The following is a 42,944-nucleotide window of genomic DNA, read 5'->3' as shown; positions in this document are numbered from 1 at the left end:
GTGCCCCGGCGACGGCCCGCAGCAGGGCACCCCGGCCGGACCGGCCCACGACGAGCAGCTCGGCGTCGACGGAGAGCATCGTGAGGACCGGCGGCAGGTCGCCGAGGACCACGAGCGGGTGCAGCCGCAGCTCCGGGTAGCCGATGCGCCAGGGCGAGAGCAGCTGGTCGAGCTCGCGCTGCGCCTCCTCGGCGGTGTCGCCCGCGCCGTCACCCCGGCCGCCCAGGACGCGATCCGCGCCGAACGGGCCGGGCAGCAGCCGGGCGAGGTCGCGCAGCCCGCGCCCGCCGGCCCGCCACGCCCGCACGGCGACCAGCTCGGCGTCGCGCTCCAGGGCCTCGTCGACGGCGGTGCGCAGCACCTCCTCCGGGAGCCGCGGGTACTCCCCGCGCAGCCGGCGCACCGCGTGGACGCCGTCCGCCTGCGTGCCCACGAGCTGCAGCGGCAGCTCCCGGCGGCTCGCCTCGGCCGCGGCCCAGCGCTGGGCGGCGATCCCGGCCACGGTCCCGCCGTCGTCGAGGACGAGGACGGGCCGCACCGGCGCGGTGGCCGTCACGGGCGGACCGCCGCGACGACGGCGGTGCAGGAACAGGCGGTGCAGGAACAGGCCGTGCAGGAACAGGCCGTGCAGGAACTGGCGGTGCGGCCGGCGGCCGGGCCGGAGGGGACGGGACGGTGGGGTGCGGGGGAGTGCACGATCACCCGCCCACCCTCCGTGCCGGGGACCCCGCCCCGGCAGGGCCGGAAGTCCCGCGTCACCGGCCGCCGGGGAACGGGCGTGCGGCGCTGCGGACTGACCCGGCCGGTGGCGGGCCCGTTCGCCCTGCCGGGCCCCTGGCGTCCCGGTCCTGCGCTGCGTAGCGTGCAGGTTCGTGGCGCGGCCGGGGACGTCGACGCGCCACGCGGGCCGGACGGGGACCGCGGAGGGGGAACGATGTCCGTGGACGAGCCGTCCGCTGCGGGGAACGCCACCGCGCGGACACCGGGGCGTGGCCGGACCGGTCCCTCCGACCTGGCGCTGACCTTCCCCGACCTGCCGCGCCTCGAGCTCGAGCAGCTGCTCCGCCAGCTCGTCGAGCGCGCCGGCGAGGTCATGGCGACCCAGGGCCGGTTGCGCGGGTTGTTGCGCGCCAACCAGGCCGTCATCACCGACCTCGCGCTGCCCGAGGTCCTGCGGCGGGTCTGCCAGGCCGCGCGCGAGCTGGTCGACGCCCGCTTCGCCGCCCTCGGGGTGCTCGGCCCGGACGGGCACATCGCCGAGCTCGTCCAGGACGGCATGGACGAGGAGACGGTGCGCGAGATCGGGACGTCTCCCGAGGGCAAGGGGCTGCTGGCGGCGGTGCTCGACGAGGGCCGCCCGATCCGGTTGCGCACCGCCGCCGGGGACCCGCGGTCGTCGGGCCTGCCTCCCGGGCATCCGCCCGTGCGGAGCTTCCTGGGCGTGCCGATCCGGATCCGGAACGAGAAGTTCGGCGGCCTCTATCTCGGCGAGAGCGGGCGCGGCGAGTTCAGCCCGGAGGACGAGGAGCTCCTCCGCGCGCTGGCCGTCACGGCGGGGGTAGCGATCGACAACGCCCGGCTCTACGAGGCCACCCGGCGCCGCGGCGAGTGGCTCGCCGCGACCGCCGCCGTGACCCGCGCGACGCTGGACCCCTCCCAGGGCGGGCCGTTGTGCACCATCGCCGAGCGCAGCCGGGAGCTCACCCGCGCCGACCTCGCGGTCGTGCTGCTGCCCGACGACGACGAGGACTCGCTGCGGATCGAGATCGCGGAGAGCGGCCCCGGGCAGGAGGTCGTCGCGGAGCACCTGCGCGGCGGCACGCTCCCGCGGTCGCGGTCGCTGTCCGGGCACGTCTTCGAGACGTGCCGGCCGCTGCGGTTGGCGGACCCGCGGGAGCTGCCCGACCTCGAGCCCGCGGTCGCGGTCGCCGAGCTGCGGATCGGCCCCGTGCTCGTCGTCCCGCTGCTCGGGGCCGAGCAGACGGACGGCGTGCTGCTGCTGGCCCGCCGGGTCGGCAGGCCGGCCTTCACCGAGGAGGACCAGAAGATGACCGCCGGGTTCGCCAACCAGGCGGCCATCGCGCTGGAGCTCGCGGAGGCCCGCGTCGAGCGGGAGCGGCTGCACGTGCTCGACGAACGCGAGCGGATCGCCGCCGACCTGCACGACCACGTGATCCAGCGGCTCTTCGCCGCCGGGCTCTCGCTGCAGGGCGTGGCCGCCCGGCTCCCCGGCCCCGAGACCGAGCGGCTGACCCGGGTCATCGGCGATCTCGACGACACCATCGCGCAGATCCGCACCAGCATCTTCTCGCTGCAGCGCAGCGGGGACGACGAGAGCGTCCGCAGCCGGATCCTGGTCGTGGTCACCGAGTCGGCGCGGCTGCTCGGCTTCACGCCGCTGCTGCGCTTCAGCGGTCCGGCCGAGACCCTGGTCGCCGCGGCGCACGACGCCTCGCTCGCCGACGACCTGGTCGCCGTCCTGCGGGAGGCGCTGGCCAACGTGGCGAAGCACGCCGGGGCGTCGCGGGTGGAGGTCGATGTCGTGGCGGAGACCGGCGACGGCGACGGCGACGACCGGCTCTCCCTCGTGGTGACCGACGACGGGAAGGGCCCCGGGAAGGATCTACGGCGCAGCGGCCTGGCGAATCTCGGGCGGCGGGCGCAGCGCCGCGGCGGCACCTTCGAGCTGGCCCCGCACCCGCCGCGCGGCTCCCGGCTCCGCTGGACGACGCCGCTGGCCTGAGCAGCGCCGTCGCCGCCGCCGTGAGCCGCCGCCCGTCCTCGCTGCCACCCGGTCCGCGGTCCCGACCGACGCCGGGACTCCTGCGGACCTTCGGCCCTGCCCGGCACCGACCGTCCTCCCGAGGCTGGCGCGATGGCCTCACCGCCGCGCCGGGCCCGCCTGCCCCGACGGCGCTCGGACCGCCTCGCGGACCTCGTCGCGTGGCTGGTCTGTGCCCTGGCGCTGGTGGCGCTGGGCGTGGGCCTGGTCGTCGGGCTGAGCATCCACGGCAACCTCGCCGCGCGGGCCGCGGCCGAGGCCCGCGACCGCACCCCGCTCACGGTGAGCGTCGCGGAGGAGGTTCCGGTGGTCCCGGACTCCGGCAACCGGATCCCGGCCGACGTCCGCTGGACCGGGCCCGACGGCGTCGTACACACCGGGCGCACCGAGGTCGCCGCCCCGAAGCGCGCCGGCGACGAGGTGCCCGCGTGGGTGACCGTCGACGGCCGGCTCGTCCGCGCCCCGCTCGGCCCGGACGAGGTCGTGTTCGTGACGATCACGTCGGCCGGCACCCTGCTGCTGCTGTGCGGGCTCGCGGTCGCGGGGCTCGGGCGGCTGGCGTTCGCCGGGGTCGCCCGGCTGCGCGCCGCCGAGTGGGCGCGGGAGTGGGCCGAGGTGGAGCCGCGCTGGACCGGGCGCGCGTCCACGGGCTGAACGGGCGGCGGGACACGGACCGGACCGCCGTACGGGTTCGCGCTCACCGACAGGGACCTTGGTCCCGACCGGCGGGGACCTCCGCGGCTACTGACGGCGCGGCGGTACGACGGACGGTAGAAGGAGCCCCCGGGACAACCCGTTCGACCACGTCCGAGCACCTGACCCGCGCCCGGAGGGCGTGAGAGGAGCAGAACCCATGACCTCGGCGCTTCCCGTCCAGCTCTCCGTCGAGGTGCCCGGCACCGCCACCGTCCTGGTGCGTGTCGCCGGCGACCTCGACGCGGGCAACGGGACGCGGCTGCTGCGGCTGCTCGACGACCTGTTGCGCGACTCCTCCTCGTTGGTCACGTCGGCCCGGGAGGGGGCGAACGGACGCGGCGGCCGGCTCGTCGTGGACCTGCGCGACGTCCGGTCCTTCGAGTGCCGGGGCCTGGACGTGCTGCGCCACGCCCGGCACCGCGCCGCGACCGTCGGGGTCGAGCTGGTCGTCGCCGGTCTGGAGGACCGCAGGCCCGTCCTGCCGGGCCGTGTCCTCGCTCTGCTCGACGCGGTCGTCGCCGACAGCGGCACGGTCGGCACCGGCACCACCGGCACCGGCACCACCGGCACCGTCGGCGGCCGGTCCGGGGAGCGCACCCCCCGACGCGTCCCCGCCCTGACCGGTTGAGGGCCCCGAAGGGGCCGAAGGACCCTGGCGGCGGCCCCGGCCTGCGCGCTAATCGTCCGGGTTTATCCGAGGAGGGTGTCGTGCACCGGAACGACCTGCGGTACGAGTCGGGCCTCGTCGAGGCGATCTGGGTGGGTGAGTGCCCCGCCTGCGGCGCCACGGTCCGGGTCAACCACCCCACCCAGGCGCTGAGCTGGGAGTCCGCGCACTCCCGCTGCGGCTGCGGCCGCCCGCTGGTGCCGGACGAGACGGGCCGCGGCTGGCGGCCCCGGCGCGGCACGCCCGTCGGCTGATCCCGCGCCGGACCCCGGGCGCGTTCCGCGCCGCCGGGGTCCTTCGTCCCCTCCCACCGGGCCGGAGAGCCGCAGCGGCGGCACCCGGTCCCGGGCCACCGTGTGCGCGAACGCCCGCGGTGGTCCGGGGTGACGTCCACGGAGGACGACCGGACCGACGTCCGGGGTCGTCCGGCCGTCCGGGGGCGTCCGGGGGGAGGAACGATGACGAACCAGCTCGGCGGAGCGGTGGTCGCCGGCGTGGACGGATCAGACTCGGCGCTCGACGCCGCCCGGTGGGCGGCGGCCGACGCGGCGCGCCGCGGCACCCGGCTCCGGCTCGTCGCGGCCGTCGGCTGGACGACGTTCCGGCCCACCGGCCTGCCCGCGCTCGGGCAGGAGTACCAGCGACAGGTCACGACCCGCGCCGCCGAGGAGCACCTCGAGGCCGCGGTCGAGGCGGCCCGGCACGTCGCGCCCGGCTGCGAGATCGAACGCGAGGTGCGCGGCGGCGAGGCGCCCGTCGTGCTGCGCGCCGAGTCCGAGCGGGCCGCCCTGGTCGTGGTCGGCACCCGGGGTCGTGGCGGCTTCACCGGGCTGCTGCTCGGGTCGGTGGCGGTCGCCGTCGCGATGCACGCCGCGTGCCCGGCCGTGGTGGTGCGCGGCACGCCGGCGCCGGACGGGCCGATCGTCGTCGGGGTCGACGGCGACGGGGAGAACGAGGCCGCGCTCGGCGTCGCCTTCGAGGAGGCGGCGCGGCGGTCGGTGCCGCTGGTCGCGGTGCACGCATGGAGCGAGGCCGTGCTCGATCCGTTCCTCCTGCCCCTGCTCGACCGCAGCGCGGTGCAGGCGGAGCAGGAGAAGGCCCTCGAGGGGCGGCTGGCCGGCTGGGCCCGGAAGTACCCGGGGGTCGACATCCGCGGGGTGGTCGTCGTCGACGGCGCCGCCCGCGAGCTCGTGGACCGGTCCGCAGGGGCGGCGCTGGTCGTCGTCGGGTCGCGGGGGCGGGGCCAGGTCACCGGGCCGTTGCTGGGCTCGGTGAGCCAGGCCGTCCTGCACCACGCCGCCTGTCCGGTGGCCGTGGTCCGGCCCGAGGCGGGGTCCGCGGCGTGAGCCTGCCCGGCACCGTCGTCGCCGGCATCGACGGCTCCGACCACGCGATCGAGGCGGCGCGCTGGGCGGCCGCCGAGGCGGTCCGGAACCGGTGCGTGCTGCGGCTGGTGCGGGCCTACCGGCTGCCGCCGTCGTCGGCGCCCGAGGCGTCGTCGCTGCTCTGGTCGCACGCCCACCACCAGCTGTGGAACGCCGCCCACCAGGCGCGGGCGGTGGTCCCGGAGCTCGCCGTGGAGCAGGTGGTGGCCGAGGGCGACCCGACGGAGGTGCTGCTGCGCGAGGCGGCGGGTGCGCGGGTGCTGGTGGTCGGCCCGCGCGGCGTGGGCGGGTTCGCCGCACTGCTGGTGGGGTCGGTCGGCACGGCGCTCGCGCGGCGGGCCTCGTGCCCGCTGGTGGTGGTCCGCGGCCCGGTCCTGTCCGACACCGCCCTGGTCCGCGCCGACCGCACGCGACCGGTGGTGGTGGGCGTGGACGGGTCGCCGGCGAGCGAGACCGCGCTGGCGTTCGCCTTCGCCGAGGCCGACGCCTGGGCGGCCCCGCTGGTGGTGGTGCACGCCTGGCTCGAGCACCTCGAGGACCCCGACGCCCGCACCGAGCTCGCGGAACTGGCGGAGCAGGAGCGCGAGGTCCTGGCCGAACGGCTGGCGGGCTGGGCGGGCAAGTACCCCGGCGTGCGGGTCTCGCGCGAGCTGATCGACGGCCCGCCCGCGCGGGCCCTCGTCGCGTGGTCGGCGGGCGCCCGGCTCGTGGTCGTCGGTTCGATCGGCCGTGGCCGGCTCGGCAGCGCCCTGCTCGGCTCGACGGGCCGGGCGCTGCTGCACCACGCACGCGCACCGGTGGCCGTGGTCCGCCCCGGGCTCTGAAGCCCCGAGGCTCCGAGGGCTCGGAGACTCCGAGGGCTCCGGCCACAGTCGATCCGGACAACGGTGTGGCCGCAGCACATACTCGTGGGCTCGCCGCCGCTCTAGCGTCCGGACCATGACACAGCCGTCGACCCGCGGCCCCGCGGGAACCCCACCGCGCACCTCGCTGATCAAGGTCGTCGCCGCCTCCATGCTGGGCACGACGGTCGAGTGGTACGACTTCTTCCTCTACGGCGTGGCCGCCGCCATCGTGCTGCCGCACGTCTTCTTCCCGGCCGCAGACCCCGTCGCCGGGACGCTGCTGTCGTTCGGCACCTTCGCCATCGGCTTCGTCGCGCGCCCGCTCGGCGGCCTCGTCTTCGGCCACTACGGCGACCGGCTCGGCCGCAAGAAGCTCCTCGTCGTGAGCCTGCTGCTGATGGGGCTGTCGACGTTCGCCATCGGCCTGCTGCCGGGCTACGCGACGATCGGCGTGGCGGCGCCGGCGCTCCTGGTGCTGCTGCGGCTGATCCAGGGCTTCGCGCTCGGCGGCGAGTGGGGCGGCGCGGTCCTGATCGTGTCGGAGCACGGCGACGCCCGCCGTCGCGGGTTCTGGGCGAGCTGGCCGCAGGCCGGCGCGCCGGCCGGTCAACTGCTGGCCAACGGCCTGCTCGCGCTGCTCGCCGTGGTGCAGTCCGAGGAGGCGTTCAACGACTGGGGCTGGCGGATCCCGTTCCTGCTCTCGGCGGTGCTGGTGCTCATCGGGCTCTACGTGCGGCTCTCCGTCGAGGAGTCGCCGGTCTTCCGGGACGCGCAGGCCAAGGCCGCCGAGCGCGCGACGGAGGGCACGGCGCGGACGCTGCCGATCGTCGAGGTGCTGCGGCGCTACCCGCGCGAGGTGCTCACGGCGATGGGCGCCCGGTTCGCCGAGAACGTCTCCTACTACATCTTCACCATCGTGGTCTCGACGTACATGAAGGAGCGGTTCGGCCTGCCCTCGTCGTTCGTCCTCGGCGCGGTCCTGATCGGCGCCGCGGTCCACGTCGTCACGATCCCGTTGTGGGGCCTGGTGTCCGACCGGATCGGCCGCCGGCCGGTCTACCTGCTCGGCGCCGTCGGCGTCGGCGCGTGGGCGTTCGCCTTCTTCGCGCTGCTCGACACGCAGAACTTCGGGCTCACGGTGCTCGCCGTGGTCGGCGGGCTGATCTTCCACGGCGCCATGTACGGGCCGCAGGGGGCGTTCCTGTCCGAGCTGTTCGGCACCGGTGTCCGGTACTCGGGCGTCTCGATCGGCTACCAGCTCGCGTCGGTCGCGGCAGGCGGCCTCGCGCCGCTCATCTCGGTGGCGCTGCTCGCCTCCTTCGGCACGGGCTTCGCGATCGCGGTCTACGTCGCGGCCAGCTCGGTGCTCACGCTGGTCGCCGTCGCCTCCTACCGCGAGACCCGGAACCGCGACCTCGCCGCCGACGACGGGTTCGGCGACGACCGCGCACCGGCCCTGCCGGACGGGGCCACGACCGCGCGGTCCTGACGGCCGTGCCCCCGGGCGTGGTGGAGCTGCCCCCGGGCGGGACGACCCGGCAGGATGCCCGGGTGGCGCGCACCGTCCTCGACCTGCTCCGCCTGCTCGCCGACCGGGTCGACCGCACCGAGGCCGGCGGGGCGGGCCGGGACGGCCGCGCCGGTGCGCTGGAGCACGCGGCCACCGAGCTCGCCGGGTCCGAGCCCGAGGCCGGCGCCCTGGTCCTGCGGATCCGGTCGGCGATGGACGCCGGCCGGCGCCGGGAGACGGAGCTGGCGGCGCTCGTCGAGACCGCCCGGGAGCTCACCTCGCAGTCCGACACGGGCGGGGTGCTCGACGCGATCGTCCGCCGGGCCCGCGCCCTGCTCGGCACCGACCTCGCCTACCTCACCCTCTACGACGCCGACGGCGGTGACACCTACATGCGCGCCACGGCGGGCTCGGTGTCGCCGCGGTTCCAGGCGCTGCGGCTGCCCCTCGGCGCGGGGCTCGGCGGGCTCGTCGCCGCGACCCGCACCCCGCACTGGACCGGGAACTACGGAGAGGACGAGCGCTACCGGCACACCGAGGAGATCGACGCGGCGGTGGGGGAGGAGGGCCTCGTCGCGATCTGCGGGGTCCCGCTGCTGGTCGACGCCGAGTTCGTCGGCGTGCTGTTCGCCGCCAACCGGTCCGCCCGGCCGTTCGCGCCCGACGAGGTGGCGCTGCTCGGGTCCCTCGCCGCGCTCGCCGCCGTCTCGCTCGTGCAGACCCGCCAGCTCGCCGACACCGCCGCCGCCCTCGACGCGTTGCGCACCGCGCACGCCGCGATCGCCGCGGCCGCCGCCGCGCACGACCGGTTCGCCGGTGTGGTCCTCGAGGGCGGCGACGTCGCGGACCTCGCCGAGGCCCTCGGCCGGCTGCTCGACGCCTGGGTGGTGGTCCTGGACGCCGACGGCACACCCGCCGCCCGGTTCGGCGCGACGCCCGACCCTGCGCGCTGGGCCGGGGCGGTGCGGTCCGCGGACGACGCGCCGGGCCGGCTCACCCGGACGGGCCGGACGTGGGCCGTCGCCGTGGTCGCCGCCGGGCAGCGGCTCGGCACGCTCCTCCTCGGCGGCGTGCCGGAGCTCGACGCGGGCCAGGTCCGGACGGTCGAGCGGGCCGCGATGGTGACGGCGCTGGTCCTGCTCTTCGGCCAGCGCGAGGCCGAGGCGGACCGCCGGGAGCGGGCCGAGGCGCTCGGCGAGCTGCTCGCGGCGGCCGACCGTCCGCGCCCCGCGGTCCTGACCCGGCTCGCCGAGCTGGGGGTCGCGGCGCGCCGCCCGCACGTCCTGCTGGTCTGCCGGTGCGCGCCGGGCCGGCGGCGGGCCGTGCTGCGCGACGCCGCGGCGGCCGGGGGCCGGGCCGGGCTCGTCGCCGAGCACGAGGGCGCGGTGGTCGCGCTGCTGCCCGGCACCGATCCCGCTGCCGCGGCCGAGCCACTGGCCCGGGCGGCCGGTCCGGACGACCCCGACGGAGCCGTCACGATCGGCGCCGCCGGGCCCGTGCACCCCGCGGCCGGGCTGGCGGGAGTACTCGCCGAGGCCCGCCGGTCCGCGGAGGCGCTGCTCGCGCTCGGCCGCGCGGGCGAGGCGGCCGCCGCCGCGGACCTGGGCTTCGCCGGGCTCCTCCTCGGCGACCGGCCGGACGTCGCGGGCTACGTCGCCGGGGTCCTCGGCCCGGTTGCCGAGCACGACGCGCGCCGCGGCAGCGACCTGCTCCGCACGCTCGAGTGCTACTACGCGGCCGGGGCCAGCCCGAGCCGCGCGGCGGCCGCGCTGCACGTGCACGTCAACACCGTCGCGCAACGGCTCGAGCGGATCGGCACGCTCCTGGGGGCGGGCTGGCAGGAACCGGACCGGGCGCTGGAGATCCAGCTGGCGCTGCGCCTGCACCGCCTCGGCGCCCCCGGCCGGACCGGCTGACTCAGTTCACCCCCGCCCGGGGGACGCGCTTGCGCAGCTCGCCGTCGGCCTTCTCCTCGAACCCGTGGGCCCGCAGCCACGCGGAGATCTCCTCGCGGTCCGGGTGCGTCAGCGGCACCACGTTGTAGACGTAGTTGAGGTGCCGCCGGCCGGCCTCGCGCTCGAGCCGGTCGAGGACCAGCGCGCCGAGGCCCTCGCCGCGCCGGTCGGGGTGCACGACGATCAGGATCTCGGCGTCGCCCCAGGAGTCGTCGAGCCGCCCGTAGCCGATCACGCCGCGGCCGTCCTCGGCGCGCCACCACTCGTCGGCGAGCGGCTCGCCCACCGCGGGCGTGCCGAGCCCGAACAACGTCGGCGGGAGGTCGCCGAACGCCGCGGCCTTCCCCGCGTCCCAGCGGGCCGGCGCCTCCTTGGCCCAGCCCTCCGTGCCGCCGCCGGGCCCGCCGGCAGCGTCGCGCGTCACCTCGACGTCCACGGTCGTCCTCCTCGCAGCCGGGGGCGCCACGGTACCGCCGCGGGACCGGGCCCGCCTTTCCTTCGCAGCGCCGTCCTCAGTGGATCCGCGCGGCCAGCGCCTGGACCAGGTCGGTCGCCGTGACGATGCCGAGCGGGCGACCGGCCTCGACGACCAGCAGGGCGTCCGTGCACTCGCGGTCCATGCGGGCCGCGACCTCGTGCAGCGGGGTGCCGGGCGGGATCTCCGGCGCGGGCCGCAGCACGTCGGCGACCAGCAGCGTCGCCGGACCGAAGGGGCCCTGCCGGGCAGCCAGTCCGCGCAGCAGGTCGACCTCGGCGATCATGCCGAGACAGCGGCCCTCGCGCACGACGGGCAGGTGGCGCACGGTCGCGGCCACCATCAGCCGCAGGGCGATGGGCAGCGGGGCCGCGGGGTCGACGCCGACGAGCCGGCGCGACATGACCGTCTCCACCGGCGGGTCGTCGTCGAGGGTCTCCGGCGGGGCCGGGCGCTGCCGCTGCTCGGTCATGGCCGCAGTCTCGTCCTTCCGCCGCGGGCGCGGCAGGGGCCGAGGGCCCGGACCGGCCCGGCGGGCGGCCCCCGGCGGGGCACCCCGTTCCGGGGACCTTCGCCTCTCGTGACCTCCGGTAGCCGCTGCCGAGACTCGGGGCCATGTCCGCTCACCCGGTGGCGACCCCGGAGCCGCGGGCGGCACTGCGGGTCGCCCCGCTCGTCGACGCGGCCCGGGCGGCCGCGGCGCCGGAGGGAACGGCACCCTGGTTCGTCACGGCCGTGGACGACGGCGTCGCCGTCCGGTCGGTGGTGCGGCGCTGGTCGCTCGCCGAGGAGCCGCTGGCCCGGGTGACCCGGGTCGCGGCCGGGGCGGGGCTGCGGGCGATCCGGCTCGCCATGGCCGCCCAGGGACGCCGCCCGCAGGTCACGCACCCGGTGGAGGAGGGCCTGCTCGCCGTGGTGCGGCCGGGCGAGCCGTACGCGCCGCGCCCGCTGGAGCGGGCCCTCTACGCGGCCCTGCGCGACGACGGCAGGCCGCAGGGCGCGGACGGTCCGCGCGCCGCCGCGGCGCGTGCCGTGCTGCGGCGCGCCGCGGAGACGGAGAGCGCCTGGCTACGCGGGATCGGTCATCCGGTGGTGCCGGGCGACGAGCTCGGGCCCACCTGGCCCGACGTGCTCGACGAGGGGGTGATGCGGCCGGAGCCGGTGTTCGTCCTGGTCGGCGCGGCGGGCCGGGTCCCACACGCCGACCTGCGCACCGGGCAGGCCGTCGAGGCGTTGCGGCTGACCGCCGCCCTGCTCGGCCTGCGCACCGCCGTCGTCGCGGCGCCGGCGGACCCGGCGGCACTGCGGGCCCGGCTGCCCGACCGGGCGCGCGACGTCCTGGAGGGTGCCCGCGGCAGCACCGTCGCGGTGCTCGAGTTCTGGCGGGACGCGGTGGGGGTCGGCTGACGGCCCAGTCGTGACGGCCCAGTCGTGACCGCCCAGTCGTGACGGCCCAGTCGTGACGGCCCAGCCGTGACGGCCGCTACGTGTGATGGTTGGTCGAGCCGGGATCGGGCCCGTCCTCCACGTGCAGCGGCGCACTCCCGGGGAGCCCGGTGTCGGTCGGCCCGTCCGGCGGGGGCAGCAGGAGATCGCCCAGCGGCCGGCGGGGTGTGCCCGGCACCGGCCAGCCCTGCCCGATCCGCAGCACGACCTGCGGCGGGCGGGTGCCGCTGATCAGCCGTCGCATGCTCTCCCGCACGTCGGGGCACTCCACGAGCTGGGACAGGAAGGACACGGCGAGGCCGTGCGTCGTGGCCGTGAGCAGCACGCGTTGCATGGCCTGGCCGGCGCGGACCTCCTCGCGCGGCCCGTCGGCGTGCACGCTGAGCACCGCGATCAACGGCTCGGCCTCCACGTCGTCGGCGGCGCGGGCGGTGCCGCCGCTGTAGTCCCGCAGCACCCACGTCGCGTTGGGCCGGGGCAGCGGGCCGCCGGCCGCGGCCGGGACGCCGTCGGGTCGCTCCTCGCCGTGCCCCGTCCAGCGCTCCAGCTCGGCGACGAACTCGGGGTCGGCCATCTGCCGCTCGTGCGCCCGCCGGGCCATCGCGCCCAGCTCGACCCGCTGCACGGGATCGGTGACGAGATCCAGCCACGCGCCCTCGTCGAGCGCGGCCCGGCGCAGCGCGTGCCGCGCCGGGGTGGGCACGAGCGCGTCGGTGAAGGGGCGCCGGTTCGTGCGCCGCCGGGGCACGGCCTCCAGCAGGCGGCGCTGCTCCGGCGTCGGTGGGCGGCTGCCGCCGCGGCGGACCACGGCGACCAGGTCGGGTCTTGCGGGGTCCGGCAGCAGCGTGACGAGCGGACGCACCCCGTGCCCGACGAGGGCCAGCCGCAGGTTGAGCAGGGCCGCGCCGCACGCGATCCGCAGCTCCCGCCCGCTCGGGTCGGCGACCGGCAGCTGCCGGTCCCGGTCGGCGTGCAGCTCGATCCCGTCCGGGGTGGGGCGGAAGAGCCAGGGCTGGGTGTTGTGCAGCGAGGGCGCGCGGGCGGCCGCGCCGACGGCGTCCGCCAGCTGGGCCTCGGTCAGCCCGAGCGAACCCGTGTCGATCATCACCGCTCGCCGTCCGACGGTCCCGCGGGTCCCGGTCGGACCCGGGCCCAGCCTGCGGGGCGCACGGTCCGGCCGCTACCGACGAAGGTCCCGTGCGGGCGGGGTGTTCGACCCGCCGGGCCGGGCCGCGGCGGGCTTGTCGTGATCGCGCGCGGGGTGGCACCGTGGTCGGCCGGGGACCGACGGGAGGACCGATGACGCGGCCGGATCGCGGGCCGGAGGGAGCCCCGGTCTCCGGGGCACTCGCCGGGCTGCGGCTCGACGAGCTGCTCGGCGAGGTGCAGGAGCGGCTGGGCCAGATCGTCGCCGCGCGCGACCGGATGCAGAGCCTCCTCGACGCCGTGCTCGCCGTCGGGGCGGGGCTGGAGCTGGACGCCACGCTGCGCCGGATCGTGCAGTCCGCGGTGGACCTCGTCGACGCCCGGTACGGCGCACTCGGGGTGCTCGCGCCGGACGGGTCGATCTCCCGGTTCATCGACGTCGGCCTGCCGCCGGGGGTCCGGGAGACGCTCGGGCCGCCGCCCACCGGGAAGGGCCTGCTCGGGCAGCTGATCATGGAGCCCGAGTCGCTGCGGCTGGCCGACCTGGGCGCGCACCCGGCGTCCGTCGGCTTCCCGCCCAACCACCCGCCGATGCACAGCTTCCTCGGCGTCCCGGTCCGCGTCCGGGACTCGATCTACGGCAACCTCTACCTCACCGAGAAGGTCGGCGGAGGCGAGTTCACCGCGGACGACGAGGTGATGCTGCACGTGCTCGCCGCGGCCGCCGGGATCGCGGTGCAGAACGCCGACCTGTTCGAGCAGAGCCGGCAGCGCCAGCACTGGCTGGAGGCGCTGGGCGAGGTGCGGACCGAGGTGCTGACCGGGGCGTCGGACGAGGACGTGCTCCGGCTCGTCGCCGTCCGGACCCTGGAGCTGACGACCTCGGCCGCCACCGCCGTGCTGCTCGGCCCCGACGAGGACGGCCTCTACGAGCTGTGCGCCAGCGCGGGCGAGCCGCTCGGTCTGCCCGAGGCCGGGATCCGGGCGGGCGCCGACCTCGACGAGGTGGCCGAGAGCCGCAGCCCGCTGCTGGCCGGCTCGCCGGCGGCGTTCCTCGACCACGGCGCGGACTCGGTGCCGGCCGACCTCGGCCCGTCGGTCGCGGTGCCGATGCGGTCGGGGGAGCGGGTGGTCGGGGTGCTCGTCGCGCTGCGGCGGGTCGGCGGCGAGCCCTACCGGCCCACCGAGGTGCTGCTGGTGACCTCGTTCGCGGAGCAGGCCGCGCTGGCCCTGGAGATCGCGGAGAAGACCCGCGCGCAGCGCCAGCTCGACGTGCTCGCCGACCGCGACCGTATCGCCCGGGACCTGCACGACCACGTCATCCAGCGGCTGTTCGCCACCGGCCTGAAGCTGCAGAGCACCCTCCGCCGCGCGGTGCGCTCGGACGTCCAGGACCGGATCCTGCAAGCCGTCGACGAGCTCGACGAGACCGTCCGGGAGATCCGGACCTCGATCTTCGACCTGCACGGCGCCGACCACGGCGGGGTCCGGCGCCGGCTGCTCGACATCGTCGACGAGATCGTCGAGGGATCGGCCATGACGCCGTCGGTCCGCACCTCCGGGCCCGTGGACACGCTCGTCCCGGCCGATCTCGTGCCGCACCTGCTGGCGGCGGTGCGCGAGGGAACGAGCAACGCGGTGCGGCACTCCGGCGGGCGGACGGTCACCGTCACCCTGGAGGCGGCGGCCGACCTCGTGCTGCAGATCGTCGACGACGGCACGGGGATGCCCGACGACGTCGCCCGCAGCGGGTTACACAACCTCGCCGAACGCGCCGCGGAGCTCGGCGGCGCACTGGAGGTGCGACGCCGGCCCGGGGGCGGCACCCGGCTGGCGTGGCGGGTGCCGCTCGACCACGGGTGAGGACCCATCGGGTCCCGAGCCGGCGCCCCTTCGACGAGGGGCGGTCCGCCGGTCCCCTTCGGAACAGGCCGGGCTCAACGGGCGCGGCGGCGGCGCTCGGTCGCGTACACCGCGGCCTCGGTGCGCCGGGAGAAGCCGAGCTTGTGCAGCAGCGAGGAGACGTAGTTCTTGACCGTCTTCTCGGCGAGGTAGAGCTCGGCGCCGATCTGCCGGTTGGTGAGGCCGTCGGCGATCAGGTCGAGGATCCGCCGTTCCTGCGGCGAGAGGCCCTCGTAGCGGGGGTCGTCGGGCTCGGAGCCGTGCCGCAGCCGCTCCAGGACCAGGGCGGTGGCCTTCGGGTCGAGCAGCGAGCCGCCCGCCGCGACGGTCCGCACCGCACCGATCAGGTCGGTGCCGGCGACCTGTTTGAGCAGGTAGCCCGCGGCGCCGGCCATGATCGCGCCGAAGAGTGCCTCGTCGTCGGAGTACGAGGTGAGCATCAGGCAGGCCGGCGGAGGGTTCAGCGTGGACCGGATGTCACGGCACACGGTGATGCCCTCGCCGTCCGGCAGGCGGACGTCGAGGATCGCCACGTCGGGCCGGGTGGCGGGGATGCGGGCCAGGGCCTGCGCCGCGGTCCCGGCCTCGCCGACGACCTCGATGTCGTCCTCGGTCTCGAGCAGCTGGGCGATACCGCGACGGACGATCTCGTGGTCGTCCACTAGGAACACCGAGATGGTCACGGGGCCTCCTCGTCCTCGATCCGTCGACGCTAGCGGGCGGCGCAAGCCCAGGCCGTGCCCGGACGGTCCCGATCGGTAGTGGCGGAGGTCCCGGCGCCCGTCCGTGACGTGCTGAGGCGGCCGTTCGGGGGTCGCACTCATGCCGGACGGAGCAACCTTCGGAATCGCAGCCACGCGCTGTAACGACCGGTGGCACCACCGCGCTGAGGGCATGGCGGGCCGGACGAAGACGCCCCCCGACGTCCGGCCCGTCATCGATCGACCTGGAGGTGGAGTGCCCGCCCTCGCCGGCCCGACCGTCGCCCCCGTGGCCGCGCCCCGCGACCAGACCCTCCTCGAGGACGCGCTGGCCGCGGCCCGGGAGGGCGACGAGTGGGCATTCGTCGTGCTCTACCGCGACCTGCAACCCCGCCTGCTGCGGTACGCCACCGCACTGGTCGGCCCCGACGCCGAGGACGTCACCGCCGAGACCTGGTTGCACGTCGCGAAGGACCTGCGCCGTTTCTCCGGTGACCTCGACGGCTTCCGCGGCTGGGTCACCACGATCTGCCGGAACCGGGCGATGGACTCGGCGCGGGCCCGCACCCGCCGCCCGGCCGACCCCGCGGAGCCGGCGGACCTGGTGGCCCTCGCGGACGTCCGGCACACCGACGGTGCCGTCTTCGACGGGCTGGCGACGCAGTGGGCGATCGACCAGATCCTCGCGTTGCCGCGGACCGAGGCGGAAGCGGTGCTGCTGCGTGCGGTGATCGGGCTCGACGGCCCCACCGCCGCCCGTGTCCTCGGGAAGCGCCCCGGCGCCGTCCGGGTCGCGGCCCACCGCGGGCTGCGGCGGTTGGCCGAGCGGCTGCGCGCGGGAGAGGAGGCCGGTCCGGCGCGGGCCGGCCGGGAACGGCGGACGGGGGTCGCCGATGTGTGAGCACTGCACGGGCCGGGGCGGCGGGGCGCCGCCGGGGACCTGGATGGCGATCACGGACGTCGACCGGCTGCTCGACGGTGACGGTGGCCCCCGCGACCTCCGCCGCCTGCTCGACGCGGCCGCCGCCCCCGGCACCCCCGCCGAGCTGCGCGGGGAGCGCGACGCCCTCGCGGCCTTCGCCTCCGCCGCGACGTCGCGCGGCCGCTGGCGGCTCCGGAGGGCGTCCGTCACGGCGTCGGGTGCGGTCGCGGCCAAGTCCCTCGCGGCCGCCCTCGCCGTGGTGGGCACGGCGACGGGCGGCTTCGCCATCGCGGCCGGGGACACGCACCCGTCCGGCCCGGTCGAGCACCCACCCGCGCCGAGCCCGAACTGGTCCGCCCCGGGCGAGCACGCCGCGGGGGTGGCCGGCGCCGCACTCACGGCCGCGATGGAGGCGGGGGCTCCGGCGACGGGGCAGTCGGTTGCCGCCCACGCGGTCGGCGGCGGGAGCACGCGCGCCGACGCCGGCCGCGGCCGGGCGTCCGGCCCGGCGGGATCGACGGCCCGCAGTACGGGGAGCGGCGACAACTGGATCGACGGGGCCGGGGCCGGTGCTTCCGGGAGCGGCGGCCGCTCCGGTGGGTGGAGCAGCTCCGGTGGTTCGGGTTCCTCGGGGTCGTCCGGTGACGCCGGCGGGCAGGGCGGGAACTCGGGCGGCAACGGCTCCGGCTCCGGCTCCGGTCAGGGCGACCAGGGAGAGAACGAGCAGTAGGTGCTGCGTCCGGCTCCGCCCGGGGCGGGCAGGGCGGGGCAGAGCGGTAGTGGCTGCGCTGCGGGAGGGCGCCGGGTCGTTGCGCGCGGAGCGGGGCTGCCCGAATGCCTCCTCTCCTGGTCCGGATCATTCGTCGTGGACCGGCAGGGTCGGACTCCGACGCTCCGCCTCCGCGAAGGGTGATCTTGTGGGGGGCACGTTCTTCTTGTGGGTGCCGTGTTCTCCTGTCGTGGAGGCCGGGGCCGGAGTCGGGGCCGTTGATCACCCGTCGTGGACCGGTTCGGGTTGATCACCTGTGATGGACCAGCACGGTCGGATTCCGACCTTCCCTGTCCATGACGGCTGATCAAGCGACCTGGCTCTGGGCGTGATCATTTGTCATGGACTGGAAGGGTCGGATTCCGACGCTCCGCCTCCGCGAAGGGTGATCTTGTGGGGGACACGTTCTCCTTGTGGGGGGCACGTTCTTCTTGTGGGTGCCGTGTTCTCCTGTCGTGGAGGCCGGGGCCGGAGCCCGGTCCGTTGATCACCCGTCGTGGACCGGTTCGGGTTGATCACCGGTGATGGACCAGCACGGTCGGATTCCGACCTTCCCTGTCCATGACGGCTGATCAAGCGACCCGGCGCGGGTGATGATCATCCGTCGGGGTCCAGGACGGTCGGATTTCGACGCTCCGCCTCCGCGAAGGGTGATCTTGTGGGGGACACGTTCTTCTTGTGGGGCCACGCCCTCCGGTCGTGGAGCCCGGGGGCGGAGTCGGGGCCGTTGATCACCTGTCGTGGACCGGTTCGGGTTGATCACCGGTGATGGACCAGCAGGGTCGTATTTCGACCGTCTCTGTCCATGACGGTTGATCAAGCGACCTGGCTCTGGGCGTGATCATTCGTCCGGGGCCGGAACGGTCGCATTTCGGCGCTCCGCGTCCACGACGCGTGATCAGGGCGGGCGTCATGGTCCCCGGCAGTGAGCTGCGGGTGGTGGACGGACCCGGCCCGGCCGAGCGGCTCGGATCGGGAGCCCGACCCGTCCAACGGACCCGGCCCGGCCGAGCGGCTCGGATCGGGAGCCGGCCCGTCCAACGGACCCGGCCCGGCCGAGCGGCCCGGACCGGGAGGCCCGACCCGCCCAGGTCGGAGCAGCGATGCGCGGCCGAAGGAGGGCCCGGCCGCGGTGGTCGGGGGGCATCGCCGGCCGCGGCCGGGTGTCGGAGGGGCGACCGGGCGGTCGGCCCACCACCGCCGCCCGGTCGCCCGGGAACCGGGTGGGCCCTCCCTGCCCCTCCCGGACGTCCGGCCCGGTCCGCGCGCCCGCCCGCGCTGCCGGATCCGTTGCGGCGCAGCGGCGGTGTCCTCCCGGACCGGCCCGTGCGCCGGCGATCAGCGTCGCGGGCCGGTGCCGGCGGCAGGAGAGGCCGACCGATCAGCGTCGGCGGGCCGCTCGGTCCCCGGAGCAGGGTCGAAGGTCCCAGGCCTGATCGGGCCCGGACCGTCGGTGATCACACGCTCACCCGCCTGCAGCGCCCTCGAGCCCCGGCGCACGCACGAAGCGCGCTCAGCGCGACCGTCACCGAGCCCCGACCCAGGCGCGGAACGCGGTCAGCGCGACCGCCACCACCGGTACCCCACCCCGACGACCACGACCGCGACGCCGACCGCCACGGACTGCCAGGGGAGGGTCGCGGCGAGCACGGCGCAACCCACCATCCCGACCACCGGGAACGCCCGTGGGTACCGGCGCTCGGGCCGCGGCTGCCCGACCGCCGACAGGTTGGCGACGAAGTAGTAGAGCAGCACACCGAAGGAGGAGAAGCCGATCGCCCCGCGCAGGTCCACGGTGCACACCAGCGCCGCCACGACGACCGCGACCGTGATCTCCGCACGCTGCGGCACCGAACGCCGGGCGTCGACGGCGGCGAGCGGCGCCGGCAGGTCGGCCTCCCGCGCCATCGCGAGCACGGTCCGCCCCACCCCGGCGACGAGCCCGAGCAGCGCGCCGAGCGACGCGAGTGCGCCGCCGACCGCCGCGATCCACGCCGCGCCGGACGGGAGGACCTCGGCCAGCGGTGCGGACGACGCCGCCAGCCGCGACGGACCCAGCACCAGCAGCAGCACGACGCCGACGGCCGCGTAGACCACCACCGCGCCGCTGAGCGCCAGCGTGATCGCCCGCGGGATGGTGCGTTCGGGGTCCCGGACCTCCTCGCCGAGCGTCGCGACCCGCGCGTACCCGGCGAACGCGAAGAAGAGCAGGCCGGCGGCCTGGAGGACCCCGTAGACGCCGGTCCGGCCGACCACCGGTCCCACGGGGTGCAGCGGGCCACGGACCACCGCGGTCACCAGGATCGCGCCCAGCGCGAGGAGGACGAGGGCGACCAGGACCCGGGTCAGCCGGGCCGTGCGCGTCACCCCCGCCAGGTTCACCCCGGTCACCACGACGACGGCGAGCACGGCGACCGGCCGTTGCCACGCAGGAGGAACGAGGTAGGCCGCCGCGGTGAGCGCCATGGCCGCACAGCTGGCCGTCTTCCCGATCACGAAGCCCCAGCCCGCGACGAACCCCCACCACGGGCCCAGCCGCTCGCGCCCGTAGACGTACGTGCCACCGGACCGGGGGTAGCGGGCCGCGAGCTGGGCCGACGACGTCGCGTTGCACCACGCCACCACGGCGGCCAGGGCAAGTCCGACGAGCAGCGCGGACCCGGCGGCGGCCGCCGCCGGCGCGAAGGCCGCGAACACCCCGGCGCCGATCATCGAGCCGAGCCCGATCACGGTGGCGTCGAGCGTCCCCAGCCGGCGCTGCAGCGCGGGAGTGTCCATCGGGCGGAACGCTAGCCGGAACCCGCCGCGCGGTGGTCGGCCACGTGGACACGGTTGCCGCACAGGTCCGGCACGCAGGAGCGGCGCCGCCCGAACCGGGCCGGTTCCTTCGAGTGATGTGACGCAGCTCACTCACGGCAGGATGTCGAGTGCGGGCCGTCCGCTCCGTACGAGCTCGTGACGGACGCCCGCCCGGACGCCGCCGACGAGAGGAGACGTCGTGAAGTACCTGATCATCATGCAGATCGACCCCGCCGTGCTGGAGAGCCTCACCGAGGCGCAGGGCCGCGAGATCGAGGCCGGGCACGGCCGGTTCATGGAGGAGATCACCCGCACCGGGGAGATGATCGGCACGCAGGCGCTGGCCGATCCCTCCCGCAGCGCGGTGGTGTCCGTCCGCAACGGCGCGACGACCGTGACCGACGGGCCGTTCGTCGAGGCCAAGGAGTACATGGGCGGCTTCTACGTGGTCGACGTCGAGACGCCGGAGCGGGCCTACGAGCTCGCCGCGATGATCCCCGACGCCGCGATCGAGGGGCTCGCGATCGAGGTGCGGCCGGTCGTGTTCACGAGCGGCTTCGGCCTGACCGAGCCCGAGGCCTCCTGAGTGTCCGACCGTGCGCTTGAGGACCTGCTGCGCCGCTGCGCGCCGCAGGTCCTCGGCGTGCTCGTGGCCCGCTACCGGCAGTTCGACCTGTGCGAGGACGCGGTGCAGGAGGCCCTGCTGGCCGCGGCGACCGGCTGGCCGGAGAGCGGCGTCCCGGAGGAGCCGGTCGGCTGGCTGGTCACCGTCGCCCGCCGGCGGCTGACGGACCTGTGGCGCAGCGACAGCGCGCGGCGGCGCCGGGAGGAGGCCGCCGCGATCGACCCGGGCGAGGCCGTCGACCTCGAGGCGCCGGCGGTCGACGACAGCCTCGAGATGCTGCTGCTCTGCGTGCACCCGGACCTCACCGAGGCGAGCCGGATCGCGCTGACCCTGCGCGCCGTCGGCGGGCTGACCACCGCGGAGATCGCCCGCGCCTTCCTGGTCCCCGAGGCGACGATGGCCCAGCGGATCAGCCGGGCGAAGGCCACGATCGAGGCCGGCGGCGCCGTGTTCACCCTGCCCGACGACGTCCGGACCGAGCGGCTGGCCGCCGCCCTGCACGTCCTCTACCTGATCTTCAACGAGGGCTACACGGCCAGCGCGGGGCCCGGGCTCACCCGGGTCGACCTGTCCGCCGAGGCGATCCGGCTGACCCGGATGCTGCACCGCCTCCTGCCCGACGACGGCGAGGTGGCCGGGCTGCTCGTCCTCATGCTCCTGACCGACGCCCGCCGGCGGGCCCGCACCGACGCCGACGGCCGGATGATCGCCCTCGCCGAGCAGGACCGGAGCCGCTGGGACCACGCGGCGATCGGCGACGCGACCGCCCTGCTCGAACGCACGCTCGTGCGGCGCCGGGTCGGCCCGTACCAGCTGCAGGCCGCGATCGCGGCGGTGCACGCCGAGGCGCCCACGGACGCCGACACCGACTGGCGGCAGATCGAGATCCTCTACCGGCTGCTCGAGGAGTGCACGGACAACCCGGTCGTCACGCTGAACCGTGCCGTGGCCGTCGGGATGGCCTACGGGCCCGAACGCGGGCTGGAGGTGCTGGACCGGGTGGCGGGGGACGAGCGCCTGGCCCGCCACCACCGGCCCGACGCCGTCCGCGCCCACCTGCTGGACCGGCTCGGCGAGCACGAGCAGGCCCGCGAGCACTACCGGCGGGCCGCCCGCGCGACCCTCAACCTCGCCGAGAAGCGCTATCTCGAGGACCGGGCCCGGCGGGCGGGATCGGCCGCCACCCCGCCGCCCGACGACGACCTGGGAGCCTGATCCCTGCGGCCGTCACGGCAGGCGCCGGTGGAAGGCTCGGATGTGGGCCTCCATCCGCTCCGCGGCCAGGGGGCCGTCGCCCGCCGCGATCGCGTCGACGATCCCGCGGTGCTCGCGGCGCAGCACCGTCCGCAGGCCCGGCCAGTCCTCCTCGGCCCGCATGCCGTCGAGCAGGGCACCGCGCAGCGACTCGCGGATCGCCGCGGTCAGCTCGCTGACCAGCCGGTTCCCGCCGGACTCGGCGATCGCGACGTGGAAGGCGGTGTCGAGCGGGCTGAACTCCACGCGCGGGAGGTCGGCCTCCATCGCCGAGAGCGCCTCGCGGAGCCGGGCGAGATCGGCGGGGGAGTGCCGCTCGGCGGCCGACGCGGCGCTGGTCCGCTCCAGCATCACGCGCGCGCCGGTGAGGTCCTCGGCCGGGAAGGAGCTCACGGCGAGGTGCACCTTGAGGAGTCGGGACAGCGCCTTGGCCGGCGCCGGGACGATCACGGTGCCGGAGTCGTTGCCGGTGCCCTGCTGCGAGCGCACCACGCCCTGCGCCTGCAGCACGCGCAGCGCCTCGCGCACCGCCTGCCGGCTCGCGCCGAGCATCGAGGCCAGCTCCCGCTCCGGGGGGAGCCGGTCACCCGGCCCGAGCGCTCCGGACACGAGCTGCTCCTCGATCCGCTCGATCACGAGCTCGTAGGTCGGGACGCGCTGGACCTGGTCCCAGCGTGGTGCCGCCATCTCCACCCCCTCGGTGGACGGAGCCTACCGTTCGGACTAAGGTCCGACCATAGCTCAGCTGGGGTCACCCAGAGCCACGCTCCGTCCACCACCGGAGGCACCGTGCCCGTCGGCCTGCTCGTCACCTGCATGAACGACGCCCTGTTCCCGGACACCGGCCGCGCCGTCGTCACCCTGCTGCGCCGGCTGGGCGTCGACGTCGACTTCCCGGCCGCACAGACCTGCTGCGGCCAGCCGATGGTCAACACCGGCTACCTCGACGAGGCCGTGCCGCTGCTGCGCCGCCACCTGGAGGCGTTCGCCGGGTACGAGGCCGTCGTGGTGCCGTCGGGGTCGTGCGCCGGATCCGTGCGCCACCAGCACCGGATGGTGGCCGAACGCTCCGGCGACCCGGGCCTCGTGCGCGCCGTCGAGGAGGCGCCGCCGGTGTACGAGCTGTCGGAGTACCTGGTCGACGTCCTGGGCGTGGTCGACGTCGGGGCGTACTTCCCGCACCGGGTCACCTACCACCCGACCTGCCACTCGCTGCGGATGCTGGGCGTGGGCGACCGCCCGACCCGCCTGCTGGAGGCGGTGCGCGGGCTGCGACTGGTCGAGCTTCCGGAGGCCACGGAGTGCTGCGGGTTCGGCGGGACCTTCGCGGTGAAGAACTCGGAGACCTCGATCGCGATGGGCGCGGACAAGGCGCGGCACGTGCGCGAGTCCGGCGCCGAGGTGCTGGTCGCGGGCGACAACTCCTGCCTGACCCACATCGGCGGGCTGCTCTCCCGCGAGCGGTCGGGCGTGCGGGTCATGCACCTCGCCGAGGTGCTGGCCTCCACCGAACCCGTGATCGAGCAGCCGCCCCGGGAGGCGGACCGGCGTTCGGCCGGCAGCGCGGCCCTGACCGGGGGTGCCCGGTGAGCGCCACGTTCCTCGGCACGCCGGCCTTCCCGACCGCGGCGCGCACCGCGCTGGCCGACACCCAGCTCCGCCGCAACCTCGCCCACGCCACCGGCACGATCCGGGCCAAGCGGGCCGCCGTCGTCGGCGAGGTCGACGAGTGGGAGCGGCTGCGGCTGGCCGGCGCCGCGCTGAAGGACCGCACGCTGCGGCACCTCGACACCTACCTCGCCCAGCTCGAGGAGTCGCTGACCCGGGCCGGGGCGACCGTGCACTGGGCGCGCGACGCCGCCGAGGCCAACCGGATCGTCGTCGACGTCGCGCGCCGGCACGGCACGGACGAGGTCGTCAAGGTCAAGTCCATGGCGACCCAGGAGATCGGGCTCAACGAGGCCCTCGAGGCCGCCGGGATCCACGCCTGGGAGACCGACCTGGCCGAGCTCATCGTGCAGCTCGGCGACGACCTGCCCAGCCACATCCTGGTGCCGGCGATCCACCGCAACCGCTCCGAGGTGCGGGAGATTTTCCTGCGCGAGATGGGCCGGTACGGGAAGGCCGCCCCGCGCGACCTGACCGACACGCCGGCCGAGCTCGCCGCCGCCGCCCGGGCGCACCTGCGGGAGAAGTTCCTGCGCGCCAAGGTCGCGGTGTCCGGGGCCAACTTCGCGGTCGCCGAGACCGGCACGCTGGCCGTGGTCGAGAGCGAGGGCAACGGCCGGATGTGCCTGACCCTGCCCGAGGTCCTGGTCAGCGTGGTGGGCATCGAGAAGCTGGTGCCCACGTGGGCGGATCTCGACGTCTTCCTGCAGCTGCTGCCGCGTAGCTCCACCGGCGAGCGGATGAACCCGTACACCTCGATGTGGACCGGGGTGACCCCGGGCGACGGGCCGCAGGAGGTGCACGTCGTGCTGCTCGACAACGGGCGTACGGACGTCCTCGCCGACGAGGTCGGCCGGCAGGCGTTGCGCTGCATCCGGTGTTCGGCGTGCCTCAACGTCTGCCCGGTCTACGAGCGCACCGGCGGGCACAGCTACGGCTCGGTCTACCCGGGCCCGATCGGCGCGATCCTCACCCCGATGCTGCGGGGCGTCGGGCACGACACCCAGCTCGACTCGCTGCCGTACGCGTCGAGCCTGTGCGGGGCGTGCTTCGAGGTGTGCCCGGTGCGCATCGACATCCCGGAGGTGCTGGTGCACCTGCGCACGAAGGTGGTCGACGCCCACCGGGGCGAGCCGAAGGTGCAGAACCTGGCGATGAAGGCGGCGTCGTGGGCGTTCGCCGACGCCCGGCGGACCGCCGCCGCGGAGCGGATCTCCGGGGCGGTCGGCAAGGTCCTCCGGGGCACGAAGCGTCGCGCGCCCGGCGGTCGCGGGGTGCTCGGCGCCCTGCCCGGGCCGGCCGCGGCCTGGTCCGACGCGCGGGACGTGCCGGTGCCCGCGCAGGAGTCGTTCCGGGCCTGGTGGGCGAGGACCGACGGCGGGCGCACCGAGCAGCAGAACGGGAACGGGGGAGCGAAGTGAGCGCGCGCGAGGAGATCCTGGGCCGGGTGCGCACGGCCCTGCGCGACGTCCCGGCCGTCGAGACCCCGGCCGACGTCGCCGTGGACCGGCCGGGGCCGCGGCCGACCACGCGGGACGACGCTGCTGATGTGGTCGAGCTGTTCGCCGAGCGGGTCGCCGACTACAAGGCGACGGTGGTGCGCTGCACGCCCGAGGACCTGCCGACGCACCTGGCCTCGGCCCTGGACGGTGTCCCGCGCCTGCTGGTGCCCGCGGACCTGCCGGAGGACCTGCGCCCGGCCGACGCGATCCTCGACGAGCAGCTGACGACCGCCGAGCTGGACACCGTCGACGGCGTGCTGACCACGGCCGCGCTGGGGATCGCCGACACCGGGACGATCGTGCTGGACCACGGGCCTGGCCAGGGCAGGCGCGCGGCCACCCTGGTGCCCGATCGGCACGTGTGCGTGGTGCGGGCGGACCAGGTGGTCGCCGACGTGGCCTCAGCGGTGGCCCGCCTCGACCCGGCCCGCCCGCTGACGTGGATCAGCGGCCCGAGCGCGACCAGCGACATCGAGCTGGACCGGGTCGAGGGCGTGCACGGCCCCCGCACCCTGATCGTCCTGCTCGTCGGCTGACCCGCACTATGGAGCCATCACGCCCGAAGACACCGTCCCAGATCGCACTCTGGAACCATAACGCGCAGAATGACCGCCCGAAACCGCGTTATGGTTCCATAACGCATTAGAGGAGGCGGGCGCCGGTCTTCTCGCAGACCTCGTCCTCGGAGACCCCGAAGGTCTCGACCAGCGTCAGGCCCTCGTCGGTCACGTCGATCACGGCGAGGTCGGTGACGATCCGGTTCACGCAGCCCACGCCGGTGAGCGGCAGGGTGCACTGCTCGAGGATCTTGGGCGAGCCGTCCTTGGAGACGTGGTCCATCATCACGATGACCTTCTTCGCCCCGTGCACCAGGTCCATCGCCCCGCCCATTCCCTTGATCATCTTGCCGGGGATGGCCCAGTTGGCGAGGTCGCCGGTCGCGCTGACCTGCATCGCGCCCAGCACGGCGACGTCGACCTTGCCGCCGCGGATCATCGAGAAGCTGTCCGACGAGCCGAAGTAGCTCGCGCCGGGCAGGACCGTGACGGTCTCCTTGCCCGCGTTGATCAGGTCGGGGTCGACCTCGTCGTCCGTCGGGTAGGGGCCGACGCCGAGGATGCCGTTCTCGCTGTGCAGCACCACGGTCCGGGTGCCCGGGATGTGCCCGGGCACCAGCGTCGGCATGCCGATGCCGAGGTTCACGTACGAGCCGTCGGGCAGCTCGTCGGCCACCCGCTTCGCGAGCTGGTCCCGGGTCAGACTCACTTCCGCACCGTCCTGAACTCGACCGGCTTCTCGGCGTCGGGCACGTGCACGACGCGCTGGACGTGGATGCCGGGGGTGTGCACCGCGTCGGGGTCGATCTCGCCGGGGTCGACGAGCTGCTCGACCTGCGCGATCGTGATCCGCCCGGCCGCGGCGCAGTCCGGGTTGAAGTTCCGCGCGCTGCGCCGGTAGACGAGGTTGCCGTGCCGGTCGCCCTTCCAGGCGTGGACCAGCGCGTAGTCCGGGGCGATGGCCCGCTCGAGCACGTAGCGCACGCCGTCGAACTCGCGGACCTCCTTCGGCGGCGACTTCACCGCGACCGTGCCGTCGGCCGCATAGCGCCACGGCAGGCCGCCGTCGCTCACCAGGGTGCCCACGCCGGCCGGGGTGAAGAAGGCCGGGATCCCGGCGCCACCGGCGCGCAGCCGCTCGGCGAGCGTGCCCTGCGGGGTCAGCTCAAGCTCGAGCTCGCCGGCGAGGTACTGGCGGGCGAACTCCTTGTTGTTGCCGACGTAGGAGCCGATCGTCCGGCGGATCCGGCCCGCGGCGAGCAGGGTGCCCAGGCCGAAGCCGTCCACCCCGAGGTTGTTGCTGATCGTCTCGAGGTCGGTCGCGCCCTGTTCGAGCAGGGCCGCGATCAGCGCGGTCGGGACGCCGGACATGCCGAAGCCTCCGACGGCCAGGGACGCGCCGTCCCCGATGTCGGCGACCGCTTCCCGCGCCGACGCCACCACCTTGTCCATGCCGGGTACTGTAACCGCCGTTCGCATCTCGCACAAGAGTTCGTATTGCGAACATCGACGGGCACGGTGTGGTGAGGGTCGCCGCGGCGACCCTCACCCATCCTGGCGTCAGAGGAGTGCGGCCCGCAGGTCGGCGGCGGTGTCGTAGACCGCGATCGCGCCGGCGGTGTCGAGCTCGCCCGCCTCGCCGTAGCCCCAGCCCGCACCGAGGCAGGAGATGCCGTGCCGGCCGGAACCGACGACGTCGTGCAGCCGGTCCCCGACCATGATCGTCTCGTCGGGGGCGGGGGAGTCGAGCCGGCGCAGCGCCTCCTCCACCACGGCTGCCTTGCTGGGCCGCTGCGCGTCGACGGTGTCGCCGGTGATCGCCGTGAACAGCTCGGTCCAGCCCTGGTTGGCGACGATCTCGCGGGCGGCGGGCTCGGACTTGCTCGTCGCGAGCCCGAGCCGCACCCCGGCACCGGCGAGGGCGCGAAGCAGGTCCTCGATGCCCGGGTACGGGGTGGACTTGAGCAGGCCGCTCTCGCGGTAGAGCTGCCGGTAGAGCGCGAGGATCTTCTCGGTGTTCTCGGCACCGACCAGCGGCGGCAGCGACTCGTAGAGCGGTGGGCCGAGCAGGCGGCGGCCGATGACGGCGTCGTCGTAGGGCACGCCGACCTGGTCGAAGGCGGTGCGCAGGGACCCGAGGATGCCGGGGGCGGAGTCGACGAGGGTGCCGTCGAGGTCGAGGAGCACGGTGCGGTAGCGGGGGTGCGTCACGGGTCCATTGTTCCTGACCACGCGGGACGCATGCCGTACGGTCGTGCGCATGACGAACACGGGGTTGCTCGCGCCGCTCTCCGGCACCGACGCCGTCGCCGCGCACCTCGACGACACCGCGTGGGTCCGCGCGCTGCTCGACGTCGAGGTCGCCCTCTCCCGCGCCGCCGCACGGTACGCCCTCGTCCGGCCCGACGACGCGGAGGAGGTCGCCGCCGCGGCGGACCGGCTCGTCGCGGACCCGGACGTACCGGCCGGGCTGGCTGCCGCTGCCGTCGAGGGCGGGAACCCGGTCATCCCGCTGGTCCGCCTGCTGCGGAAGGCGGCGGGCGGGGCGAGCAGCGCCGTGCACCCGGGAGCGACCAGCCAGGACGTCATGGACACCGCGCTGGTGCTGCTCGTCCGCCGCGCCGCGCCGACCCTGCTCGCCGACCTGCGCGCCGCCGCCGTCGCCGCGGCCGGGCTCGCCGCCGCGCACCGCGACACCCCGACGATCGCCCGCACCCTCGGCCAGCAGGCCCTGCCGACGACCTTCGGGCGGGGCGCCGCGGGGGGGGCCGCCGGGCTCGCCGCCGCCGCCCGCGCGCGGGCGGCCCGGGTCGACGCCCTGCCGGTCCAGTTCGGCGGCGCGGCCGGGACGCTGGCCGCCTCGCACCCGCACGGGCCCGCCGTCTCCGACGCCGTCGCCGACCTGCTCGGCCTCGCCCCGCAGGGCGTCCCGTGGCACACCGAGCGCACCCGGATCGGCGCCCTGGCCGGGGCGCTGGGGGTGGCGGCCGGGGCGTGCGCGAAGCCCGCGACGGACGTGGTGTTGCTGTCGCAGACCGAGATCGGCGAGGTCTCGGAGGCAGCGCCGGGCGACTCGTCGTCCATGCCGCACAAGCGCAACCCCATCGCCGCGATCACCGCGCGGGCGTCGGCGCGCCGGGCGCCCGGCCTGGTGGCGACGCTGCTCGCCGCGATGGACCACGAGCACCAGCGCGCGGCCGGCGCCTGGCACGCGGAGTGGGGCACGCTGACCGACCTGCTCGCGGTGTCCGGCGGCGCCGCGGCCCGGTTGCGCACCAGCCTGGAGGGTCTGCAGGTGCACCCGGAGGCCATGCGCCGCAACCTCGCCCTGACGACCGACGGCGAGCCGGACACCGGGCACGCCGCGGAGCTGGTCGACCGGATCCTGGGGGCCCGGTGAGCGCGGCCGACCCGGAGAACCACGCGGTCCGCCCGGAGCACGTCCAGTCGCTCGCCCGCGGGCTGTCGGTGATCAAGGCGTTCAACGGGGCGCACCCGGCACAGACGCTGTCCGACGTCGCCCGCGCCACCGGCCTGACCCGCGCCGCGGCCCGCCGCTTCCTGCTCACGCTCGTCGAGCTCGGCTACGTCCGCACGGACGGTCGGCTCTTCGCCCTCACCCCGCGCGTGCTGGAGCTCGGCTACTCCTACCTCTCGGCGCTGTCGCTGCCCGAGCTCGCCGCGCCCCACCTCGAGGAGCTGGTCGAGACCGTGCACGAGTCGGCCTCGATCTCCGTGCTCGACGGCGGCGACGTCGTGTACGTCGCGCGGGTCGCCACCGCGCGGATCATGGCCGTGTCGATCACCGTCGGCACCCGGTTCCCGGCCTACGCCACCTCGATGGGGCGGGTGCTGCTGGCCGCCCTGCCCCCGGCCGAGCTCGACGCGCGCCTGGGCGCCCTGGAGCCGCTGACCGACCGCACCGTGGCCGACCAGGACACCCTGCGCGACGTCCTCGGCGACGTCCGGGCTGCCGGCTACTGCCTGGTCGACCAGGAGCTGGAGGACGGGCTGCGGTCGGTCGCGGTCCCCATCCGGGACGCCGCGGGCACCGTGGTCGCGGCCGCCAACGTCAGCACCCACGCGCTGCGCAACAGCACCGCCTGGCTGCGCGACGAGGCCCTGCCGCACCTGCGCGCCTGCGCCGCGGCCGTCGAGGCGGACCTGAAGGGGCTGCGGGGGTGACCCCGGCGGGCGCCCGGCGCGTGCCCGTGCTGCGATGGTGCGTCCGAGACGCGACCGAGGGGGACCCGTGGCCGAGCGACCGATCGTGCTGGGCGTGCAGCCGTGCGGGGAGGGCACCGATCCGGGCCGGTACCTGGAACGGATGACCCTCACGGCCCGCGGCGTCGACGTGCTGTTCCTGGTCGATCCCGCCGTCGACCCCGCTATCGACCCCGCTGTCGGCGCGGCCGGCGCCGCGCCCGTGCAGCCCCGGCTCGACGCCCTCGCGAGCGCCACCCGCGTGGCCCCGGGCGTGCCCGGCACCGGGCTGGTGCCGCAGGTGCCGGTGACCGGCGCCGATCCCGTCGCCCTGCACGACGCCGTGGCCGCGCTCGACGCCGCTTCGCTCGGCCGGGCCGGGTGGGAGGTCACGGTACGGGACCCGTTCGCGCCGACCCCGTCCGGCGAGCTGTGGGCCGAGGCCGCGGAGGTCGTCGAGGTGGCGCACCGGCTGCGGACGGGAGGCGGCACCGGATCGGACGTCAGCGCCGGGATCAGCGACGGGTTCAGCGGCGAGTTCGTGGAGGTCCGCGGCCGGATCCCGGTGCCGCGGTCGCCGCAGGGCGAGCCCGTCGTCGTGATCCGCGCCGATGCTCCCGAGGCGCTGCCGGTCGCGGCGCGGTCCGCCGACGTCGTGCGGATCGCGGCCGGCTCGGTCCGCGAGGCGGCCATGCGCCGGCTCGACCTCGAGGGCGCGGCCGCCGAGGCCGGGCGCGACCCGGCGACGCTGCGCGTCCTGGTCGACGTGGGCGTCGGGGCGGGCGAGGGGCTGCACCACTCCGGATCGGCGGGGCTCGCGTCGCTCACCCGCGAGCTCGCCGCGGCCGGGGCCGACGGCGTGGTGTTCCTCCCCGCCAGGCCGCGCGGCCTGGAGAAGGTGGCCGACGACGTCGTCCCGCTGCTGCGGGCCCACCGGACGCCGCTGCGGACCTTGCGGGAGCGCTTCGGCCTGCCCGTCCCCACCGCCGGGCTGGCCGCCGCCCCGCGCTGACCGGCCGCTTCTGTCGGGGTCTCCTGGCACAGTGCGCGTCGTGGGGGAGCGCGTGCTGTCGTGGGGTGAGCTGAACCGGGCGCTGCTGGCGCGGCAGCTCCTGCTGGAGCGGGCGCGGACCGCGCCGGTCCGCGCCGTGGAGCGGGTGGGCGGACTGCAGACGCAGTACGCGCCGTCGGGCTACGTGGGGCTGTGGTCGCGGCTGCGGGACTTCCGCCCCGAGGACCTCACGGCGGCGCTGAGCCGGCGCCGGATCGTCCAGGCCTGGGTCATGCGCTGCACCATCCACATGGTCTCGGCGGCCGACCTGGCCCCGCTCACGGAGGCGGTGCGCGAGCCCCGGCGCCGGTGGTGGCTGCGCGTGCAGAAGCAGGCCGCGGGGCTGGACATGCCCGCCGTGGCCGCCGCCGTCCGCGGGTACCTCGCGGGCGGGCCGCGCAAGCAGGCCGAGATCGTCGCACGGCTCGCGGAGGACGGGTTCCCGAAGATCGCCTTCCAGGGCGTGCAGCTGTGGCTCGACCTGGTCCGGGTGCCGCCCGCCGGGACCTGGGAGTCGCCCCGCGCGCACGTGTACGGTCTGGCCGAGGACTGGGTGCCCGCGAGCGGGGCCGACCGGGCCCGTGCCGAGGAGCTGCTGGTCGAGCGCTACCTGCGCGGGTTCGGCCCGGCCTCCGCGCAGGACGTCGCGCGGTACGCGGGCTGGACGGTCACCGAGGTCCGGGCGGTGCTCGCGCGGCTGGACACCCGGCGGTTCCGCGATCCGGCGGGCGGCGAGCTCGTCGATCTCCCGCGGTGGCCGCTCCCGGCCGCGGACACCCCGGCACCGGTGCGGTTCCTGTCGAACTGGGACGCGGTGCTGTTGCTCGGGCACGCGACCCGAGCGGGCATCCTGCCACCGGAGCACCGGGAGAAGGTGTTCGCCCCGCGGATGCCGCAGTCCACGCCGACCTTCCTGGTCGACGGCCGGGTGGCCGGAACCTGGCGGTTCACCGGGGGCCGGGTGGTGCCGGCCCCGTTCGCGGAGCTGCCCGCCGCGGTGGCGCGGGAGGTGGCGGAGGAAGCGGAGCGGCTCACGGAGTTCCATCTGGCCTGACAGGGGCGACGCCGGCCCGTCCGGGCCGGCGCCGTCGGTCGGGTGTGCCTAGATGCGCAGCCGGGTCTCGATGTCGGCCGGGGAGTCGGGCAGCGCCCGCAGGTCGGCGACGAGGCGTTCCCGGTCGCGGTCGGCCGGCAGCACGCCCGCGAACGGCGCTGCGGGGCGGAACTGGACGAGCCGGAAGCGGCGCCGCCCGTCGCGGTGGGCGCGGGCCAGGCTCCAGCCGAGGACGACGAGGGCGGCGAGGACGAGGATCGTGGCGGTCATGGCAGAAAGTTTGCTCTGCATCACTTCCTGCCAGAAGTGGCAGGGAAGACACCCTGCGCAAAGATGCCGCCAGTACGCTGGCGCTCATGCTGCGCAGCGTCGCCGTGCTCGTCATGCCCGAGCTCGCCGTGTTCGAGTTCGGCGTGCTGTGCGAGGTGTTCGGCCTGGACCGCTCCGACGACGGCCTTCCGGTCCTCGAGTACCGCGTGTGCGGCCTCGAGGCCGGGAAGCCGGTCAGCACCACCGGGGGCGTGCAGGTCGTGCCGCAGTACGGCCTCGAGGGCCTGCGCGGCGCCGACCTGGTCGCCGTCCCCGCCACGCGGCTGCGGGAGTTCCCGGAGGAGGCGCTGCAGGCCCTGCGCGACGCCGAGGCCGCCGGCGCGATGCTGCTCAGCGTCTGCTCGGGCGTGTTCGTCCTGGCCGCGGCCGGGCTGCTGGACGGGCGCAAGGTCACCGCCCACTGGCACAGCGTCGACGAGCTGCGCGAGCGCTACCCCTTGGTGGAGGTGGACCCGGACGTCCTCTTCGTCGACGACGGCAACCTCATCACCAGCGCCGGTACCGCCGCGGGGATCGACGCCTGCCTGCACCTGGTCCGCCGTGAGCTCGGCAGCGCGGTCGTCAACGGGATCGCCCGCCGCATGGTCGTACCGCCGCAGCGTGAGGGCGGGCAGCGCCAGTTCATCGAGCGTCCCGTGCCGGAGTGCTCTGCGGACTCGCTCGGGCCCCTGCTGGACTGGATGCTGACGCATCTGGACGTCGAGCACACGGTCGCGGACCTGGCCCGGCGCGCCACGATGTCCGAGCGGACCTTCGCGCGGCGCTTCGTGAACGAGACGGGAACGACGCCGCTGCGCTGGCTCACCCGACAGCGGGTGCTGCACGCCCGCCGCCTGCTCGAGGACACCGACCTCTCGGTCGACGCCGTGGCCGCCCGCTGCGGGTTCGGCAGCGCCACCCTGTTGCGGCACCACTTCCGCAAGGTCGTCGGGGTCGCGCCCGCCGACTACCGGCGGGCCTTCCGCAGCAGCGAGGAGCTCGCGGGCTGACCGGCGCCCACCGACCGGGCCGGCCGCGCGTGACGGATCTCACTCGCGGGGCCTCCCGGGCGGGCGATACTGAGCCGGACAGACGCGCATTCCCACCACCTGCGCCCCGGACGCCGGCGGGGTCGGCCGCCGCCGACCGCCGACGACCCGTCGACCGGCGGCGCGCGAGGAGCAGTGACGCCCGAGATGCCCGCGCAACCGAGAGTGGCGGTGGTCGGGGCCGGCCCGTCCGGCCTGTACGCCGCGGCCGCCCTGCTGGCCTCCGAGGTCCCCGTCGACGTCGACGTGCTCGACCGGCTGCCCGCCCCGTACGGGCTGGTCCGCTACGGCGTCGCCCCGGACCACGTGAAGATGAAGTCGGTGATCCGGGTGCTGCAGAAGCCCTTCGCCGACGGCTCCCGCGTCCGGTTCCTGGGCAACGTCCGCGTCGGGGAGGGCGGGATCCCGCTCGAGGTGCTCCGCGAGCACTACCACGCGATCGTGCACGCCTCGGGCAGCTCGGTGGACCGCGCCCTGGGCATCCCCGGCGAGGAGCTCGACGGCAGCCACGGCTCCGGCGCGTTCGTGAGCTGGTACTGCGGGCACCCGGACTTCGTCGACCTGGACCCGCTGCTCGACCACCCCGGCGTGGTCGTGGTCGGGGCCGGCAACGTCGCCCTCGACGTCGCCCGCGTGCTCGCCCGCGGGCACGCCGAGATGGCGGGGACGGACGTCCCTGACCGGGTGCTGGAGACCCTGCGCGGGAGCGCGGTCGCCGACGTCCACGTGGTGATCCGGCGCGGCCCGGAGCACGTCAAGTTCACCCCGGCGGAGCTGCGGCAGATCGGCGAGCTCGAGGGCGTACAGGTACTGGTGCACGACGACGGCGCGCTGTCCCGGGGCACCCCCGAGGCCGTGCTCGACACGATGGAGCGCCGACAGAAGCAGAACCTCACGATGCTCACCGAGTGGGCGGGCCACGAGCCCGGCGACGCCGCCCGCCGCATCCACCTGCACTTCCTGCGCACGCCCGTACGGCTGCTGGAGGAGGGCGGCCGGGTGGCCGGCATGGTCGTCGAGCGCAACGAGGTGCGCGACGGGAAGGTCGTCGGGACCGGCCAGGAGGAGACCTTCGAGGCCGGGCTGGTCGTCCGGGCGATCGGGTACTCGGGCGAGCCGATCCCGGGGCTGCCCTACGACGAGCGGAACGGGATCGTGCCCAACGAGGCCGGACGCGTCGTCGACGGCGACCGCCCGGTGCCCGGGGCCTACGTGACCGGTTGGATCAAACGCGGCCCCACCGGCGTGATCGGCACGAACAAGGGCGACGCCGTGGAGACCGTCGCGTCGCTGCTCGACGACCTCCACACCCTCCCGGACCCCGAGTACCCGGACCCGGCGTCCGTCGTCGAACGGCTGGAGGCCTACGGCATCGAGCCGGTCACCTGGACCGACTGGGAACGGCTCGACGCCGAGGAGCTGCGCCTGGGGGAGGCCCGCGGCGGGGCCGAGCGGGTCAAGGTCGCCGAGCTGGGCGAGATGCTCGCCGCGGCCCGTAGCCGGACCCGCGTCTGACCGCGTTATGGAACCATGATGCTCGAAATCGAGGCTCGAATTCGCATTCTGGTTCCATACCGCGATCTCTAGTAGGGGTCGACGGACTCGACGCTCGGCAGGGCGCGGAGGCGGGTCACGAACTCGGCGGCCTCCTCCGCGGTCATGCTGACCGAGCAGGTGAGCTCGCTGCAGCCGACGCCCTCACGGACGTCGACCGCCATCTCCTTGACGAGACCGCCACAGGCGCGCAGCTCGGCGGCGACCAGCAGGACGCCGTCCATGCCGTGCGTGGTGACGATCGTGTGGCGGCGGAGGATGCGGCAGCCGGCGGTGCGGTCGGTGGTGGTGCTCGGCCGGTCGATCGTGATGCTCATGGACGTGCTCCGGGGGATGCGTTCGTGGTGCTGCTGGGAACGCGAGCCAGGTCTCGGCAGGGTTCTCGGCTTGGGGGAGCGCGGGGCGAGAGGGTCCCGCGAAGGGCGCGACGGCAGCCTGGCTCAGCCGACGCGCTGGGCTACTACGAGCCCTGCGCGCGCGGCGAGAAGGATCGCTGCGGGTCGCACGTCCGCCACCGTAGCAGCCGTGCGTGGCGTGCCACACCTGGCCACCCGGACAGGGTGGTCCGTCGACGGGCCTCGAGAACGGCAGGGGCCCGCGAACGGCAGGGGCCCGCGAACGGCAGGGGCCCGCGAACGGCGGGGTTCCGCGAACGGGAGAAGGGGCCCCGCGGTGCGGGACCCCTTCTCCGTGTTCCGGTTCGGACCGGCGGACCGTCAGTCCGTCTGGTCCTTCGGCCGCCCTGCGTCGGGCCGGCCGGCCAGCTCCAGCTCCTCCGCGGCCCGGGCGCGCCGGTCGTGCTCCTCGAGCTCGCGGTGGTGGTTCTCGGCGCGGGCCTGCTCGAGGGCCACCGTCTCGTCGGCGGGGTCCGGGCCGAGCATCGAGCCGGCGACCGGCGTGCCCCCGTAGCCCAGCTGGTTCATCCGCTTGGGCACCGGGGCGGCCTGGTACTCCAGCGGGATCGCGTGGCCGTGCTCGTCGACGCCGGCCAGCGGCTGGTGCACCTCGATGAACTCACCGTGCGGCAGGCGCCGGATGATGCCCGTCTCGATGCCGTGCTCCAGGACCGCCCGGTCGCTCTTCTGCAGGCCGATGCAGATCCGGTAGGTGACCCAGTAGGCGATCGGCGGGAGCACCAGCAGGCCGATGCGGCCCGCCCACGTGGTCGCGTTCAGCGAGACGTGGAAGAAGTAGGCGATCCAGTCGTTGACGCCCGAGAGCACCAGCCAGACGTAGAACGTGATGCCCATGATGCCCAGCGAGGTGCGGACGGGGACGTCACGCGGGCGCTGCAGCAGGTTGTGCAGCGCGTTGTCGCCGGTCATCTTCCGCTCGAGGGCCGGGTAGATGCCCGCGACGATGAACAGCACCGGGAGGAACGCCACCGTGGCCCAGAACGCCGCCGGGATCGTGTAGCGGCCGAACAGGTAGATCTCCCACGGCGGGAAGATGCGGGCCATGCCCTCGGAGAAGAGCATGTACCAGTCGGGCTGCGACCCGGCGGAGACGTGCGCGGGGTCGTAGGGGCCGAGGTTCCAGATCGGGTTGATCTGGAAGACGCCCGCCATGATGCCGAGGACGCCGGTGACGATCGCGAAGAACGCGCCGCCCTTCGCCGCGAACGCCGGGAGGATCCGAACACCGACGACGTTGTTCTCCTTGCGGCCGGGGCCGGGGAACTGCGTGTGCTTCTGGTACCAGACCAGCGCCAGGTGCACGCCGATCAGCGCGAGCAGGATGCCCGGGAAGATCAGCACGTGGACGATGTACAGCCGCGGGATGATCTCCATGCCCGGGAACTCGCCACCGAACAGCGCCCAGTGGATCCAGGTGCCGATCAGCGGGATCGACATGATGAAGCCGGAGGCGATGCGCAGGCCGATGCCGGAGAGCAGGTCGTCCGGCAGCGAGTAGCCGGTGAAGCCCTCGAGCATGCCCAGCAGGATCAGCACCAGGCCGATGATCCAGTTCGTCTCACGCGGCTTGCGGAACGCGCCGGTGAAGAACACGCGGAACATGTGGACGACCATCGAGGCGACGAACAGCAGCGCCGCCCAGTGGTGGATCTGCCGTACGAACAGGCCGCCGCGGAGCTCCAGGGAGATCTGGACGGCGCTCTCGTAGGCCCGCGACATGTGGATGCCGCGCAGGTTGTCGAAGGCCCCGTTGTAGACGACCTCGGTCATCGACGGGTCGAAGAACAGGCCGAGGTACGTGCCCGACAGCAGCAGGACGATGAAGCTGTAGAGCGCGACCTCGCCCAGCATGAACGACCAGTGCGTGGGGAAGACCTTGTTGAACTGCTTCCGGAGCCCGGCGGCGGGGTGGAACCGCTCGTCCAGCTCGTCGAGCGCGGCGCCGGCCTTGCTCTTCGGGCCACCGGACTTGGTGACGGGTGTCGTGATGGCGCTCATGGCCTCCGCTCCCAGAATGCCGGTCCGACGGGCTCGATGAAGTCGCTCCGTGCCACGAAGTAGCCCTCACTGTCCACGGTGATGGGCAGCTGTGGCAATGCGCGCGTCGCCGGACCGAAGACCGGCCGCGCGTACTCGGTCGCGAGGAACTGCGACTGGTGGCACGGGCACAGGATGTGGTTGTCCTGCGTCTGGTACAGCGACGTCGGGCAGCCCAGGTGGGTGCACACCTTCGAGAAGGCGTAGTAGTCGCCGAAGTTGAAGTTCTCCTGGCCCTGACGCTTGATCGTCGGGGTGCCGGGACGGAGGCGGATCAGCATGACGGGCGCGTCCGAGGCGCGCTGCGCGCGCAGCAGCTCCTCCTCGTTGCCGCGCTCCGACTCGCGGTAGGGGAACACCGTCTCCATGGAGCCCGGCTCCATGTCCTCCGGGCGGACCCGGGAGACCTCGCTGAGGATGCCGGTGTCGCGGCGCAGGTAGACGGTCTCGCCGCCCTTCGGGGCCCAGCCGGTGACCCACAGCGCGGCCTGGTCGCCGCCCTTCCACGGGTTGCGGACGAGCGGGCCGATGGCCGCGATGCCGAGACCGAGGCCGAAGATGCCGGCCGCGGCGCCCGCGGAGCGGGTGATCAGCTTGCGCCGGCCGATGTCCGTCGACTTCCCGGCGGAGACCAGCTGGGCGAGGATCGTCTGACGGTCGACCTCGTCCGAACGGCCGTCGTGCCGCTGCTGGACCGAGACCTCCTCCGGGAAGAACTTCCGTACGTAGGCGATGACACCGATGCCCAGCGCGAGGACCGTGAACCCGAACAGGAAGCCGATGGCCGGGGTGTACAGGACGTACCAGCCGTACCCGGGGGTACCGGGGGCGCGGTAGTCGTGCGGCCAGGCGATGAACGCGACGATGAAGCCGAGGGCCGCCAGCGCCGACAGGACGAACCAGACCGCGACGGTCCGCTCGGCCCGCTTCTCCGCCCGCGTGCCCCGGACCGGCCACTTGGGCGCGTTGTGCACGACCTCGACGTCGTCGAGGGTCCCGGCCAGCCGCGCCAGCTCCTCCTGGCTCATCCCCTCGAGCTCCTCCGGGGAGGGGCGGGTGGGATGGGTCGCCGACCCTGCGTCGGTGGCGCTCAATTCTTCGCTCCCAACCACATTGCGAAACCGACGACAGCGGTCAGGCCGACGACGAAGATGACCACGCCCTCGGTCGTCGGGCCGAGGCCCCCGAGGTCGTAGCCGCCGACCTGGTTGTTGCCGTTGGTGACGGACTTGACGTAGGCGATGATGTCCCGCTTCTCGTCCGGCGTGAGCTGCCGGTCGCCGAACTTCGGCATGTTCTGCGGGCCCGTGAGCATCGCGGTGTAGATCTGCTCCTCGGTGGGCGTCGACAGCGTCGGGGCGTACTTGCCCGACGACAGCGCACCGCCGACACCGGTGAAGTTGTGGCACGAGGCGCAGTTCAGGCGGAACAGCTGGCCGCCGCGGGCCGGGTCGTCACCACGGAGGGCGGCGCCGGTCTGCGCGGGGGTCTCGGGTCCGCCGCCGTTGGCCTGGACGTAGGCGCCCAGGGCGTCGAGGTTGGCCCGGCCCTCGTCGGTGTCCGGGTCGAACTTCGGGAGCGGCGGCTTGCGGCCCGCCTGGGCCTCCTGGCGCGCCAGCGGCATCCGACCGGAGGAGACCTGGAAGTAGACGGCGGCGTCGCCGACGCCGATCAGGCTGGGACCGCGCTCCGCGACCCCCTGCAGGTTGGAGCCGTGGCAGGTGATGCAGGCGGACTCGTAGAGCTGCTGCCCCTTGGCGATCAGCGCGGCGTCGGGCTGGGCTTGCGCCTCGTTGTCCTCGGCGTTGGGTGCGAGCAGCGTGTACCCGGCGCCCACCGCCAGCAGGGCGACGCCGATCGCGAGGAGACCGGCGAACTTGCGCCGCATCTTGCCGTGCGGCCGCCGCTTCCGGGGGGCGGGTGGTGTGGTGGTCTCGGTGGTCATCGTCGGCGTCAAACCCTCACGGTCGGCGTTCGGTGCTTCCGGGGAGCGGGGTCCGCTACCGGATGAAGTAGATGACGGCGAAGAGGCCGATCCAGACGACGTCGACGAAGTGCCAGTAGTAGGACACGACGATCGCCGCGGTGGCCTGTGCCGGGGTGAACTTGCTCAGCCTGGTGCGGATCAACAGGAAGATGAACGCGATCAGGCCGCCGGTCACGTGGAGGCCGTGGAAGCCCGTGGCCATGTAGAAGACCGTGCCGTAGGCGCTGGACGAGATCGTCGTCTCGTGCTCGGTCACCAGCGTGTGGTACTCGTTGATCTGCCCGGCCACGAAGAACGCGCCCATGAGCAGGGTCAGGGTGTACCAGCGCCGGAGGCCGAACACGTCGCCCCGCTCCGCGGCGAACACCCCGAACTGGCACGTGAACGACGACGCCACGAGGACGATCGTCACGACCAGGGCGTAGGGGACGTCGAGATGGGTCGGCGGCGGAGGCCACTCGCCGACGTTCTGGGCGCGCGCGGTGAAGTAGATCGCGAACAGGCCGGCGAAGAACATCAGCTCGCTGGACAGCCAGACGATGGTGCCGATGCTGACCAGGTTCGGTCGGTTCAGCGAGTGGATCCGCGCGCTGATGTTGGGAGCCGCTGTCGTCACGCGGGCATTATGACCCCACGCGAACTTCTACAGCCTGTCGGGATACCCACTTCGTCAGGGAGAACCGGTCGGACGGCACTCGCACAACGTCTCACCAGCCCGTCCGGGTTCCCGCGCGTGCGCACCCACGGGTGTGAGGGTGCCTGACTAGTATGCGGCGGGTGAGCAGCGCCGGAAGCCTTCCCGCGAGCACGAGCCCCTCCGCGTCGTCCGAGCGGCGGACCTGGAACGTGCTGGTCTACAGCCATCGTCCGGAGGTCAGGGAGGCCGTCGTGACGGCGGTCGGGCGGCGTCCCGCACCCGATCTCGGCCGCGTCAGGTACGTCGAGGCGGCCGGGGTCGCCGAGGTCCTCGCGGCCTGCGACGCCGGCGAGGTCGACCTCGCGATCCTCGACGGGGAGGCGCAACCGACCGGCGGCCTGGGCCTCGCCCGGCAGCTGAAGGACGAGATCACCGACTGCCCCCCGATCGTGGTGTCCGTCCGGCGCGCCGACGACCGGTGGTTGGCCACCTGGTCCCGCGCCGACGCCGTGCTCGTGCACCCGCTCGACCCGCTGACCGCCGCCGAGACGGTGGCCGACGTGCTGCGCGGCGTCGAGGGCGGGGACGGCACTCCCGTCCGCCGCTGATGGCCGACCAGACCTGGCCGGCGCTGCTCGGCCGGCTGATCTCCGGTCAGGACCTCGCCGCCGAGGACACGGCCTGGGTGATGGACCGCGTGCTGTCCGCCGACGCCACACCGGCCCAGCTCGCCGGGTTCCTCGTCGCGCTCCGGTCCAAGGGGGAGACGGCCACCGAGATCACCGGCCTCGCCGCGACCATGCTGGAGCACGCGAACCGGGTGACCGTCGACGGGCGCGCGGTGGACATCGTCGGCACCGGCGGGGACCAGGCCAACACCGTCAACATCTCGACGATGGCGGCGATCGTGGTCGCGGCCGCCGGGGTGCCGGTGGTGAAGCACGGCAACCGGGCCGCGTCGTCGTCCTCGGGTGCCGCGGACGTGCTCGAGGCGCTCGGCGTGGTCATCGACCTCCCGCCGGCCTCCGTCGCGCGGTGCGTGGCGGAGGCGGGCATCGCCTTCTGCTTCGCCCCGGTCTTCCACCCGTCGATGCGGCACGCCGGCCCGGTGCGCCGCGAGCTCGGCGTCCCCACGGCCATGAACATCCTCGGCCCGCTCACCAACCCGGCCCAGCCCTCCGCCGGGCTCGTCGGGTGCGCGGACGCGCGGCTCGCCCCGGTGATCGCCGAGGTGCTGGCCGGGCGCGGGGCGTCGGCGCTCGTGGTGCGAGGCGACGACGGGCTCGACGAGCTGACCACCACCACCGGCAGCGCGGTCTGGATGGCCGGCGGGGGAGAGGTGCGTCGGGAGACCGTCGATCCCGCACGCCTCGGCATCGCCCCCGCCACCCGGGACGACCTGCGGGGCGGCGACGCCCGCGCCAACGCCGAGGTCGCCCGCGACCTCGTCGCCGGCAAGCAGGGCCCCGTCCGTGAGGCGGTGCTGCTCAACGCCGCCGGTGCGCTCGCGGCCTACGACGGCCCGGTCACCGACCTCGACGCCGAGCTGTCGGCGGGCCTGGAGCGGGCGGCCCGCGCGATCGACTCCGGAGCGGCCGAGCGGCTGCTCGGGAAGTGGGCCGAGGTCTCCACCCGGCTCAAGGGGTAGCGGTCCACCCGGCTCACGGGGTAGCGGCTGGGATGACGGGTGGGCCGGCTTCCCCGCCCCACCCGCTCCCTCGCCTGTTCTAGCGGCCCTCCCGCGAGTCGGGTTGTGGGCTCCCGCGAGTCGGGCTGTGGGTTTCGGCGAGTCGCGGTGGACCCCCCGTTTGCTGCCCCAAGATCGTTCCGGGTGTGACGTGAGGGCTGTCGGGGCGACCGTAGCGTCGCTGTCGCCGCGATCATGGCGGCGGAGTCGCCCTGTTGCGGGACGCGCCGTCGTGATCGTTCCGATCGTGACGGAAGGGCTGTCGGGTGACCGTCCTGTCGCTGTCGTCGCGATCATGGCGCGGCTGAGTCGAACGCTGCTGGGTGAGGGGCCTCGTGATCGTTCCGAGTGCGACCTGAGGGTTGTCGGGCCAGCTGTCGTGTCACGGGCATGGCGATCTTGATGCTGATCGGTCGCGGCGCTTCTGTGGATGCCGCCGCCGTGATCGTTCCGAGTTGCACGTGAAGGCTCTCCGGACGACCATCCTGTCGCTGCCGCCGCGATCATGGCGGGTGGAGGTCCGTGCCCTGCCGTCGAACGCGTGGTCGTGATCGTTCCGAGTGGGACGTGAGGGTTGTCAGGGCGACCGTCCTGTCACTGTCGCGCCGATCATGGTGGACGGGGTCGGGCGTGGCTGCGCAGTGGTCCACGGTGATCCGGCACGAGTGCGCCGGTGTGATCGTTCCGAGTGGAATGGGACGGCTGGCGGGGCGACCGTCCCGTGACTGTCACGGAGATCTTGGAGCGGCTGCGCGGTATCTCGGCGTCTCGGCGGTTGCCTGCTGCGGTCGAGAGCCAGTTTCACTGACGGTGACCACCACTGCGACTCTGCGTCAGACACGCTGCTCGGACGGGTGGTTCAGGGGACGACCCGCATTCGAGGCGCTCGCTGCACCGGGTGACGCCCGACCGGCGGATGTGTCACGCCTTCGAGCGGCTCTGCCTTTCCCGTGGTGACCCAAAGCGGACATGCGCACCATGATTCACGCCAGCACCACCTACCTCAACGAAATCCCGCAGAACGACGGGTAGTGGACGGCGCGTCGCGCAGCGTCACCTCCTCGTCGGGCTGGGTCGCCCGCCCGGGCGGCAGTGGTGCAGGCGAAAGGCGACCGGATGAAGCTCCGAACCCACAAGCACCTCGCTCTGATCGCGACGATCGGTGCCCTGGGCCTGGTCGGGCCCGGCGTCGCGCTCGCCCACGACACCGTGGGGCAGGACGCGGCGACGACAGCCGCGGCCACCCCGCCGGCCGCTTCGGCCCCCGCCGGATCCGGGCTGCTCTCCTTCGGCACAGCCGCCGCGCTGCCGCCGGGTGCCGCGCTGCCGCCGGGTGCCGCGCTGCCGCCGGGTG

43 protein-coding genes are annotated in these 42,944 nt (G+C 75.0%); 26 read left to right on the top strand and 17 right to left on the bottom strand.

The features are described 5' to 3' along the window. Nucleotides 1-556 (bottom strand): adenine nucleotide alpha hydrolase family protein (locus LWC33_RS28240; RefSeq protein ID WP_233307730.1); only part of this gene is annotated, 556 nt, incomplete at its 3' end. Nucleotides 557-934: 378 nt separating this feature from the next. Between LWC33_RS28240 and LWC33_RS28235 the strand changes: the two genes are divergently transcribed. The 8 genes from LWC33_RS28235 to LWC33_RS28200 all read left to right on the top strand — a co-directional run bounded on the left by LWC33_RS28235 (nt 935) and on the right by LWC33_RS28200 (nt 9,801). After that, entirely contained in the window at nt 935-2,743 is a 1,809-nt protein-coding gene (locus tag LWC33_RS28235; protein ID WP_233307729.1) for a sensor histidine kinase, read from the top strand. A gap of 132 nt (nt 2,744-2,875) precedes the next feature. Continuing rightward, nucleotides 2,876-3,436, top strand: coding sequence for an Rv1733c family protein (locus LWC33_RS28230; RefSeq protein ID WP_233307728.1), 561 nt, complete (start codon nt 2,876-2,878; stop codon nt 3,434-3,436). Nucleotides 3,437-3,635: 199 nt separating this feature from the next. Further along, entirely contained in the window at nt 3,636-4,106 is a 471-nt protein-coding gene (locus LWC33_RS28225; RefSeq protein ID WP_233307727.1) for an STAS domain-containing protein, read from the top strand. A gap of 80 nt (nt 4,107-4,186) precedes the next feature. Further along, on the top strand, nt 4,187-4,399 hold the full coding sequence (locus LWC33_RS28220; RefSeq protein ID WP_233307726.1) for a hypothetical protein: 213 nt from the start codon (nt 4,187-4,189) through the stop codon (nt 4,397-4,399). Between the two features lie 204 nt (nt 4,400-4,603). Continuing rightward, nucleotides 4,604-5,491 (top strand): universal stress protein, encoded by an 888-nt coding sequence (locus LWC33_RS28215; protein ID WP_233307725.1) that lies wholly within the window; start codon nt 4,604-4,606, stop codon nt 5,489-5,491. Next, the gene (locus LWC33_RS28210; RefSeq protein WP_233307724.1) at nt 5,488-6,354 is read left to right on the top strand and encodes a universal stress protein; all 867 of its coding nucleotides are present in this window, start codon (nt 5,488-5,490) and stop codon (nt 6,352-6,354) included. The genes LWC33_RS28215 and LWC33_RS28210 overlap by 4 nt, the downstream gene beginning before the upstream one ends. A gap of 115 nt (nt 6,355-6,469) precedes the next feature. After that, nucleotides 6,470-7,864, top strand: coding sequence for an MFS transporter (locus LWC33_RS28205; protein ID WP_233307723.1), 1,395 nt, complete (start codon nt 6,470-6,472; stop codon nt 7,862-7,864). A gap of 62 nt (nt 7,865-7,926) precedes the next feature. Further along, a complete protein-coding gene (locus LWC33_RS28200; RefSeq protein ID WP_233307722.1) occupies nt 7,927-9,801 on the top strand; it encodes a helix-turn-helix domain-containing protein in 1,875 nt (624 codons plus the stop codon). A gap of 1 nt (nt 9,802) precedes the next feature. On the opposite strand, the gene LWC33_RS28195 is transcribed toward LWC33_RS28200, so the two are convergent. Both LWC33_RS28195 and LWC33_RS28190 read right to left on the bottom strand, forming a co-directional pair. Then, the gene (locus LWC33_RS28195) at nt 9,803-10,276 is read right to left on the bottom strand and encodes a GNAT family N-acetyltransferase (protein WP_233307721.1); all 474 of its coding nucleotides are present in this window, start codon (nt 10,274-10,276) and stop codon (nt 9,803-9,805) included. A 76-nt stretch (nt 10,277-10,352) separates the two neighbouring features. Then, nucleotides 10,353-10,787, bottom strand: a complete 435-nt coding sequence (locus tag LWC33_RS28190) for a CBS domain-containing protein (protein WP_233307720.1) — start codon at nt 10,785-10,787, stop codon at nt 10,353-10,355. Nucleotides 10,788-10,930: 143 nt separating this feature from the next. On the opposite strand from LWC33_RS28190, the gene LWC33_RS28185 reads away from it, so the two are divergent. Next, the gene (locus tag LWC33_RS28185; RefSeq protein WP_233307719.1) at nt 10,931-11,722 is read left to right on the top strand and encodes a hypothetical protein; all 792 of its coding nucleotides are present in this window, start codon (nt 10,931-10,933) and stop codon (nt 11,720-11,722) included. A gap of 76 nt (nt 11,723-11,798) precedes the next feature. Here LWC33_RS28185 and LWC33_RS28180 read toward each other — a convergent pair whose 3' ends face one another. Continuing rightward, nucleotides 11,799-12,866, bottom strand: coding sequence for an Acg family FMN-binding oxidoreductase (locus LWC33_RS28180; RefSeq protein WP_233307718.1), 1,068 nt, complete (start codon nt 12,864-12,866; stop codon nt 11,799-11,801). A gap of 194 nt (nt 12,867-13,060) precedes the next feature. Between LWC33_RS28180 and LWC33_RS28175 the strand changes: the two genes are divergently transcribed. Further along, entirely contained in the window at nt 13,061-14,770 is a 1,710-nt protein-coding gene (locus LWC33_RS28175; protein WP_233307717.1) for a sensor histidine kinase, read from the top strand. A gap of 74 nt (nt 14,771-14,844) precedes the next feature. Here LWC33_RS28175 and LWC33_RS28170 read toward each other — a convergent pair whose 3' ends face one another. Next, nucleotides 14,845-15,492, bottom strand: coding sequence for a response regulator (locus LWC33_RS28170; protein WP_233307716.1), 648 nt, complete (start codon nt 15,490-15,492; stop codon nt 14,845-14,847). A gap of 274 nt (nt 15,493-15,766) precedes the next feature. Between LWC33_RS28170 and LWC33_RS28165 the strand changes: the two genes are divergently transcribed. Further along, nucleotides 15,767-16,411: an RNA polymerase sigma factor gene (locus tag LWC33_RS28165; protein WP_233307715.1), complete on the top strand. Its 645-nt coding sequence runs from the start codon at nt 15,767-15,769 to the stop codon at nt 16,409-16,411. A 43-nt stretch (nt 16,412-16,454) separates the two neighbouring features. Beyond that, nucleotides 16,455-17,162 (top strand): hypothetical protein, encoded by a 708-nt coding sequence (locus LWC33_RS28160; protein ID WP_233307714.1) that lies wholly within the window; start codon nt 16,455-16,457, stop codon nt 17,160-17,162. Nucleotides 17,163-18,758: 1,596 nt separating this feature from the next. On the opposite strand, the gene LWC33_RS28155 is transcribed toward LWC33_RS28160, so the two are convergent. Beyond that, nucleotides 18,759-19,979 carry an APC family permease gene (locus LWC33_RS28155; RefSeq protein WP_233307713.1) on the bottom strand — a complete coding sequence of 407 codons (1,221 nt, stop codon included), beginning with the start codon at nt 19,977-19,979 and terminating at the stop codon, nt 18,759-18,761. 11 nt (nt 19,980-19,990) lie between these two features. Then, complete coding sequence (locus LWC33_RS36635; protein ID WP_372476708.1) at nt 19,991-20,053, bottom strand: hypothetical protein; 63 nt, start codon at nt 20,051-20,053, stop codon at nt 19,991-19,993. Nucleotides 20,054-20,199: 146 nt separating this feature from the next. Here LWC33_RS36635 and LWC33_RS28150 point away from each other — a divergent pair, with 146 nt between their 5' ends. Together LWC33_RS28150 and LWC33_RS28145 are read left to right on the top strand one after the other, a co-directional pair. Then, nucleotides 20,200-20,586, top strand: a complete 387-nt coding sequence (locus tag LWC33_RS28150; protein ID WP_233307712.1) for a YciI family protein — start codon at nt 20,200-20,202, stop codon at nt 20,584-20,586. Further along, nucleotides 20,587-21,840, top strand: coding sequence for an RNA polymerase sigma factor (locus LWC33_RS28145; protein ID WP_233307711.1), 1,254 nt, complete (start codon nt 20,587-20,589; stop codon nt 21,838-21,840). 12 nt (nt 21,841-21,852) lie between these two features. On the opposite strand, the gene LWC33_RS28140 is transcribed toward LWC33_RS28145, so the two are convergent. After that, nucleotides 21,853-22,566 (bottom strand): FadR/GntR family transcriptional regulator, encoded by a 714-nt coding sequence (locus tag LWC33_RS28140; RefSeq protein WP_233307710.1) that lies wholly within the window; start codon nt 22,564-22,566, stop codon nt 21,853-21,855. Nucleotides 22,567-22,668: 102 nt separating this feature from the next. On the opposite strand from LWC33_RS28140, the gene LWC33_RS28135 reads away from it, so the two are divergent. From LWC33_RS28135 to LWC33_RS28125, 3 genes are read left to right on the top strand one after another with little or no spacing between them, the layout of a single operon-like run. Then, a complete protein-coding gene (locus LWC33_RS28135) occupies nt 22,669-23,469 on the top strand; it encodes a (Fe-S)-binding protein (protein WP_233307709.1) in 801 nt (266 codons plus the stop codon). Then, entirely contained in the window at nt 23,466-24,968 is a 1,503-nt protein-coding gene (locus tag LWC33_RS28130) for a LutB/LldF family L-lactate oxidation iron-sulfur protein (RefSeq protein WP_233307708.1), read from the top strand. The genes LWC33_RS28135 and LWC33_RS28130 overlap by 4 nt, the downstream gene beginning before the upstream one ends. Further along, complete coding sequence (locus LWC33_RS28125; protein ID WP_233307707.1) at nt 24,965-25,585, top strand: LutC/YkgG family protein; 621 nt, start codon at nt 24,965-24,967, stop codon at nt 25,583-25,585. The genes LWC33_RS28130 and LWC33_RS28125 overlap by 4 nt, the downstream gene beginning before the upstream one ends. A 106-nt stretch (nt 25,586-25,691) precedes the next feature. Here LWC33_RS28125 and LWC33_RS28120 read toward each other — a convergent pair whose 3' ends face one another. From LWC33_RS28120 to LWC33_RS28110, 3 genes are all read right to left on the bottom strand, one after another. After that, a complete protein-coding gene (locus LWC33_RS28120) occupies nt 25,692-26,315 on the bottom strand; it encodes a CoA transferase subunit B (RefSeq protein ID WP_233307706.1) in 624 nt (207 codons plus the stop codon). Beyond that, complete coding sequence (locus LWC33_RS28115) at nt 26,312-27,058, bottom strand: CoA transferase subunit A (protein ID WP_233307705.1); 747 nt, start codon at nt 27,056-27,058, stop codon at nt 26,312-26,314. Before LWC33_RS28115 ends, LWC33_RS28120 begins: the two co-directional genes overlap by 4 nt. A 108-nt stretch (nt 27,059-27,166) precedes the next feature. After that, a complete protein-coding gene (locus LWC33_RS28110) occupies nt 27,167-27,817 on the bottom strand; it encodes an HAD hydrolase-like protein (protein WP_233307704.1) in 651 nt (216 codons plus the stop codon). A 49-nt stretch (nt 27,818-27,866) separates the two neighbouring features. On the opposite strand from LWC33_RS28110, the gene LWC33_RS28105 reads away from it, so the two are divergent. The 4 genes from LWC33_RS28105 (at nt 27,867) to LWC33_RS28090 (ending at nt 31,914) form a co-directional block, all read left to right on the top strand. Further along, complete coding sequence (locus tag LWC33_RS28105) at nt 27,867-29,006, top strand: lyase family protein (RefSeq protein WP_233307703.1); 1,140 nt, start codon at nt 27,867-27,869, stop codon at nt 29,004-29,006. Continuing rightward, nucleotides 29,003-29,791, top strand: a complete 789-nt coding sequence (locus LWC33_RS28100) for an IclR family transcriptional regulator domain-containing protein (RefSeq protein ID WP_233307702.1) — start codon at nt 29,003-29,005, stop codon at nt 29,789-29,791. Before LWC33_RS28105 ends, LWC33_RS28100 begins: the two co-directional genes overlap by 4 nt. A gap of 67 nt (nt 29,792-29,858) precedes the next feature. Further along, the gene (locus LWC33_RS28095; protein ID WP_233307701.1) at nt 29,859-30,821 is read left to right on the top strand and encodes an LLM class flavin-dependent oxidoreductase; all 963 of its coding nucleotides are present in this window, start codon (nt 29,859-29,861) and stop codon (nt 30,819-30,821) included. Nucleotides 30,822-30,861: 40 nt separating this feature from the next. Next, nucleotides 30,862-31,914, top strand: coding sequence for a winged helix DNA-binding domain-containing protein (locus LWC33_RS28090; protein ID WP_233307700.1), 1,053 nt, complete (start codon nt 30,862-30,864; stop codon nt 31,912-31,914). 48 nt (nt 31,915-31,962) lie between these two features. Here LWC33_RS28090 and LWC33_RS28085 read toward each other — a convergent pair whose 3' ends face one another. Next, nucleotides 31,963-32,184: a hypothetical protein gene (locus LWC33_RS28085; protein ID WP_233307699.1), complete on the bottom strand. Its 222-nt coding sequence runs from the start codon at nt 32,182-32,184 to the stop codon at nt 31,963-31,965. 86 nt (nt 32,185-32,270) lie between these two features. On the opposite strand from LWC33_RS28085, the gene LWC33_RS28080 reads away from it, so the two are divergent. Beyond that, the gene (locus tag LWC33_RS28080) at nt 32,271-33,233 is read left to right on the top strand and encodes a helix-turn-helix domain-containing protein (RefSeq protein WP_233307698.1); all 963 of its coding nucleotides are present in this window, start codon (nt 32,271-32,273) and stop codon (nt 33,231-33,233) included. 186 nt (nt 33,234-33,419) lie between these two features. Then, a complete protein-coding gene (locus LWC33_RS28075; RefSeq protein WP_233307697.1) occupies nt 33,420-34,787 on the top strand; it encodes an FAD-dependent oxidoreductase in 1,368 nt (455 codons plus the stop codon). 68 nt (nt 34,788-34,855) lie between these two features. On the opposite strand, the gene LWC33_RS28070 is transcribed toward LWC33_RS28075, so the two are convergent. The 5 genes from LWC33_RS28070 to ctaE form a co-directional block, all read right to left on the bottom strand. Next, nucleotides 34,856-35,143, bottom strand: a complete 288-nt coding sequence (locus LWC33_RS28070; protein WP_233307696.1) for a hypothetical protein — start codon at nt 35,141-35,143, stop codon at nt 34,856-34,858. A gap of 399 nt (nt 35,144-35,542) precedes the next feature. Continuing rightward, nucleotides 35,543-37,240, bottom strand: coding sequence for a cytochrome bc1 complex cytochrome b subunit (gene qcrB, locus LWC33_RS28065; RefSeq protein ID WP_233307695.1), 1,698 nt, complete (start codon nt 37,238-37,240; stop codon nt 35,543-35,545). Further along, the gene (qcrA, locus tag LWC33_RS28060; RefSeq protein ID WP_255693261.1) at nt 37,237-38,373 is read right to left on the bottom strand and encodes a cytochrome bc1 complex Rieske iron-sulfur subunit; all 1,137 of its coding nucleotides are present in this window, start codon (nt 38,371-38,373) and stop codon (nt 37,237-37,239) included. The genes qcrB and qcrA overlap by 4 nt, the downstream gene beginning before the upstream one ends. Next, nucleotides 38,370-39,224 carry a cytochrome bc1 complex diheme cytochrome c subunit gene (qcrC, locus tag LWC33_RS28055; RefSeq protein ID WP_233307694.1) on the bottom strand — a complete coding sequence of 285 codons (855 nt, stop codon included), beginning with the start codon at nt 39,222-39,224 and terminating at the stop codon, nt 38,370-38,372. The genes qcrA and qcrC overlap by 4 nt, the downstream gene beginning before the upstream one ends. 55 nt (nt 39,225-39,279) lie before the next feature. Further along, entirely contained in the window at nt 39,280-39,882 is a 603-nt protein-coding gene (gene ctaE, locus LWC33_RS28050; RefSeq protein ID WP_443720082.1) for an aa3-type cytochrome oxidase subunit III, read from the bottom strand. Between the two features lie 230 nt (nt 39,883-40,112). Between ctaE and LWC33_RS28045 the strand changes: the two genes are divergently transcribed. The 3 genes from LWC33_RS28045 to LWC33_RS28035 form a co-directional block, all read left to right on the top strand. Then, entirely contained in the window at nt 40,113-40,511 is a 399-nt protein-coding gene (locus LWC33_RS28045; RefSeq protein ID WP_233307731.1) for a response regulator, read from the top strand. After that, nucleotides 40,511-41,551 carry an anthranilate phosphoribosyltransferase gene (gene trpD / locus LWC33_RS28040; RefSeq protein ID WP_233307693.1) on the top strand — a complete coding sequence of 347 codons (1,041 nt, stop codon included), beginning with the start codon at nt 40,511-40,513 and terminating at the stop codon, nt 41,549-41,551. Before LWC33_RS28045 ends, trpD begins: the two co-directional genes overlap by 1 nt. A gap of 1,155 nt (nt 41,552-42,706) precedes the next feature. Beyond that, nucleotides 42,707-42,944 (top strand): hypothetical protein (locus LWC33_RS28035; protein ID WP_372476707.1); only part of this gene is annotated, 238 nt, incomplete at its 3' end.

Source organism: Pseudonocardia terrae, assembly GCF_021343995.1.
GTDB classification, from domain to species: Bacteria; Actinomycetota; Actinomycetes; order Mycobacteriales; family Pseudonocardiaceae; genus Pseudonocardia; species Pseudonocardia terrae.
Note: the sequence above shows the minus strand (reverse complement) of the source record. Positions and strands in the feature narration are given on the sequence as shown.

What these genes read in the sequence shown, in the direction of transcription:
- LWC33_RS28235 (WP_233307729.1), top strand. Translation starts at nt 935, where the DNA reads ATGTCCGTGGACGAGCCGTCCGCTGCGGGGAACGCCACCGCGCGGACA.
- LWC33_RS28230 (WP_233307728.1), top strand. Translation starts at nt 2,876, where the DNA reads ATGGCCTCACCGCCGCGCCGGGCCCGCCTGCCCCGACGGCGCTCGGAC.
- LWC33_RS28225 (WP_233307727.1), top strand. Translation starts at nt 3,636, where the DNA reads ATGACCTCGGCGCTTCCCGTCCAGCTCTCCGTCGAGGTGCCCGGCACC.
- LWC33_RS28215 (WP_233307725.1), top strand. Translation starts at nt 4,604, where the DNA reads ATGACGAACCAGCTCGGCGGAGCGGTGGTCGCCGGCGTGGACGGATCA.
- LWC33_RS28205 (WP_233307723.1), top strand. Translation starts at nt 6,470, where the DNA reads ATGACACAGCCGTCGACCCGCGGCCCCGCGGGAACCCCACCGCGCACC.
- LWC33_RS28190 (WP_233307720.1), bottom strand. Translation starts at nt 10,787, where the DNA reads ATGACCGAGCAGCGGCAGCGCCCGGCCCCGCCGGAGACCCTCGACGAC.
- LWC33_RS28185 (WP_233307719.1), top strand. Translation starts at nt 10,931, where the DNA reads ATGTCCGCTCACCCGGTGGCGACCCCGGAGCCGCGGGCGGCACTGCGG.
- LWC33_RS28180 (WP_233307718.1), bottom strand. Translation starts at nt 12,866, where the DNA reads ATGATCGACACGGGTTCGCTCGGGCTGACCGAGGCCCAGCTGGCGGAC.
- LWC33_RS28175 (WP_233307717.1), top strand. Translation starts at nt 13,061, where the DNA reads ATGACGCGGCCGGATCGCGGGCCGGAGGGAGCCCCGGTCTCCGGGGCA.
- LWC33_RS28160 (WP_233307714.1), top strand. Translation starts at nt 16,455, where the DNA reads ATGGCGATCACGGACGTCGACCGGCTGCTCGACGGTGACGGTGGCCCC.
- LWC33_RS28155 (WP_233307713.1), bottom strand. Translation starts at nt 19,979, where the DNA reads ATGGACACTCCCGCGCTGCAGCGCCGGCTGGGGACGCTCGACGCCACC.
- LWC33_RS28140 (WP_233307710.1), bottom strand. Translation starts at nt 22,566, where the DNA reads ATGGCGGCACCACGCTGGGACCAGGTCCAGCGCGTCCCGACCTACGAG.
- LWC33_RS28115 (WP_233307705.1), bottom strand. Translation starts at nt 27,058, where the DNA reads ATGGACAAGGTGGTGGCGTCGGCGCGGGAAGCGGTCGCCGACATCGGG.
- LWC33_RS28105 (WP_233307703.1), top strand. Translation starts at nt 27,867, where the DNA reads ATGACGAACACGGGGTTGCTCGCGCCGCTCTCCGGCACCGACGCCGTC.
- LWC33_RS28085 (WP_233307699.1), bottom strand. Translation starts at nt 32,184, where the DNA reads ATGACCGCCACGATCCTCGTCCTCGCCGCCCTCGTCGTCCTCGGCTGG.
- LWC33_RS28080 (WP_233307698.1), top strand. Translation starts at nt 32,271, where the DNA reads ATGCTGCGCAGCGTCGCCGTGCTCGTCATGCCCGAGCTCGCCGTGTTC.
- LWC33_RS28075 (WP_233307697.1), top strand. Translation starts at nt 33,420, where the DNA reads ATGCCCGCGCAACCGAGAGTGGCGGTGGTCGGGGCCGGCCCGTCCGGC.
- LWC33_RS28070 (WP_233307696.1), bottom strand. Translation starts at nt 35,143, where the DNA reads ATGAGCATCACGATCGACCGGCCGAGCACCACCACCGACCGCACCGCC.
- qcrB (WP_233307695.1), bottom strand. Translation starts at nt 37,240, where the DNA reads ATGAGCGCCATCACGACACCCGTCACCAAGTCCGGTGGCCCGAAGAGC.
- qcrC (WP_233307694.1), bottom strand. Translation starts at nt 39,224, where the DNA reads ATGACCACCGAGACCACCACACCACCCGCCCCCCGGAAGCGGCGGCCG.
- trpD (WP_233307693.1), top strand. Translation starts at nt 40,511, where the DNA reads ATGGCCGACCAGACCTGGCCGGCGCTGCTCGGCCGGCTGATCTCCGGT.